Origin of the sequence: Streptomyces rimosus, from assembly GCF_008704655.1 — a bacterium.
Lineage (GTDB): Bacteria > Actinomycetota > Actinomycetes > Streptomycetales > Streptomycetaceae > Streptomyces > Streptomyces rimosus.
The window spans coordinates 632,758-690,428 of the sequence record NZ_CP023688.1 but is presented as its reverse complement, the minus strand read 5'-3'; the positions used below and the strand labels follow the sequence as shown (position 1 = coordinate 690,428).

The window sequence follows — 57,671 nt, the reverse complement described above, 5'->3', positions numbered from 1 at the left end:
GGTCGTGTGCGCTGACGGCGAGCAGGGCTGGGAGCCGGGCGCCCCATACGACCGACTCCTGTCCACCGCAGGCGTACGGCAGGTCCCGCCGGCGTGGCTGCGACAGGTCAGGCCCGGCGGGCTGATCATCACGCCGCTGGCCACCCCGATGCGCTGTGACGTTCTTGCGTGGCTGCGCCCCGACGGCCAGGGCGGCGGCGAAGGCGGACTGATCGACACGGTGCACTTCATGAAGACGCATTCGCAGCGCGCGAGGAGACCGTGGCGGGAGCTGGGCTGGCCGCGCTGGCCGGACTGGTCGCTGACCGTCACACCCGAGGGCAGCCAACGCCTGCACACCCGGGACAGGTGACCGCGCTCGGGCCTGACCGGCGTTGTCAGAGGGCATTCGCAATCAGCGGCATGAAACCGAGCCCCCTGCTGCCTCCACCGCGCCGCGCGCGTGAAGCACGAGTTCGCTGACGTTTTTACCCCCTCGCAAGGCCAAGCTGCCCAACTGATTGAGACCGCCGAACTGCTCCAGTCCGCTTCCGGCCGCGATCACCCGGACCTCGTACCACCGTGGTGGACGCTCATCAAAGAGATCAGCTCTGACTACTCCATTTTTTGCTGTTGCACCCATGCCTGAACATCAGTCACTTTGAACTGAATATTTGCGTTCCGTCCGCGTCCGAACTTGTATGGAACCAAACCTGAGCGTGCGGCATCTCGGTACAGCCAGGTTATCGACATGTTCAAGTATTCGACGGTCTGTTTCGCGTCCATGAAGTGCGTCATTTGTCCTCCCTTCGGTGCCGTGCTCACTGGTCAGGCGGGCGAGCCGCGGCAAGTAACCAGTGCGGGAGGGAACGCCGGTTTGGCTAACCGGCGATCTGCTGCTATGTAGGGATCGTGCGGGCCGTGGAGCGCCCTGTGCGTCGTGCAGGTGTGGACCTGCTCAAGCCGCCAACCCGACGTTGAGGATCTTCGCCGCTCTGCCGATCGACCCCGGCATCAAGAATCTATAAGTCTTGAAGGTCACTTCGATGGAGCTGTGCCCCATCCATTCCGCCACGTCTGTGATGGGTATGTTATTCGAAAGGCAATTCGAAGTGAAGTAGTGGCGCATTGAATACAGGCGTAGGTCGTCGGGCAACCTTGCGGATTTCCTCGCCTTCCTCCACCGGAGGCTTGTGATGCTATTGGTTCAATAGTTGTCGCGTGTTGTGCGTAGGAGGAAGCCGTCTTCGTCGATCCCGAAATCTTCAGCATAGCGAAGTATGGACTGCCGTGTTTTGTCCGGCAGTGGCACTTCGCGAAAATCGCCTTTGCTGCGGTGCTTCAACGGTGCTCGTACCCCAGACTTGCAGCTGATCTGCTCGGTCACGCGATACACGTCATCAGCCACGATGTTGTTGATGTTCACCGCACATGCTTCCGCGGTCCTGAGGCCGCAACCGGACATGATGTCTACGAGGAGCTTGACCTCTGCGTCGCCGTGCTCACGCACCCGGGACAGCTCCTCGAAAGAGGGGATGGTCACCCTGTCGGGGGTGTACCTGGGAGGCGTGACTCCCTTCATCACGCCCGGAGCCGTGGCTCCTTGCTGTTCGGCCGCCCTGAGTACGGCTCTGAGTGTCTGGAAGGACCGCGACTGCACGCTGGCGCTGGCCCGTTCTCGTTCGAGCCCGAGAAGGAACGATTCTGCGACGCGAGGCGTAAACGTGTTCATGCGTCGGCTCCCCAGTCGGGGAATCAGCCAGTTGTGAAGAGACGGTTTGACGACTCGGTGCGAGCCCTCCGAGAGGTGGCGCTGCCGTTCCCACCATTCTGTGGCGAATGCGGCGAACCGCATCTCGCCGAGTTCCCGTCGCTGCTCGACGACATCCGCAGGCGTGCTGCGCTTCTCCGCGTATAGGCATTGAGTCGCGCAATTGCCTCGTCTTGGGTGCTGTACCCGCCCTCTTCGCGCTGCTTCCCGGATGCGTCCCGATACCTGATCACGTACGAGTGGGGGCACCGGGTGGGGGCTGAGCAGTGGCAGTTCTTACGGAACGTGCCCATGCCGCGGGCGAGCTTCTTGCTGGCAATGCTGACTACCTCCGGACCGATGCTGGCATTTTGCTGGCCTGCTGACCAGAAACTGTTCTCTGACCTGCTGCTTTGCCACTGTAACGGGCAATGCGGGGGATCGTCCGACCCGGGCGGACGTGATGTCGATAGCGCCCTTGTGACCTGCATCTTTGTGGGTCACAGGGGGTGGGGTGAGCCGAGGCGGGTGTGCGGGTTCCGTCAGATCTGACCGTTTCCGGTCGTGCTGATGCCGACTCGACGCTGACGAGCTGAGCGGCAGCTGCGGGCCGAGCGCCGTTCTGCGGCGGCCGTCCGGCGGCAGCCGGGGTCCGGCGGAGCCGCCGTCGGAAACCGGTGCCGTTCGACGCCCGTACGACGGTGATACGAGCGCCCGGCACTCCAATCGAGGCCAATAGCGGGCACCGTCCCGGGATACCTGTCGCCCGCCCCGCGGACAGGCACATGCTGTGGGCAGCACAGGTGCGGCGGGCGCCTTCGGGGCGCCGCGGGGGGATGGATGCTGGATCACGAGGTGGCGGTACACGCGGGACACCGCGCACGGCGGGCGCGCACCGTGCCGGCGGACGGCTGGGCCGACGGCACCCTGCTGGCCGAACTGCGCAAGCTCGAACCCGGCGCGCCCGGCCCCGTACAACTGGCCCTGATGCGGGCCGGAACCGCCCGGATGCACGCCCGCGGCGAAATCATGATCATGACCGGTGGCGCGGACACCTTCGTCCTGCTGCTGCTCGACGGCTTCGCCAAGGTCGCCACGACCGAACGCTCCGGCGTGACCGCGCTGATGGACATCAGAGCCGCCGGAGACGTGGTCGGCGAGTCCGCCGCGTTCGACGGCCGGCCCCGGTCGGCGACCGTCACCGCCGCCCAGCAGATGCTGGTCCGGCGGATCGCGCAGGACGAGTGGCTGCGGTGGGTCGGCCACAGCCCGGTGGCGGGGCTGGCGGTCAGCCGCAGCCTGGCCCACCGCAGCCGTACCGCGGTGCGCCGGCACACCCGGTTCGCGCACGGCCCGGTCATCGCCCGCCTGGCCAGCGCCGTCCTGGACCTGGCGGAGCAGTACGGAACCGCCGTACCGGACGGGCTGCTGGTCCGGCCGGGGCTCACCCAGGCGGAGTGGGGCGAGCTGATCGGCGCCCAGGAACGGCGGGTCCACCACATGCTGCACGAGCTCGCCCGCCTCGGCGTCCTGACGTTCGGACGGCGGCGGATCGTCGTGCGGTCCCTTCCCGCGCTGCGCGAGATCGCCGCGATCGGCCGGGACACACCGTGAGCGGGCCGGGCCGCGCCGCGCGACCGGACCGCGGTGAAGGAGAGGAGAGGGCCATGGCCCCCGACACCCGCCCGGACGCCTCGCGTCCGGGAGCCCGGCAGGCTTCCGGCGCGGGGCCCGGCGCCCGGCGGCCCGGTCCCGCTGCCACCGGCTTCGTCCTGCCCGACGACGTGGCCGCGGCAGCGGGCCTGTACGCCGAGCCGTCGGACCCGGGCACCAAGTCGCCCGAGGACGAAGGCCCCGAAAGCTCCGTCAGGTTCTACCGCCCGCTCGTCTACCGCCTGCCCGGCGAGCCCGGCCCCACCGGGGCCGTGGACCTGCTGCTCTGCTTCCCGTACGACCTGGCACCGCTCACCGGCGGCCGCGCCTACGGCGACGCGCGGGTGGGCATCGACTTCGGGGACAGCGGGGCGCAGGCGCTGGCGGTGCAGCCCGCGCCCGGCAGTGTGCAGCCCGACGGCACCCGCGTGGCGGTCTTCGGGCGCGGCCATCACCGGCTGCGCTGGGAGTTCCGCCCGCCGTCGGCGGGGCTGCGGCCGGACGGCCACTGGTGCCAGGTGCTGCTGCGGCTGCCGCCCGGCCGCTCCGGCGTGTACTGCCACCTCAGCTGTCACGTCGTCGTACGGCGTACGCTCCTGGGCCGGGTCGTGGGCAGCAAGGCCGGTACGCGAGGGAACTTCGGACTCCGTGTGAACGTCGAGGACGCCTGGGCGGCCCGACTGCCGCTGCCCGGACTCCCGTACCCGATGGCGGCCCCCGACGGCCCGGCGCCGCGCGTCCGGGGCCCGGAAGGCGGCCACGAGGAGGGCGCCGCCGGGGACGCTCCGTGGCTGCGGCGCCTCTTCTTCGCCCTGGACGTGGAGCGGTACAGCCGCCGGCACAACACCCACATGGCGCGGGTCCAGCGCGACCTGTGGCGTACCGCGCGGGCCGCCTGCGCCCACGCCTCGGTCGACTGGCACGCGTGCGGGCGCCAGGTCAGCGGCGACGGGTACCTGCTCGTCCTGCCCACCGGCATCAGCGAGCCGGCGGCCGTCGCGGGGCTGCTCCAGGGCGTCACACTGGCGGTGCACGCCGTCAACACCGATCCGGAGCGCCCGGCGGGCATCGGCCCGACCCGGATGCGCGCCAGTCTGCACCAGGGGCTGACGTGCGAGGGGGCGAGCGGTTTCCTCGGAACGGCGGTCGTGGAGCTGTTCCGCGTCCTGGACGCGGGGCCGCTGCGCGCGGCGCTGCGCGAGAGCGCGCACGCCGACCTGGCGGTGGCCTGGTCCGACAGCCTGTACCGCGACCTGGTGCCGCACGCCTACCCCGGACTGGACGAGCGCGCCTTCCGCCAGGTCCAGGTCGATCTGCCCGAGAAGGGCTTCACGGCCGGCGCGTGGATCGAACTGCGGGCCCGCCCGCTGGGCGGCGAACGCCCCGCCCCCGCCGGGACGGAGGCCCCCGATGCCGGAAACGGTGCCCCGAACCCGCACTGAGACGGGATACGCCACCTCCCGGAGCGCTGTACTGGTGCCCATCGGGGGCGGGGCCGCCCGCCGGCCGGCGGGCCGCCCCGGGGCCCCCGACGCACCGAATCTCACAGAGCGGGGGCACTGCATGCCGGCCATTCCCGTCACGGTTCTCGGGCCGCAGGAGTCCGGAAAGACCGTGTATCTCGCCAGCCTCTTCCGGCGGCTGTCGATCCAGCGGGACGACGTGGGTTTCTTCGTCAGACTGCCGTCCGAGGAAGCCACCAAACTGAATCAGATCTTCGGCCAGATCATCAGCCCGGACGGCTGGCCGAACCCCAATCTCCTCGCACACACCTCGGAATGGCGGTTCACCTGTTCCGTACGGACCGAGGACGGGCGGGTGTTCAGTCCGTTCACCATCAGTTACCTGGACTACGCGGGTGAGCACCTGACCCGTGCGACGGCCGCCGAGACCGAGCACGGAGCCTCGTTCTGGCAGCGGGTGCAGGAGTCGGAATTCCTCCTGGTGCTGCTGGACGGCGTAAAGGTACTGCGCTGCTTCGAGGGCGATTTCCTCCTGGTCCATGAACTCATCTCGGTGTTCAACGCGATCGAGTCGGGCAACAACGTGGTGCACTTCGTGGTCACCAAGTGGGATCTGCTGGAGGCGGCCGGGCATTCGGTCCGCAGCGTGCTCGACTGCCTGCTGAAGGACCGCGACTTCAGCGATTTCTATCTGAACCGGCTGCGGCAGCAGGAGGCCGGGGCACTGCGGTTCATCCCGGTCAGTTCGCTGGGCAGGGGGTTCGCCGTGCCGGCCGCCGACGGCCGCACGATGGTCAAGCAGGGCACCTCGCCGCAGCCGCTGAACGTGGAAGTGCCGTTGATGGCCGTGCTGGTGGACCTGTTCAACCGTGCGGTGCGGTCGGTGGCCACGCAGCTGGCGTCGGACGACGAGACGCTGCGGTTCAGGTCCCGGAGGCTGCGGTGGCTCCAGGCGGTGCAGCGCAAAATCCCCATGGTGCGCGCGTTGCTGGCCGCCCGCGCCGCCGAGTCGCCGGTCATGGCCGCGGTCCAGGAATACCTGGGGGACACCGTGGTGGCCTATGTGGACGAACGGCTCTCGGCATACGGGCAGCAGGTCGAGAACGACGTGGCCGAGGCGCGCGGCCGGGTGCTGCGGGCGCGTTCGGAACGGGAAGCGATGATCAAGATGGTCGATATGTTCGAAACGACGCTGGCGGAATTCGACGCGGCCCACCCGGGATCGCACGTCCTGGAAGGGGCCTCGTGATGACCGGTGGCGGAACACCCCGTTCGCAGGAGGTCTGGCCGTTCGCGATCACGCGCTCGGTCAACACCGGTTTCCGTATCGTCGTCGCGCCGGGATTCCTCGTCCCGTACGACCAGCACCACCTGCTCGCGGACGTGGCGGGCGGCGATGTGTCGGACGAGCACGTCTATCTGCGGGAATACCGGGACCACGGAACGCAGTCTCTCTGGCTGCTCTACCGCGTCGTGTATCTGCTGGGCGCGGACGTCGGCCAGGACGGTGAATTCGCCCTGCACGGTTCCCGGCGGACTCCGCTCGTCGAGGGCGTGGTGTGCAGGGACCGCCCGTCCGGCGCCACCGGTGAACTCTTCGAGACGGTCCGGCGGAACTGCGCCGAACCGCTGCGGCTCTTCTTCACCTCGGACTCCGGAACGTACCCCGTGCACCCCAGTGAGCCGGTCGAGGCGGTGCTCGACGACGGTTCGCCGTTGCGTGTCGAGGAGGAGCCCGCCTACCGCTCGGAGAGGAATGTGCAGGCGGCCCTTCAGGGCCGCCGCCATCCGCCCGCCACCTCGTGGCATGTCGGACGCGACGGCGTACGCGTCGGCACTGCGGGAGAACGGGTTGCGGCGCGCCGGCCGGGTGACGGCCGTACGGGTGTTGCGGCTGCTGGGGCCGGCACTGATCGCGGCCGGGGAGCAGGCGCTCGACTCCGCCGACGCGTTGGCGGCCCGGCTCGCGTCATCCGTGAACGGCCGGTCGTCGTCGGGGCCTGCGTGCTCGCCGCCGCATCGGTCTGTGCGCTGATCGTGCTGCTTCTCAGGTACCGCGCCGGGCACTTCGGCGCCCCGTGTACATGAGCGGCTGCGGCTGATGCGTACGCGTCACCAAGGGGCGCACTGGCCCCGTTGCAGCCGTTGCGCACACCGGCGCACATCACCGGCGGGAGGCCTTCCGTGATACCGGCGACCGAGATCATCGCGCTTCTGCTGGCCACCGGCCCTCCCTTGCCCCAGGGTCCGGCCGCCGGGGCGCCGCTGGTGGCGGCGGCCGCCGCGCTCGCGGTGGGCGAGCCGAAGCGGGCGCTGCGGCTGCTCGACGGCGCCGGCGGGCAGCGGGAGGACGGGGCGGCGGCCGCCGCCCTGCGCCTCGCGGCGCACACGCTCGACCTCAACCGGTATCCGGGGCAGGGCGGGGCCGTCATGTCATGGGAGGAGACGCGGAGCGCCGCCGGGCCGGCGCCGGAACCGAGCACCCCCGAGTCGGCGCTGGTCGTGCTGGCGGCGGCTCGTCTCGTGCCCGTGCTGCAGTCGGCGCGTGACATCGCCGCCAACTCCAGTATCGCGGGTGACCCGCAAGCCGCCGGGCAGGCTGTGGAGTTGCTGCGGCAGCTGAGCGGAGACATTGAGGCGTCGGGATCGCCGGCACTGTCGGTGTACCACCGGGTGGCGACGGCCGACGTGGCCCGCCGGGCAGGCCGTACGGAAGAGGCGGCGAGGCTGCTGGAATCCTGCCGACCGCTGGTCCGCGGAGATGCTCTGGCCGGCGCCCATCTCCTGCTGGCCGAGGGGGACCTGGCCCTGGAGCCCGAGTCCCACCCGGAGCTGCTCGGGCTGCGCCTGGCGGAAGCGCCCGGCCTGCCCGCGCTGTCCCAGGCAGGCGATCCCTTGGCCGCCGAGGTGCACTACGCACGGGCCGAGGCGCTGTACGTACGTGTGGGCGCCGGGCTGGGCTGCGCGGAGGCCGCACTGCGGCGCGCGCACGTGGCGCGCCGCCGAGGGGATGCGGTGGCCCGCGACCGGTTCGCCGAGGAGGCACGGCGCCGGGCCGCCCTCGCCGGCGGCGGCGCCCTGACCTGGCTCGTCGAGTTCCAGCACGCGCTCGACCGTCTCGGGGACGGCGAGCAGGTCCCGGACAGCGCACTGGACGCCGTGACCGGCTGGACGGTGCGGGACGGGAGCACCAGTTTCACTCGCGGGCTGCTCAGGCTGGTGGTCGCCCGGTGCAGGGCCTGGCGGGAGGAGGGCGCGACGCTGCCCGCGCTCCGGGCGCTGCGCCTGGCGCGCCGGATCGCCGCCGGGACGGACGCGCCCGCGGAGAGCGGCATCGTGGACGCCGCCCACGTCGACATCGTCGGAGGGGCGAACTACGGCCGGGCCCCGGCGGTACTGCTCGCCGCCGACACCGCCCACGCGGTCTCGGAGCTGCGCCGGGCCCCGGCCGGCGTACTCGACTGGACGCGCGCCGCCCTGCTCGCGATGCGGTTCGACCAGGCCGCCGAAACGCTCGCCGATCCCGAACTGAAGGCGATCGCCGCCGCGCGGCTCACCGAGATCGAGGCCGTCGGCGCGACCCTCGCGGACCGTGGCCAGGACGCTGTGGGACAGGTGGCCGAGGCGGTACGCGAGAGCGCACGCCGGGCCCGGACACTGCTCCTGCGCTATCGCGGCCGGCGCGCCGAGTCGGCCGGTTTCCGCGACGAGGCCCGGGTCCTGCTGCTCCGCGCACTGGCCCTGGCCGAGGAACAGCAGGACGCCATGCTCCGCGCGGTCCTGCTGAGCGAACTCGGGCGGCGGCCCGAGGCCCGTACCCTGGCCGGGAGGCTCTACGACGCGGGCGGGCTCCACCCGGACCACGCGGTGAGCCTCTTTCTGGCGGTGCGGGATCCGCGGGCGGCCCAGCGGGCGCAGTCCGCCCTGGACGCCTCCGGTCCGCCTGGGGAGACCGAGCGGCCGTGGGAGGACCCTGCGCGCCGTGCCGAACTGTACGAGGCGCTGGGGGACCACGCGGCCGCGGCGCGGACGGCCGAGCGCGCGGTGGACCTGTTCGAGCACCGGACGGCGCAGCTCGTACGGGACGCTCTGCGTTCCTCCGCCACCGACCACCCGCTCGTCGCCGGGATGTACCACACGGCGGTCCTGGCCCACCTCGGTCTGGCCGCGCGGACGACCGGCTACCGGGCCCGCGCCGAACTGGCCGCCGCCTTCGAACTGGCCGACCGGTGCCGTGGCATCGCCGCGGGCGTCGTACACTCCCTCGACACCCTGCCCACCGGGGCGCCGACGGCAGCGGCCCGGCGCTGGCTGCGCGCGGGTTCGGCCTGGTCGGCCACTTACGAGGGACTGGTCGACGAGGTGTCGGCCGACCCGGAACGTACCCCGACCTCGGTCACCCTGCGGCGCCGGGTGCTCGCCGCCGAAGACACCCTGGACGGCGCGGAGTCCGAGGTGGCACGGCTGGCCCCGCAGTTGCTCGCGCACCGGCGGCTCGCCCAGCCGGACGCCGGCGTGGCGGAGATCCAGCGGGCGCTGCCGGCGGACAGCGCGCTGCTGCTGTACGAGACACTCGACGACGAACTGATCGTCTGGACCGTCGGGCGCAGGACCATCCGCTGTCACCGCGCCCCCGTTCGCGCCCGCGACCTGGCCTGCGACGTCCGGCACTTCCACACCGCCTGTGCCGCCGGCCGCGACGACGAACGCGGCGCCGCCGAACTGAGCGAGCTGCTGCTCGCCCCCGCGACACGCCGGCTCGACGCGTGCGGGCGGCTGTTCGTCGCCCCGCACGGCGCCCTGTCACTCCTGCCGTTCCACGCCCTGCCCGTGCGCGGCGGGCTCCTGGGCGAGCGGTTCACCGTCTCGTACCTGCCGTCCGCCGGGCTGCTCACCCGCGCGGGCGCCGGTGGGCGGCCCCGGCTCGACGGCCCGGCACTGGTCGTCGGCGACCCGGCCTACGCCCCGCACCGGGGCCTGCCGCGCCTGCCGGGAACGGCGACGGAGGCCGCGACCGTGGCGCGGCTGCTGGGCACGGAGCCGCTGCTGCGGTCGGCGGCGACGGCGCAGGCCGTGGCCGAGGCCGCTCCCGGGCGTCCCGTCCTGCACCTGGCGACCCACGGAGTGCTGTACGAACGGGGCCCGAACCGGAGCTTCGTGGCCCTCGCGGGGCATGACCGGCTGGCGGTCGGTGACCTCCTGGGGCTTGACCTCAACGCCGATCTCGTGGTCCTGTCCGCGTGCCACACCGGGCGCGGCACCGCGACGGCCGGTGGTGACCTGGTCGGGCTGGCCCGGGCGGCGGTCGCGTCGGGCGCCCGGCACGTCGTGGTGTCGCTGTGGCCGGTGGACGACGAGACGGGCTGTCTCCTGATGGCCGCCCTGTACGAGGGACTGGTGTCCGGCCTCGGGGTGTCCGACGCCCTGGCCGCCGCCCAGCGGCGGATTCGTCGCCTGGACGCGGCGGGACGGCAGCGGGCGTACGCGCGGCTGCGGGACCGGGCGGGCACCGAGGCCGCGGCGCCCGGCCCGCGGGACGGCCGGGTGCCCGCTGCCGTCGCCCGCGCGGCGCGGCCCGAAGGCCCGTATCACTGGGCCCCGTTCATCCACATCGGCGGCGCGGACGGACTCCGTGCCGCCGACGGCCGCGAGCCCGGCCGTACCGGCCTGCACGACACGTCCCCGGGGGACCGACATGACTGAACGAGCCCTGCTCATCGGCTGCCGCACCGGAGCGCTGCGCGGCGTCCACGCGGACGTCCGTCTCATGGACAGCCTCCTGACCCCGCTCGGATTCGAGACGACCGTCCTCGTCGAGGAGGCGGCGACGCGCCAGGGCATCATCGACGCCTACCGGGCGCTGACCGCCGTCACCACCGCGGGTGACACAGCGGTGGTGTACTACACGGGGCACGGTGCCCGACTGCGCAAACCCGGGTGGACGCGGGACACGGACCTGCCGGACCGGCTGCAGTACCTCTGCCCGACGGACATCCACCACCCCGGGGGCACCTTCCGCGGGCTGCTGGCCGAGGAACTCAGCCTCCTCCAGTGGGAGCTGGGCGAGCGGACGCGCAATGTCACGACCATCCTCGACTGCTGTCACGCGGCCCGGATGTCGAGAGACCCGGCGCTGCTCCCGAAGGCCGACACCCGGCCCGCCGCCTTCGGCTGGGACGCCGTGGCGGCCGCGTGGCGCGCGGCCACCCGTGCGGCTCCCACGACCCGCGCCGCACACGCCGAGTCACACCCCTCGGTGGTACGGCTCATGGCCTGCGCGCCCGAGGAGACGGCGTTCGAGCTGGTGGCGGAGGGGCTAGACGGGTGGCACGGCGCACTGACGGGCACGCTCGCCCGCCTGCTGCGCCGGCCCGGCAGCGAGGCACTGACCTGGGACCGGCTGATCGGTCTGCTGCGCCCCGCCGTCACCGAACTCGCGCCGGGGCAGCGGCCGGAGGTGGCGGGGCCGACGCGCCGGTTCCTGTTCGAGCTGCGGGAGGAGGAGACCGCCGGAGCGCTGCCGGTCCGGCTGGAGGGCGGGGCCATGTTCCTGGACGGGGCGGAACTCTTCGGCATCGGCGAAGGGGACCGCTATGCGATCGTGGCCCCGGGCAGCGACCGCGCGGCGCCGCCGGCCACCGCCACCGTGGATCTGATCGCCGGCGGGCGGGCCCGGCTGCGGCCGGATGCCACGGTCCCCGCCAGGCTGCTCGCCGGGCTGGAGGCGCATCCCGTCCGGGTGGCGCTCGGCCGCCGGCCGGTCGCCGTGGTGCCGCCGGACCACCCCGAACACCGGCGGGTGGCGCGGGAGCTCGGCCGCTCCCCCTTCCTGCGTGTCAGCCGCGGCGGTGAGCCCGTCATGGCCACGGTGGCGCTGGACGACGGCCTGCACCTGTTGGACCCGTACGGCGAACCGCTGCTCGCCCGGCCGTACGCCTTCGCCGACGGAGCCGCGGGCCGGTTGACCGCCGGCCTCCACCAGCTCGCCCGCGCCACCCACCTGCGTACCCTCGGCTCCGGGACGGGCACCGCGCGGCTCGACGGCGACGTGGCGTTCGACTGCGTACGACTGCTCGCGGACGGCGGCGAGGAACCGCTGGCCCCCAGCGGCGCACACCTCTTCAACGGTGACGAAGTGGTCGTCCGCCTGCACAACCGGAGCAGCGCCCAGCGCTATGTCTCTGTCTTCGACATCGGACTGCGCGGCGCCGTCACCCTGCTCTCCACCGCGGAGCCCTCGGGCATCGGCATCGAACCGGACGGACGCCACGAACTGTTCCGGCTGCCGGCCTCGCACCTGCTCGCCGGCGTCGAACTGTACTGGCCGGACGACCTCCCGGCCGGTCCGCCCCGCCCCGAGACGTTCGTCGGCATCGTCACCGACCGGCCCCAGAACCTGTCCCTGCTCGCCCAGCCCGGCGTGCTCAGGCCGCGCACCGAACCGTGCGGTTCGGAGCTGCAGAGCCTGGTGGAGGGGATCGCCGGCGGCGTACGCGACGGCCGTCCGCCGACCTGGCGGGAACAGGTGCGCTACGCGGTACGGCGCTTCGACTTCCACCTGCACCCCGGGGCCCGGCCGGCCGAGGAACCGCCGTTCGCCGTCGACGAGCGCCCCGACCTGTCCTTCCGGCTGGTGGCGCCGCGGAGCGCCGCCCCACCCCCGGCCCACATCACCGCCGGATTGCGTGACCTGACGCTGCACAGCGGCCCCACGCTCGGCACGGCCTCCGTACGGATCGACTCCCTCGTCGTCACCCGGCCCGGCACGGGGCACGTACCGTACCGGGCGGCCACCCACCGCGTGGCCGGCGCCCGTGACGGGGAACGGCTGCCGGTGGACCGCTTCCCGCTGTACGAGGGCCCGGTCGGCGGCTCCCTCGACCTGGCCGTCTGGCTCTCCCCGGACGACGGCGACGAGCCACCACTCGACCAACTCCTGGCCACGGAGACCGGAGCAGGCGAGACCGCCCGTGCCGTCGCACTGCTCGCCGCGGCGGACGTCAACACGCCGGCGGGCGACACGGTGGGAGCAGTAGCCACCCTCACGAACGCCTGCGCCCGGCTGCTGTCCAGCACGACCGGCCAGAGCATCGGCGTCTTCCGCACCACCCACCTGCCACACGAGCGTTACGGGGCGGCCACCCCGGGCGGGCGCCACCCGGAGACGGGGCTGCTGCGCGCACCGGATCTGTCCTTCGCCTATGAGATTGGGGAGCGGCTGGAGGGGGCCGCGGGAGTGGGTGACCGGCTCTTGGAGCCTTAGCAGTGAGCAACGACCAACAACGTGCCCAACCGCTCCCCGCTCGGTGCCGCCAGGACGCGCGCGTCCACACGGGCGAAGCCGGCCCGCTTGAGGTGGTCGGCCCAGGACTCGGGCGGGTACTGCCAGCGCGGTACGGTCAGTTCGCGCTCGCGGCCCTCCAGCCACTTACCCCGCATGGCCTGCGGCCCGTACGCGCCAGGGGACGGCTCGGCCTGGGAAAACGCGAGCACGCCGCCGGGAGCCAGGCGGGCGGCGATGAGCGGGAGGAGCTGTTCGGGGTCGGTGAACCACACCGCGCCCCACACCGAGTAGATCGCATCGAACGTCTCCTCAGTGTGGGTGAGGTAGGTGCACACCTCGGAGTGGACGAAGTCCAGGTTCGCCATGCCGTGCCACCAGGCGCGGGCACGGGCGACCTGGACGGCGGAGAGGTCGACGCCGGTCACCCGGACGCCGCGTTCGGCCAGATGCGCGGCCTCCTTGCCCTCGGCCGATCCGAGGTCCAGGGCGCGGCGCGGCGAGCCGAGGAGTTCGGCGCCGGGGCCGTGGCCGGGGTACTGCGTCCATTCGAACCGGCCGGTGTCGGGACGGGGCTGGGGCCCTTCGCCCCGGTGCGGCTTGTACGTGTCCCAGTATTCGGCCGGGGTCTGTGGCGCGCGGGGCATACGGCTCCTCGGGAGGACGGCGGGACCTGGCACCGTACCGGCCCGTCCTGCCGCTCGCGGCGGTTCGCCGCGAAGTCACCCGAGCGGCCGTGGGCCCTGGGAACGCACAGGCGTTCCCAGGGCCCACGGCGGTGTGCGGGCGGTCAGTGGCACTCCTCCCCAGGTCGGCACGGGCCGCACGCCGCGTAATCGCGCTCCCACAGCTTCCAGTCCACCTCGAAGCCCGCGTCGGCGATCACCTTGGCAGTGCGCTCCACGCTGCCGTCGTACTTGAACGCGATCTCCGGGATGTGCTCCAGGAACTTCCCGCCGAAGTGCCGGTGGCAGAAATCGCGGTAGTGCTTCGTGTCCAGGATGAAGTTGTGGACCGCCAGGTCGACGAGGCGACCGGCACACAGCTCCAGGTGCCGGCCCCACTTTTCCATCGCGGTGATCAGGTACGAGACCGCAGCCCCGAACAGCCGGTTGGCCATCACCTCGTCCACCGGGTGATCCCGCATCAGAAGCTGGATCTGCCGGTCCCATACCTCGCGCGTCACGTAGTCCCGCGGATCGCGTACCTGCGCCGTGGTCTCGATCGCTGTCGCCATCGTGTCCTCCTGCGTGCTGAGATTGTCCGGCCCGCTGCGGGCCGTAGGACCACGACACCACCGACCAGGCCCGGCCGGTGGTCAACTTGCCTGCTGTGCAGGTGATTTGCAGATGCTGCACACGGCATCGACGCGGGCACGGTGAGTCACTACCGTGGACGGGGCCCCGGCTCCTGGCGCGCGGGAGGTGCGGTGTCCGGCGACACTCTGTGGTGCTCCGACAAGGTCCGCTCCCTCGTCGCCGCCCGGCATGCCGGCGGGCTCGTCAAGGTCGGGCGCACCGCGCGCGGATGGCGCCAGGAAGATCTGGGCGGGCGCCTGGGATGCTCGACATCCACGATCTCCCGGCTCGAAGCCCGCCACTGTCCCTCCGACCTGCGTCTGCTGCGACGCGCCGCCGAAGAGGTGGGCGTCCCGACGGATGTTCTGACGGCGTCGCTCGCCCTCAGCGGGACCGTGACCACTAGGGTGTCGCTCGATGGTCCACAAGTCGAGGAGGACCCGATGCGCCGCCGCACCCTGCTCGCCGCCGCCGGACTCGCGGCCCCCGCGCAGTTCCTGATCGGTGTCGACGTCGCGCTGGCGGGCGTCCCCGATCCCAGCGGCTCGGCTGCGCCCCTCGACCAGCGCCTGGCCCGTGCCCGCGGCCTGTTCGACGCCGGCCGGCACGCCCGCCTCTTGGAGGCGTTGCCCGGCCTGCTGGGCGACGCGCACGTGGCAGCCCGCTCCCGCCAGGAACTGGCCCTGGCCCGCGTGTCGACCACCTACAGCCTGCTCGCCCAGGTCCTCACGAAGATCGGCCGCTACGAGCAGTCCCGGCAGGCCGCCGACCGCGCCATCGTCTACGCCGACCTGTCCGGCTCTCCGCTCGCCGCCGCGGCCGCCGCCCGCGAGATGAGCATCGTCCTGCGCCACCAGGACCAGCCCGCCGCCTCCCAACGCCTCATCCTCAAAGCCGCGGCCCAGGTCGAAGCCGCCGGACTCACCAACAGCGCGCAGACCTCCGCGTACGCCCAGATGCTGTGCACCCAGGCGTACAGCGCGGCCCGCGCGGGCGACCGGGCCCAGGCCCTTGCCACGATCGGCGAAGCCCAGCGCGCCGCCCGCCTCCTGCCCGAGCAGGCCCCGGCTGGGCGCCTGTTCCCGCTGACCCCGGCGGCCGTCGCCCTGTACGCCGTCGGCGTCCACTGGGCTCTCGGCGACGCCGGGGCCGCCTTGGAAGCCGGCACGGACCTGCACGAGGATCAGTTCCCCACGCCCGAGCGCCGGGCCCGGATGCACACCGACCTCGCGCGCGCCTGGTGGCAGATGGCCAAGCCCGAATCGGCCGCCGACGCACTGCTGCACGCCGTACGGGCCTCGCGCGGCGAAGTCCGCGACCGGCCCGCCATCCGCCGGATCGTCACCGACCTGGCCCAGCGCCACCCCCGCACGGCCGGAGTCCGCGAGCTGACGGCCGCCGTCACCACTTCGCGATAAGGCCCTGGGTTGCCGTACCGGGATGCTGGCATGTTGCTGATTCGCTGGGCAGAGTTAGTGTCTTGACCTTCTGTTTTGCCACTTCAGCGACGACACGGGGGATCGTCCGGCCCGGGCGGCTGTGATGTCAGTAGCGCGCCTTTGGCCTGCGCTGATCGGTCTTTGAGCGCCTTCCGTGTGATGCCGCGTCATGCAGCTGATTCTCCCCAGCCGCTCTCCGGTGGGCCCGCACGCGCGGGGACCCCACCCTCTGGGCGTTAACTCCCCGCCTGGCAGGCGCTCCGCCCGCCATCGCTGACCACTGCGGTCGGCGGGCGATCCCGTACCCCGGGAGGCCGAATTTCGATCGCGGAGTGTCACGCTCGAAAAAGCCTCTGTAGCCCGACACGCCAAAGCACCAGGAAAGCCTCCATGCGCCGCCCTCCGGGGTTTTCGTGCTTCACGTGCAGGGGGGATTGGCTTGCGGGCCAAGCAGCGGCGAGATGGCCGCCCAGGCGTCTCCTTGCCCTGGGTTCGTGCCGGACTTTCAGTATCCTGAACGGCATCTCGTTGCCTTCCCGGCCTCGGGATCCGCGGGCCCCGAGGGTCCTCTTCGGCCTGCCCGCAACCGTTTTCCGTCCAGCGATCCGACCGCTCTCGCGCCATGGTGCGCGGGAGCGTGGTTCGCCGTGCCCGAAAAGAGAGCATTGTGACGACTTCCGGCACTCACGCCGCCTCCGACATCTCCGGCGCCGAGCAGAACGGCCATGCCGGTTCTGCCGCGTACGACGCGACCGCGATCACCGTCCTGGACGGGCTCGACGCCGTACGCAAGCGGCCCGGCATGTACATCGGCTCCACGGGCGAGCGGGGGCTGCACCACCTGGTGCAGGAGATCGTGGACAACTCCGTCGACGAGGCGCTGGCCGGGGTGGCCGACCGGATCGATGTGACGGTGCTGGCCGACGGCGGTGTACGGGTGGTCGACAACGGGCGCGGCATCCCGGTGGGCATGCACCCGGTGGAGAAGAAGCCGGCCCTGGAAGTCGTACTCACGGTGCTGCACGCGGGCGGCAAGTTCGGGGGCGGTGGGTACGCGGTCTCCGGTGGTCTGCACGGGGTCGGCCTGTCGGTGGTCAACGCGCTCTCGACCAGGCTGTCGGCGGAGATCTGGACTGACGGCCACCGGTGGACCCAGGAGTACAAGGGCGGGGCGCCGACCGCGCCGCTGGCCCGCCACGAGGCCACCTCGAAGACGGGCACGTCCCTGACGTTCTGGGCGGACGGCGGCACCTTCGAGACCACCGAGTACTCCTTCGAGACGCTGGCCAGGCGGTTCCAGGAGATGGCCTTCCTCAACCGGGGGCTGACCCTGACCCTCACCGACGAGCGCGCGTCGGCCCGCGCGACGGCCGCGGCCGACGAAGCGGGCCCGGACACCGCGGGGGAGCGGGCCGCGAAGGCGGTTTCCTACCGCTACGACGGCGGCATCACCGACTTCGTCGCCTACCTCAACGCCCGCAAGGGTGAGCCGGTCCACCCCTCCGTCGTCTCCATCGCCGCCGAGGACACCGGGCGGCTGCTGTCGGTCGAGGTCGCGCTGCAGTGGAACAGCCAGTTCGCGGACAGTGTCTACTCCTACGCCAACACCATCCACACCCACGAGGGCGGCACCCACGAGGAGGGCTTCCGTACGGCGCTGACCACGGTCGTCAACCGGTACGCGCGGGAGAAGAAGCTGCTGCGGGAGAAGGACGGCAACCTCACGGGTGAGGACATCCGCGAGGGTCTGACGGCGATCATCTCGGTCAAGCTGGGCGAGCCGCAGTTCGAGGGGCAGACCAAGACCAAGCTGGGCAACGGCGAGGTCAGGACGTTCGTACAGAAGGTCGTGCACGAGCATCTGACGGACTGGTTCGACAGCAACCCCAATGAGGCGGCCGACATCGTCCGCAAGGCGACGCAGGCGGCCACCGCCCGGCTGGCGGCCCGTAAGGCCCGCGATCTGACTCGCCGCAAGGGCTTGCTGGAGTCGGCGGCGCTGCCGGGCAAGCTGTCGGACTGCCAGTCCAACGATCCGGCGAAGAGCGAGATCTTCATCGTCGAGGGCGACTCGGCCGGTGGCTCGGCCAAGTCCGGCCGCAACCCGCAGTACCAGGCGATCCTTCCCATCCGCGGCAAGATCCTCAACGTCGAGAAGGCCCGTATCGACAAGATCCTGCACAATCAGGAGGTTCAGGCGATGATCTCCGCGTTCGGCACGGGCGTGCACGAGGACTTCGACATCGACAAGCTCCGCTACCACAAGATCATTCTGATGGCGGACGCCGACGTCGACGGCCAGCACATCAACACCCTGCTGCTCACCTTCCTCTTCCGCTTCATGCGGCCGCTGATCGAGCACGGGCACGTCTACCTGTCCCGCCCGCCGCTCTACAAGATCCAGTGGGGCCGGGACCACGTGGAGTACGCGTACTCCGACCGCGAACGTGACGTACTGCTGGCACGGGGCCGGCAGGGCGGCCGCCGGGTCAGGGACGACTCCATCCAGCGGTTCAAGGGCCTGGGCGAGATGAACGCCGAGGAGCTGCGCATCACGACCATGGACCAGGAGCACCGTGTCCTGGGGCAGGTCACCGTCGACGACGCGGCTGTCGCCGATGCTCTCTTCTCCGTCCTGATGGGCGAGGACGTCGAGGCCCGGCGCTCCTTCATCCAGCGCAACGCCAAGGACGTCCGCTTCCTCGACATCTGACCGCGCCGGAACGCCCCCTGTCCGCGCCTCCTCTCGCCCAGGCCGTGCCCGCGGCCTGGGCGCCCCGCCCTTGCCCGTCCGCAGCTGAAGAGAGCACTGCGTGAGCACGTTCCCCGCCCCGTCCCTCGGCAGCCGTGTCCAGGACGGCTCCGACTACACCGCGCGGCACTTGACGGTCCTCGAAGGACTGGAAGCCGTACGCAAGCGGCCCGGCATGTACATCGGTTCCAGCGACAGCCGCGGTCTGATGCACTGCCTGTGGGAGATCATCGACAACTCCGTCGACGAGGCGCTGGCCGGCGTCTGCGACCGTATCGAGGTCATCCTCCACAACGACGGTTCGGTGCAAGTGACCGACAACGGCCGCGGCATCCCCGTGGACACCGAACCCCGCACCGGCCTGTCCGGCGTCGAGATCGCCTACACCAGACTCCACGCCGGCGGAAAGTTCGGCGGCGGCTCGTATGCGGCCTCCGGCGGTCTGCACGGTGTCGGCGGGTATTGGCGGGGGCGCCCCGAATTGGCCGCCGAAATGGCGGCGTTGGCCGGTCCGCGTAGCCAAGGGCCGACTCCCGCGGCCTGACCCGTATCCTCATGGCCTGCCCTCGGAGTCCGCGTTCACTACGGTTTCTCGTGGTCCTCGGGCGCGTTTCCCAGTGGCCCTCCGGCCACCCACGGCCCGTACATGGAAATTACCCTGGTCTTCCCTTCCCGCAGTTCCCCTCGCTGTGACCGCATGACATAACTGGTCCGTATCCGCGAGGTGTTGACCCGTACACCGGGCCGCCCGTTCACGAGCGCTCCGGCGCCCGAGAGAAAAGTAGTCAGACATGAGATGGTTGTCCGTTTGCGCCATAGCGGTCGTGGGAGCCGGAGTGACCGCGGGACCGGCCGTGGCGGCCACGCCGTCCGCTGCCCGGCACCAAGCCGCAACGGCCGGACCGACGGTGCACTGCACGTCGAAGAATCCCGAACTGGCCCGGAAGCTGGCGGACGACATAGCCAAGGCGCTGGCCGGCCGCAAGAGCATGGCATCGCTCTCCTTCTACGACCGGCCCACCGCCACCCGGTGCACTTTCGACCCTGACAAGCAGTACGACTCGGCCAGCGTGGTGAAGACCATCATTCTCGGCGCGCTGCTGTACCAAAAGGGCGGAACCCTCACCGAGGCGGAAGACGCCCTCGCCCGCAAGATGATCACTGTTTCGGACAATGACGCCGCAACCGCCCTGTGGAGGCGGCTGTCCGATCTGAAGGACCCGAAAAAGCCGGACCCGGTCAAGATCCAGGCATTCCTCGACAAGGCCGGGATGCGGGAAACCGTCCCCGACAAGGAGGGGAGCTGGGGCCTGACCCAGGTCACCGCCGACGACCAGGCCAAGCTGCTACGTCTGCTGTCCGGCGACGACAACTCGGTCCTCGGGGCCGAGGCCCGCTCCTACGCACTCGGCCTCATGCGGCAGGTGCAGAGCGACCAGCGCTGGGGAGCCACCGCCGGCGCTCCGGCCGACGCCGTGATCCAGGTGAAGAACGGCTGGCTGCAGCGCAGCAAGAACCCCGATGTCCCGGAATTCGACAAGGGGGACTGGAAGGTGAACAGCATGGCCGTTCTCGCGGGGAAGGGGTACGACTCGGGGCTGGTCGTCCTCACGGAGAACAACCGGGTTCCGGAAGGGCGCCCGACGGAGGACGGGATGAATTACGGCGTCGAGACGATAGAGGCCATATCGCGCGCCATATATCGAGACGTTTATCCCGGGATGGAAGCCTACAATCCGAGCGGCCCGGCTCCCGCGGCCGCCAAGCCGTCCGCGCAGCCGCCGGTGGCAGGCTGAAACGTCGGGAAGGTTAGGCGTTACAGGGACGCAACGAGCCGGAGCGCATGGGGCGTTCCGGCTCGCCCGCTGTGGGGGAGCGGGGGAGCACCCGGGCGCGGGCGGTCGATTGCGGAGATGGTGAGCGGCAGGCCCTTCTGACCGGGGCCAGGGACCAGGGGCGAGGGCGACGGCCATGGCCGGTACCAGGCCGAAGGGAAAGCCGTACGCCACGGCGACGCCGGTACGGGCCGCCTGCCCGGTCGTGCGGATGCCGAGCCAGGGAACGGACGGGGACCCGGCTCACGCGACGGGAATCTGCGCGGGAAATCAAGGCTTCGGTGGCCACGGAAAACCCGCTGGTGGACTCGTAGCGCTTGTGCCGTGATGGCGGCCCCCGGCCGGAGGGTGGGATGGAGCCGGGGGCCGCCGGTATGGGGACGGTCAGCGGTCGCGGACCGGGTGGCGGCACCCATGCGCGGCGTTGCCGGAGCCTGTCGGCGCGGCGCAGGTGTGGGGCCACGGGTGCTGCCCGCAGGCGGCAGGACGGCAGCGGGCGGGCGCGGGCAGTCCATGGTGTGGGGCCATGTGGTGACGGCAGCCGGGAGGCGCGGGCTTCTGGTGGCCGGGTCGCGCGGTGACGACCGAGATCCGTAGCGCTGGTCCGGTGCCGATTTCACGGGCGAACAGCTGCGGCACCAGCCCGGCTGCCGCCGCCAGCACGCCTATGGCCAGCATCAGACAAACAGTTCGGAGCATGGCGTCCCCCTACCGCGTGCTGGGCACGCCGCCCTGCACACTCGCCGGTCGCATCAATTCCCAAGCGGTCGAAGCGGCCACGGCCACCGGGCAATCCCGTCCTCGTAGGACACAGGAAAAGGCCCTGGGCCGTCGGCCTGTCTTTTGGGCCCGATCGGGCCCGTTCAGGTTGGCTGCGGGGGTTTGCGTCAGCCGTTGAGTCACCGTAACGCGAATTCTTAAGACCGGATCTCAAGATTCCGGCTCCGGACGAAATCTCGTGGTCGGGCGAACGCTGTCTCGTGGTGCTACTGCGCTGACGCTGTTGACCGGGGCGGCCTCGACAGCTCGACGGCGCGGTGGGCGAGCCGGAAACCCCGCCCTGAGTGAAGGCCGCCACCGGCTATGTGAGGGCCGGCCCTCACGTCCGCGCGGCCCTCGGGGATGTCGAGAGAAGTGACCGGGGCCTGGCTCGTGCCGGCCCGCTCAATCCGGCTCCGCTGCGCCGTTCGCCTTCCGCGTCGTGGCTGCGCGCCGCGGCTCCGTCGATGTCAGCAATGCGGCGAGCTGGTGGGTGTCCGCGAGGTAGCGGTCGTAGGGGAAGTCGGCCTTCAGGAGGGCGGTGCGGAGTTCTTCCTCCAGGGGCTTGCCCTCGGCCAGGAAAGTGGCCTGGCCCGTCGGCGTGAGGGCGACCAAGCGTCGGCGCCGGTGAGCGGGGTCGACGCTGATCGTCACGTACCCCTCCGCCTCCAGGGGGCGCAGGGCGCGGCTGATGGCGGGGTCGGACACGGCCAGGGCCTCGGCGAGCTGGTGCTGGGTGGCCGGCTGGATCTCCTCAAGGGTGCCCAGCAGGCGCAGTTGGCTCGGGGAGAGGCGCTGGTCCGGGCCGGAGCGGCGCCGGGCCGCCTCGCCCATCAGCATGACCACGCGGTGCAGGAGCTCTGCCAGTCCTTCGTCCATGCGCCCACCCTACCGGACACTTGCGCAGTTAATATTAACCATGCAACACTCAAGCTCATGGACACCCTCCCTTATGCCGTTCAGACCACGTTTCCGCTCCTGTTCATGCTGGTGCCCGCCCTCGGAGCGCTGCTGAGCTGCCGCCGCCGTGCCCCGGGCCGGCCGGCGGCGGAGATCTGGCAGCGCTGGTGGGCCGTCGGCGCCCTCGGCATCGGAAGCCTGTGGATCACGCTCGCGTTCCTCGCGGTCCCGGACGCCATGGCCGACACCATCGGCTTCGCCCACTCGCCGTTCCAGTTCGAGATCGCCTTCGCCAACCTCGGTCTCGCCGTGCTCGGCTTCCGTGGCGCGTCCGCGTCGCCCCGCGAGCGCCTCACGAGCGGGCTGGCGGCCGCCGTGTTCCTGTGGGGCGCCGCGATCGGTCACGTCTACCAGTGGTTCGCCAACGGCGACCACGCCGCCGGAAACACGGGCGGCATCCTGGCCAACGACGTCCTCATCCCCGCCGTCATGATCGCCCTGGCCGCCCGGGACGTCCGCCGCGCCGGCCCCGGCCGCAGCCACGCCGCCCGCCCGGCCGTCTGACCGCGCTTCTTCGTAACCCGCCGTCCAGTTCGGCCGGACGAGTTGCCGACAGGGCGACTTGCCGACAGAGCGAGAACGACAGTCTCGCCTCCGCACGAGGCTTGTGCTGAACTGCGCAACACAATCCGCAGCGACGAAGAGGGGACCCCGATGCCTCTTGAGGGCGTGTACGAGCCGAGTCCGGCGCAGTGGGTGCGCGACCAGGTCGAGTTGTACGAGAGTTCGGGCGGCACGCAGGGGACGACGCTTTGGGACACGGGCCTGCCCGTCGTCATTCTCACGACGCGCGGCGCGAAGAGCGGCAGGCTGCGCAAGGTCCCGCTGATGCGCGTGGAGCACGAGGGACGGTACGCGGCCGTGGCCTCGAAGGGCGGCTTCCCGCGCCATCCGGTCTGGTACTTCAACCTCAAGTCCGACCCGCACGTGGAACTCCAGGACGGCGCCGTACGCCAGGACATGACGGCCCGTGAGGTCACCGGCGAGGAGAAGGTCGAGTGGTGGGAGCGCGCGGTCGCGGCGTTTCCGCCGTACGCCGAATACCAGGAGAAGGCCGACCGCGTGATCCCCGTCTTCGTGCTGGAACCGGGCGCGTGATGGGGCCGGGCGGTCTCACGGGACGGGGCATCTTCGCCGGGCCGGGTGGCGAGTGAGGCGGCGGCCCACCTGTCGGTGAGTGGTTGATTGCCGATCGGTGGGCCGTATGTCCAGTGATTCGTTTGATACGGGGGCGCGGAGGCTCGACTCCTGCCAGGACCGGTGGTTATAGCCGGCAGGGTCGGCGACAGATGGGGGCCGGCCCTCTCCGTACGGAAGGGCGGCGGCTGCAAGCCACCTCCGCCCTCGCTCGCTCTGCCCTCGCCCGCGACCACGGCGTCGGGTGCCCTCCGCCGGGCAAGGCCGTCGGCTGCCTCCGAGCAAGGCTGTCCGCCGCGTCAAAACGTAGAGGCTCCCCTCCGCGGTACGTGCGCGCCGCCCCGCCAGTTCGGCCCCGCACGCCGCCACGTCCCCTTACCGGCACGGAAGTTGCGGCACAACGCTCGCCTCCACCCCCAAGGGGGCGCACCCAACCCACGCGCGCCCCCCAATGACAACTATCCAGTGTTTACGCCTCCCGAACGCAAAGGCGCCCCCTTTTGCGCCGTACCGGCGTCGCACTGGCACCTGTTTCGCTTATGGCTGCACACGGCCCTCTTGTTCACCAACGGCCGTTCGCATCACCCCTGTTCACCTTTCGGAGGAAATGTGCCCGTACCGGACCGTGTCCCTGACCGTGTCCCCGGTTCCGCCGTAACAGAGAGCGTTCACGAGCCGCCCGCGGACGGCGCGCTCACCAGCCTGAGCACGCAGGCCGCGCGCCAGCTGGCGACCACCACCAAGACCCAACCCCAGATGCAGGCCATCACCTCACGATGGCTGCTGAAAGCGCTGCCGTGGGTGGACGTCAAGGGCGGTACCTACCGGGTCAACCGGCGCCTGCAACTGCGCGTTGGGCGGGGGCGCGTGGAGTTCGAGCACAACGGCGCGGACGACATCAGGGTGATTCCGCGGACGCTCACCGAGCTGCCCGCCCTGCGCGGGTACGCCGACACCGAGGTCCTGAAGGAGCTCGCCGGGCGCTTCCGGGTCCGGGAGGTGCGGGCCGGGCAGGTTCTCTTCGAGGCGGGGCAGCCCGCCACCGAGGCGTATCTCGTGGTGCACGGCCGCTTCGCCCGCTACGCGGCCGGCAAGTACGGCGAGGAGGAGGTCGTCGGTGTCGTCACGGACGGCGACCAGCTGGGGGACGAGGCGATCGGGCGGCCCGACCCGCGGTGGCTGACGTCGGTCCGGGCCGAGACGGCGGGTGTCCTGCTGACGCTGCCCTGGGACGTGATCCGGGAGTTCACCGATCGGGTGCCGTCCCTGGCCGCGCACTTCACCGCGTACGCGGAGCGGCAGCGGCGTCCGATGAACCGCCGCGGCGAGGCGGACGTACCGGTGCAGGCGGGACACGTCGGCGAGCCGACACTGCCCGGCGGCTACGTCGACTACGACCTCACCCCGCGCGAATACGAACTCTCCCTGACGCAGAGCGTGCTGCGTGTGCATTCCCGGGTCGCCGATCTTTACAACGAGCCCATGGACCAGACGCAGCAGCAACTCCGGCTCACCGTGGAGGAGATCCGCGAGCGCCAGGAGTGGGAGATGGTGAACAACCGGGAGTTCGGGCTGCTGCACAACGTCGATTACGGGCAGCGGATCAGTACGTACACCGGCCCGCCCACCCCCGACGACATGGACGAGCTGCTGTCCATGCGCCGCAAGACGCGGCTGTTCCTGGCCCACCCGAAGGCGATCGCCGCGTTCTTCCGGCAGTGCAACAAGCGCGGCCTGGTTCCGGGGACGGCGGACGTCAACGGGCACCAGGTTCCCGCCTGGCGCGGGGTGCCGATCTTTCCGTGCGGCAAGATCCCCATCAGCGAGACGCACACGAGCAGCATCATCGCGCTGCGTACGGGAGAGGCCGACCAGGGCGTCGTGGGCCTGTACCAGACCGGCCTCCCCGAGGAGCACCAGCCCGGCCTGAACGTCCGGTTCATGGGCATCGACCAGGCCGCCGTCATCAACTACCTCGTCACCGCCTACTACTCGCTGGCCATCCTCGTGCCGGACGCGGCCGGTGTCCTGGAGAACGTCCAGCTCGGGCGTACCGCCGACTGACCAGTGGAGTACGGACATGACCACACCCGCCACCGAAACCGCCACCGCGTTCAAGCTGCCCGGCCCACCCAGCCTCGCCCGCGCCCGGCCGACCCGGCGCGGCGGCGCCGTCCCCGGGCTGAGGTACCGTTCCGTCGCGCCGGCCGACCCGGAGAAGGCCGCGGAAATCGACCGCAGGCTGGAGGAGTGGGCTCGCCGGCTGGACCTGTTCCCCTCGAAGTGGTCGGGCGACTTCACCGACTTCCAGGTCGGCCGGGCCGTCGTCCTGCAACATCCCGCGGCGGCCGACCTGGAACGCCTCACCGTCGCGGGCAAACTGCTGCTGGCCGAGAACATCGTCGACAGTTGCTACTGCGAGGAGGACGAGGGCAAAGGCGGCGCGCGCCGTGGTCTGGGCGGCCGCCTGATCATCGCGCAGTCGGCTCTCGATCCGTTCCACGGCACTCCTGAGACGGAGGAGGAGTGGCGCCAGGGTGTGCAGGCCGACGGGCCCCTGCGCTCGTACTACTGGGCCCTGAAGGATTACGCGGCCCTCGCCACCCCCAGCCAGACCGTCCGGTTCGTCCACGACATGGCCCGGCTGCACCTCGGCTACCTCGCCGAGGCGTCCTGGGCCGAGACGCGGCACATGCCGCGCGTGGGGGAGTACCTGGTGATGCGGCAGTTCAACAACTTCCGCCCCTGCCTGTCGATCGTCGACGCCGTGGACGGCTACGAGCTGCCCGAGGCCGTGTACGCCCGCCCGGAGATCCAGCGGATCACCGCCCTGGCCTGCAACGCCACGACCATCGTCAACGACCTGTACTCCTTCACCAAGGAGCTGGCGAGCGACCCGGACCACCTGAACCTGCCCCAGGTGGTCGCCGCCAACGACCAGTGCGGTCTGAAGGCCGCGTATCTGAAGAGCGTCGATATCCACAACCAGATCATGGAGGCGTACGAGACGGAGGCGGCCGAGCTGGCCGGGACCTCCCCGCTCGTCGAGCGGTACACCCGGAGCCTGTCCGACTGGGTGGCCGGCAACCACGAGTGGCACGCCACCAACTCCGACCGCTATCACCTGCCCAACTACTGGTAGGCCGATCCGGATCCTGCACCACGGCAAGGAGTCACGTTGACCACTGCGCACGTCCCCACCGCACGCCCCATGCCGACCCAGTCCACGTACCAGGCGCGCGTCGCCGAGTACTGGAACACCGAGGAGAACCCGGTCAATCTGGAACTCGGCAAGATCGACGACCTGTATCACCACCACTACGGCATCGGGGACGCCGACCGGTCCGTGCTGGACGAACCGGACCCCGTCCGGCGCCGCGAACGCATCACCGGTGAACTGCACCGCCTCGAACACGCCCAGGCCGAACTGCTCGCCTCCCACCTCGGCGCGCTGTCGCCCACCGACCGTGTCTTCGACGCCGGGTGCGGACGCGGCGGCGGCAGCGTGGTCGCGCATCTGCGCCACGGCTGCTACACCGATGGGGCCACCATCTCCGCCAAGCAGGCCGACTTCGCCAATGAGCAGGCCCGCAAGCGCGGCATCGACGACAAGGTGCGCTACCACCACCGCAACATGCTCGACACCGGCTTCGCCACCGGCGCGTACGCGGCGTCCTGGAACAACGAGTCGACCATGTACGTCGAGCTGGACCTGCTGTTCGCCGAGCACGCGCGGCTGCTGCGGCGCGGCGGGCGCTATGTGGTGATCACCGGCTGCTACAACGACGCCTACGGGCGCGCCTCCCGCGAGGTGTCCCTGATCAACGCCCACTACATCTGCGACATCCATCCGCGGTCGGCGTACTTCCGCGCGATGGCCCGCCACCGGCTGGTCCCGGTGCACGTCCAGGACCTCACCGCGGCCACCATCCCGTACTGGGAATTGCGCAGCCAGGCCGACCACCTGGTCACCGGCATTGAGGAAACCTTTCTGACCGCCTACCGCAACGGCAGCTTTCAGTATCTGCTGATCGCCGCCGACCGGATCTGAGGAACGTCACGGCGCCCCGCCGGGCCGGCCATGTGCCGCCCGGCGGGGTCTGCGTGCCGTGGGGCCGTGGGAGTTGTCCGCCGTGCGGGTTATATGGGCTCGGGTCCGTTGATGCGGTTGTGTGTGGCTTGCTGTGGAAAGGGGGAAATATCCGTTGACGAACCGGGGCGTTGTGCCGAGCGTGCCGCGAGTGGTTCCGCGGGGAAAGGCAGACCGATGCAGAGTACGCCGCAGCCGTCCGACGGCCCCTCGTCGACTGCTCCTTCCGCAACGCCGCCCCGTGGGACCCTGCCGTCGATCGATCTGCCCCTGCCGCCGCCGGGCACCATGGGGCCGCCCGCGGAGTACCCCCGGCTGCGCCGGGAGTGTCCCGTGGCGTGGCTCCAGGACGCGGACGCGCCCAGTTGGTTCGTGAGCCGGTACGACGACGTCCGTGCGGTGATCGGGGATCCACGGCTGGTCAGGCCGAGTGTCAACGGCTGGTCCTTCATGCCGGAGCAGGACCGGCCGGACGGCATGGAACTGATCACGATGATGGAGATGGAGGGCCCGCGGCACACGGCGCTGCGCAGGGCCCTGTCCGGGGCGTTCAGCGCACGGTCCGTACGGCGCCGTCTGCCGCGTATCCGCCGGAGCGCCGAGCGGCTGCTGGACGAGTTCGCCGACGGCGGCGCACCCGGCGATCTGATCGCCGGTTACACCGAGCCCTTTCCGCTGCTGGTGGTGTGCGAATCGGTGGGCATCCCGTACGAGGACCGCGACTACTACCTGCCCATGGCGGACGCGGCTCTGGGGGCGCTGCTCACCGTGGAGGAGGCGCGGCGGGTCACGCCGCTGCTACGGGACTACGTCCGGTCACTGATCGTCCAACGGCGGCGGGCGCCCGCGGACGACATCCTCGGCGACCTGGTCCGCAGGTGTGACCGGGGCGAGCTGGACGAGGAGAGCGTGCTCAGCTTCGGGCTGTCGATGCTCGTCGCCGGTTACCGCACGACGACCATGTTCCTGTCCGACGCCGTCCTGGCGCTGCTGGCCGATCCGGACCAGTACGTCCGGCTGCGCGACGACCGCGGCCTGCTGCCCGGCGCGGTGGAGGAGTTCCTGCGCTACGTCCCGGCGATGAACGGGGTGGTGGTGCTGCAGGCCACCGAGGACTTCGAACTGGGCGGGCAGACGATCCGGGCGGGGGACGCGGTCCTGCCGGCACTGGCCTCCGCCAACCGCGACGAGACCGTGTTCGATGAGCCCGAACGGCTCGATGTGTGCCGGCGGCCGAACCCGCACATCGCGTTCGGCCGGGGCCCGCACAACTGCATCGGCGCCCACCTGGCGCGGGCGGAGCTGACCGTGGGCCTGGAAACGCTCCTGGACCGTTTCCCGCACCTGCGCCTGGCCGAGGGACACAGCCCCACCTGGGACGACGCCTCCCCGTCCAAGTCGCCTCTCACCCTTCCGGTCAGCTGGTGAGCCGTGTACGCCCGTACCGCACCGCACATCCCGGCGGGCGTTCACAGGAAACCCGTGGGCAGCCAATGGCCCATGGCGTGCAGATGTTTGAGGGCCGCGGTGAAGGAATAGCAGTCGAACAGGGCCGAGTGTTCCCTGCCTGCCGCGGGCTTGGGGAGGTTCAGTACTTCCCACAGACGGCCCACGTTGGCGTCCGCTGTTTCCGGGACGATGAAGTTCAGCCAGGGCCGGATGTTGAGGAACGTGGCGGAGAGAAAGCCGTTCTTCACCTCGTCGCCACGGGCCCGCGCCCACCCCACGTTCTCTCCCAGGACGACCATGTCGTTGCCGTAGGAGAGGACGGGCAGCCCCCGGCAGAACCCCAGGAAGTCGCCGAGCGCTTCCGCCGGAGCGCGGCCTCTCTGGTCCACGTCCTCCTGCGTGATCCCGGTCAGGTCGGTGAAATAGGGCGACAGCCGGGGGTTGGCCAGTGGGCGGACCAGTGCTTCGTACTCCTCGACGACGGAGCAGTCGTCGTTCAGGCGTAAGGCTCCGATCTGCACGATCTCCCGGAGCTGTCCCGGTGCCGACCAGTCCTGTTCGAGGGAGCCCGGCCATGACGTGAACTCAAGGTCGAACACGATGAATTCCGACACGCCGGTTTCTCCGTTCCGGAGCGGGCGGATTCCGCTGCCCGGCCGTTCCCATGGCGGGAGCGGGCCGCTTTCAGGGCGGCTACTCACCGGCGGGCCCGGATGCCGGGAGCTGGGCCCAGACCGTCTTGCCCAGGGCGTCCGGAGGGGTCCAGCCCCAGGACTGGCTGATCCGGTCGACGATCCACAGGCCCCGGCCGCTGTCCGCGCAGGGAGCCGGGGGCGCGAGGGCGGGAGGCGTACGGCTGGAGTCGGAGACGGCGCACAGGACGCCGGAGTCCTCGTGCGCCAGTGCCAGCCAGGCCACGCACGGCACGTCCGCCGCGGGCCCTTCGGCGGCCGTACGCGCGGGAGCGGCGTGGCGCAGGGCGTTGCTGACGAGCTCGGAGACCACCAGGGTGGCATCCGAGACGACCGATGCGTGGATGCCCCACTCTCCGAGGGTGGTGGCGGTGAAGCGGCGGGCTTCCGCGAGAGTGCGATAGGCCCCGCTGAGCGCACACACGGCGAAGTGCCGGTCCTGACCCGGCTCCGCGTGGAGGACGTCGTGCACGGTCGGTGCCGGATGGGTCGTCATCACGATCTCCGCCATGGGGCATGTCGGGGGCTGGGCCGCGCTGTTGGGAGAGGGTTACTATCGCGGTCGGCCGTCTTCCGCTGCAAGTACATCTGCAATTGCATCGGTAAGAACGGCCGCGCGGCGCCTGTTTCGCGCCATACGCGCAGGGGGCCGTACCGGTCGCAGGCACACCTCCGGCAAGGGGAGAACCAAGTGGAGTCATGGCCCAACGGCATATGCGCCCGTGCTATCGACGGTGCGGTGTGGCGCAAGAGCCGCCGCAGCAACCCCAACGGCAACTGCGTTGAGCTGGCCGTTCTCACCGACGGAGGGGTGGCGGTGCGCAACTCCCGGGATACCGGGGGGCCGGCGCTGATCTATACCCGTGACGAAATCGCGGCCTTCGTCCAAGGGGCCAAGGACGGAGACTTCGACGACCTGGCCGGGCTCGGCTGACGCATATGTCGGCCGGATAGTTACCACGGCTGTACGAACCGTGCACGCGATGGAACACTGGGCGTTCGCCCTACCGACACGGGAGCCAGCATGATCGCGCAGCCAGGGCGCATCCCGCCGCCGCGCCCGCACATCGAGCACCCCCGGGGCGGTCCGACGGTACTGCGGATCATTCTGGGCACGCAGCTGCGCCGGCTGCGGGAGGCGGCGGGCATCACCCGCGAGGCCGCCGGGGACGCCATCCGCGGCTCGCACGCCAAGATCAGCCGCCTGGAACTGGGGCGCGTCGGCTGCAAGGAGCGCGACGTCGCCGACCTGCTGACGCTGTATCATGTCACGGACGAGACCGAGCGCGCCGAATTCCTGACGCTGGCCCGCGGGACCAGCACGCCCGGATGGTGGCACCAGTACAGCGACGTCCTGCCGGGCTGGTTCGAGACGCTCATCGGCCTGGAGGAGGCCGCCGCCGTCATCCGTACTTACGAAGTGCAGTTCATTCCGGGGCTGTTGCAGACGGCGGATTACGCCCGCGCGGTGTGCCGGCTCGGGAACCTCTCCGAGCGGGAGGTCGCACGCCGGGTGGAACTGCGGCTGCGACGGCAGGCGCTGCTCACCGCGCCCGGTGCGCCGCGGCTGTGGGCGGTGATCGACGAGGCGTCCCTGCGGCGCCCGCTCGGCGGCCCCGGCGTGATGGCGGAGCAGGTGCGGCACCTGTTGGAGCTGACGCACCTGCCCCACGTCACTGTACAGATCGCCCCGTTCCACCTCGGCGGACACGCGGCGGCGGGCGGCCCGATCACGATCCTGCGCTTCCAGGAGCCGGACCTGCCCGACATCGTCTATCTGGAGCAGCTGACCAGCGCGCTCTACCTGGACAAGCGCGACGACGTGGACCACTACCTCGCCGTGATGGACCGGCTCAGCGCCCAGGCCGAGTCGCCCCGGGCGAGCCAGGCCATCCTGGAGCAGCTGATCAAGGACGCGGACCAGAACTGAGCGCCGGTCCTCGCGCGGCGGCGGTCCCTAACCCTTGCGGGCCACCCCGCCGTACTCGATCCACTCCTGGGTGAGCTGCCGGGGGCCGATGTCCGCGTCCGGCTTCCAGGTCGAGACTTCCACCAGGCCCGGTTCGAGGATCTCCAAGCCGTCCAGGAAGGACGCGAGTTCGGCGGCCGTGCGCACCCGGCCCCACTGGCCCTGGGTGTTGACGCGCATGAACTCGGTGACGAAGTCGCGGGTCGCCCGGTCCTCGCTGACGAGCTGGCACACGACCAGGAAGCTGCCGGGGACCAGGCGTTCCGCGACCCGCCTGATCAGGCCGGCGGGATCGTCCTCGTCGGGGATGCAGTGCAGGACGGACACGAACAGCGCGGCCACCGGCTGATCGAAGTCGATCAGCCGCGCCACCTCGGGGTGCCCCAGGATGCCGTCGGTGTCGCGCATGTCGGCCTGGATGACCGCGGTGTTGAGGTTCTCCTCCAGCAGCGCCCGCCCGTGCGCCAGCACGATGGGGTCGTTGTCGATGTAGACCACCCGGGCGTCCGGGTCGACCCGCTGGGCGACCTCGTGGACGTTGTCCTGGGTGGGCAGGCCGGAGCCGTGGTCGATGAACTGCCGTACGCCCTGTTCCTCCGCCAGCCAGCGGACCACCCGCCGCAGGAACCGGCGGTTGTTGACCGCCAGGGTCCGGGTGCTCGGCACGACCTTGTCCAGTTCCTCGCACGCCGCGCGGTCCACCGCGTAGTTGTCCTTGCCGCCGAGGTAGTAGTCGTACATCCGCGCCACGCTCGGGATGCTGACGTCAACGGCGTTGGACAGTGGCCGCGCGTCCTGACTCATGTGCTGCTCCCGTCGTTCGGGCACCCCGCCGAGGCGCCGGGTCAGGCCGCTCTCCTGGCAGGTGGGCGTGCCCGTAGGGCGTCCAACATACCCAGCCGCGGGCGGGTGTCGCAGGGGTGTGGGCGCACTCCGTCACAAGAGCCCGGCGCGAAGGCAAGGGCCGAACGGCCCCAATTCACCGCCGAGGGGTGCCGGATGTGCATACCGCAGCCGTACCCGGGGAAGCAACCAACTTATACCACGGACCACCGTGTAAACAGGTTCCAATTTGTGGTATTTGCCATTACTTTATTCGGCGCAGAAGATCTTTTTACCTGTATATGCTTGCCTCTGTCTGCGCTTCGGACTGTACTGTTGTAAATGGCGTATGCGAAATCTTTTGCTCGCCAAAAGGGTGCGTGGGGGTGCTTCTGGTGACACGGGGGAAGCTTTTGGGTTCCGTCATTCCGGTGCCGATGCTCGCATGGACCGTGCGACTCGCCATCTCCTCGATCGTCCCCTCTCCGATTGTCCCGTCAGGACGGCCCCGGCCGAAATTTCCTGCGGGTCCGACCAAAGAATGCAGAAATGTTTCTGTGTGCTGGAGGGGCGAATGGATAACAAAGTCATCACCGTCCTCGTCGTCGACGACCAGACCCTGCTCAGGGAGACGCTGTGCGACGTGCTCGCCGCCCAGCCGGACATCAAGGTGGTCGGCGGCCTGGCCAACGGGGAGGCGGCGGTGCGCATGGCCGGCGAGCTGCGCCCCGATGTCATTCTGCTGGACGGGTCGGAGCCGTACGGAGTCGTCTCCGGCGTCGAGGCCATGCACCGGGTGTCACCGCGTTCCCAGTGCATCATTTTGACCTCGTTCCATCATCCGGCGCTCGTGCAGCAGGCGCTGCAACTGCGCGTGAGCGGATTTCTGACCAAGAATTTACGGCGCGCCGAGGTGCTCGCCGCCATCCGCAGCGTGACCAGTCACCCGGGGCAGATATTCATGTCCGTACCAAAAGAAAGCATGGCGGCGCTGCCGCATACCTCCACGGCGCGTCTCTCCGCCCGCGAGCTCCAGATAATGGAGAACGTGGCGCGCGGGCTGAGCAACAGCCAGATCGCCGCCCGGCTCACCATCACCGAAGCGACCGTGAAACGCCATTTGAGCAATGTTTTCGAAAAGCTGGGCGCGGTTTCCCGGATCGATGCCGTGAACAAGGCGAAATCCATGCTGATCCTCGGAATCTCCCGGAACACCGGCCCGTACGCACGGCAGGACAGCCCGTATCCACGGCCTGAGGTCCGCCTCCAGGTACAGGCCGGCACCTGAAACCACCGGACCGCGCCCCGGGCGGAAATCCGCCGCGGGGCGCGGTCCGGTGCCGGTTCACACGCGCTTGAGCACGTGCAGGATGTACTCGTCGCGGTTGAGCGGGTTGGGCCCCTCGGGCCGCGGCCGCACGGGCGGCTGTCCGACGGCGGGCCGGTAGCCCCGGTGCTCGGCCAGGAACACGCCCTCGCCCTGGGTCAGTCCGGGAACCCGCTGGTTGAAGTCGTGCACGAGGCTGGTCGGCATCGTGCCCTCCAGGCGGAAGACGTCCCCCTCGGCCGTGGGCACACCGGGCGTCGCGCCCAGTTCCGCGAGTTTCGCAAGTACCGGGCTGAGCCGGGCGGCGGGCACCTCCAGTTCGAAGGAGCTGACCGGCTCGTGCACCTCCGTACCGGCCTGCCGGAGCGCGTCCATCAGGACCAGCGGCGTGGCCTTGCGGAAGTCGTCGGCCGCGCTGACCGGACTGGCGAAGCCGGTACGGGTCAGGGTGACGGCGCAGTCGGTGACCTGCCAGCCGTACAGACCGTGCCGCAGGGTGGTGTGCACCGTCTCCTCGATGGCCTTGTGGAAGGCCAGGGGGAGCGAGCCCAGTTCCACCGCCAAACGGAACGTGATGCCCGCGCCGGGCTCGGCCGGTCCGACGCGCAGACCCACGGTCGCCCAGAAGTAGTTGTGCGTCCGCGTGTCCAGCTCGATCAGCGCCTCGCCCGTCCCCACGGGCTTTTCGATGCAGACCGTACGGGTCGGGTCGAAGCGCACCCGTACGCCGAAGGACTCCGCGAGCGTGCTGCCGAGGATCTCCTTCTGCACCTCCCCGTAGAGGCGGACCACCGCGCCGGCCGCGTTCTCCTCGTCCTGCCGCAGGTCGATCGAGGGGTCCTGCTCGTCCAGCATGCGCAGCGCGGCGTGCAGCCGTCCCGCTTCCTCCGGGCGCTCCGGCCTGATCACGGTCTCCAGGCTGGGCGGCGCGAAGAAGTTGCGCGGCGGGGGACCGTCGAGGTGCCCGGCCCGGTCACCGACCCGTACGTCCTTCAGGCCCCACGCCTGCGCGATGTCCCCGGCGGTCGCCCGGGTCTCGCTGGTGGCCGACCCGTGCTCGAAGACCCGCAGCGCGGTGATGCGTCCGGCGTGCTCGGTGACCCGGCCGGTGTGGTCGACGCGGTGCAGCGTCACCGAATCGCGGGTGCCCAGCGTGCCGGAGACCAGCCGCAGGTACGCGACGGCCTCGCCGCGCGCGCCACGGTCCACCTTGAACACGGTGGCCCGCAGCGGCGCGTCCTGCGACGCGTGCACGGACGGCAGCAACTCCCGGATGCCGTGCACCAGATGGTCCAGGCCCTCGCCGGTCAGCGCGGACCCGAAGTACACCGGGTGCACCAGACCGCGCGCGGTCTGCGCGGCCAGTTCCTCCGCGTACTCCTTCTCGGTCAGTACGTGTTCCTCGTCCAGGTAGGCGGTGAGGAACGCGTCGTCGTGGTCGGCCAGCAGCTCACCGACCCGGACGGCGAAGTCCGGGTCGGTGTCCGGGCCGAGCGCGATCGCGCGGGCCCGCGGCGTGCCGGCGTCCGCCACGGCGGACAGTGCCACCGCGGCGGGGGTGAGCCGGTCGCGGATCTCCCGCAGCACACCGTCGGGACGCGCGCCGCCCCGGTCGATCTTGTTGACGAAGACCAGCGTGGGAATGCCCAGCCTGCGCAGGGTCCGCATCAGGATGCGGGTCTGCGGCTGGACGCCCTCGACGGCCGAGACCACCAGGACCGCGCCGTCGAGCACCCCGAGCGCCCGCTCGACCTCGGAGATGAAGTCGGAGTGGCCCGGGGTGTCGATGAGGTTGACCTTGAGATCGTCCAGGACGAACGTGGCCACGGCGGACCGGATGGTGATGCCGCGCTGCCGCTCCAGCTCCATCGAGTCGGTCGTCGTGGTGCCGGCGTCCACGCTGCCGACCTCGTCGATCACACCGGTGCGGTGCAGCAGGCGCTCGGTGAGGCTGGTCTTGCCGGCGTCAACGTGGGCCAGGATGCCCAGATTCAGCTTGTTCATGGAGGGGGTTCGGATTCCTTAGCGTCGTGATGCGGACCTTTCCTGCCGGATTCGTGGTCGCCTGCCGCATCGTTCCGCCCTCTCTGACGTCGCTGTGATCCGCCCGGCGGGAACACACCCGCGGGCATGATCACGGTAGCAAGGGCGGCCACGCAGGGTCAGGGCTTGACGGCGACTATCAGCCAGTCACCGAGGAGGTTGTCGATGCGCTCCGCCTGCCGCACCCGGAAGCCGGCCTCCTCGATCTCCGCGCGGTACTCCTCGACGCTGCTGGACGAGCTGTCGCCGCGGATGAGGCCGTGGTTGAGCCGTTGCAGTACGTCGTGCACCGTCGTGGTGGCCGGATCCGTCATCAGGTCGTAGACCACCAGCGCGCCGCCGGAGGGCAGCGCCTCGTGGATGCGCGCGAGGAGCTTGCGCCGCTGCGGTACCGGCCAGTCGGGCAGTACGTGCCCGGTGACCACGGCGTCCGCGGACGGCAGCGGGTCGGTCAGGAAGTCGCCGCCGTGGAAGCGGACGCGGCCTTCGAGGCCGCGCTCACGGATCAGCTCGCCGGCCAGCGGGGCCAGCGCGGGCAGGTCGAACACGGCGCCGTGCAGGTGCGGGTGGGCCAGGGCCACCCGCGTGGCGAGGTTGCCCCGTGCGCCGCCGATGTCGATGAAGGACCCGTACCCGCTCCAGTCGACGCGGCGCGCCAGCTCCTCGGCCGTGAAGGAGCTGAAGGTGTCGAAGTGCGCCATGACCTGACGGGCCCGCTCCGGGTCCTCGTAGTGCTTGGGGTACGCCTCGGGCCCGTGCGCTTCGGCGCCGGAACCCGCCTCGCCCTCCTGGAGCGCCGTCGTCAGCCCGGCCCATACGTGGTAGTGCTTGCGGGCGTGCTGGAGGACGGTGCCGCCCAGGTATTCGGAGGCGCCGGACACCAGGAACGCCTGGGCGGCGGGGGAGTTGCGGTAGCGGTCGCCGTCCGCTTCCAGCAACTCCAGCGCGACGAGCGCGTCGAGGAACTCCTTGGCCAGCGGATGGACGATCCGCAGCCGGTCCTTCACCTCCTCGGCGGTCGCGGGCCCGTCGGCGAGCAGGTCGAACAGGCCCAGCTCCACGGCGCTGTGCAGGGCCTTCGCCTGGTGGTACGCGGTGGTCAGCTGCAGCAGCGAGCGGGCCTGGGCCACGGGGGCGAGCGGTGTGGTGGTCATGGGACTCCTTGGCCTGGGAAGGGGCGGGCGCGGAAGGGCAGGGAACCGGGTGGGGGTGCCTCACATGGCGGGCGGCCCGAACCAGGTGCGCAGGGCGTCGGTGAGCCCGTCCGTACCCGTCTCCGGAGCCGCGGTCCAGCAGATGTAGCCGTCGGGGCGTACGAGCAGCGCGGTCAGCCCGTCGACCGCGGAGCCCGGGTCCGCGACGCCCTCGGCCGCGACCAGGTCCACCCGGTCCTTCCAGGCCGCGGCCTCGTCGGCGAGCGGCTGGTCGCAGCCGAGCGTCAGCAGGACGCCGCGCGCCGCGTGGAAGTACGTGCTCAGCTGCCGGGTGCCGTCCTCGGTGACGAGCGGCAGGTCCGGTACGCGGCGCCCCAGCAGCGGGTGCTCGCCCGCCATGGGGTACCGCACGTCCAGCGCCGAGATGAGGCCCGCCAGATAGCGGTTGGTCTCCGGGACGTGCAGCAGCTCGATCATCAGCTCCCGCAGCCCCTCGTAACGCGGGTCCGGGTCGATCAGCACGGCTTGCGCGCGGGTGTTGCGCAGTACGCCGGCGGCGATCGGGCGGCGCTCGGCCTCGTAGGTGTCCAGCAGCTCCGGCGGAGCCGTGCCCGCGATGGTCGCGCCCAGCTTCCAGCCCAGGTTCACCGCGTCCTGGAAGCCCAGGTTGAGGCCCTGGCCGCCCGCGGGCAGGTGGATGTGGCAGGCGTCGCCGGCCAGCAGGACCCGGCCGTCGCGGTACCGCTCGGCCTGGCGTGAGGTGTCGGTGAGCCGGGAGAGCCAGCGCACGTCGTGCATCCCGAAGTCGCTGCCGGCCACCTCGGTCAGCGCGGCCCGCACGTCCTCCTCGGTGACCGGCGCCCGGCGGTCGGCGTAGGGCCGGTCGAAGAAGGCGACCGTGGCCCGGTAGACGTCCGGCTCCAGCGGGAAGGCGGCGAACCAGGCGCGCAGGTCGTGCCGCATGACGCCGTACGGCCGCATCGGTCCCATGCCCTCCCCGTGCGGCAGCTCCTCACGGAACCGGGCATCCGCGATCACCGCGAACATGTGCGGGTCCTGCCCGGGGAAGTCGATGCCGAGCAGCTTGCGTACGGTGCTGCCGCCGCCGTCGCAGCCCACCAGGTACGCGCACTCGACCTCGTACGGCCCCTCGGGCCCGGTGACGGAGACGGTCACGCCGTCGGCGTCCTGCTCCAGCGCCGTCACCGCGTGCCCGCGCCGCAGCTCGGCCCCCAGCTCCAGGGCCCGCCCGGTCAGCAGCTCCTCGGTACGCACCTGGGGGACGAACAGCGCGTACGGGTGCCGGGTGTCGAACGACGAGAAGTCCAGGGGTACTCCGAGGCTGGCGAAGTTCCCGCCGCGCAGCTTCGGCGCCTCGGCCTGGAACCCCTCGCCCAGCCCGCGCATGTCCAGCAGCTCGACGGTGCGCGCGTGCACACCGAGGGCCTTGGAGAAGTCGACCGGCTCCGCCAGGCGTTCCAGCACCAGGGTCCTGGCACCGGCCAGGCGCAGTTCGCAGGCGAGCATCAGGCCGGTCGGCCCGGCGCCGGCGATCACCACGTCGTACCGCATACACGCTCCTCGGATCATCAGTGGGTTGCCGCCGAGCATGCTGACCGCGGGCATTAAAGGCGCCGTCCAGCCGGAATCCGGAGCGGGTGGCTCGAAGTGTGCTCGAAGCGGGCTTCGTAGCGTGGCCGCGACCCTACGGACCCCGAGGACGCTTCATGCCGTTCACCCAGAAGGAAATCACCTACCTGCGCGCGCAGGGCTACGGCCGTCTGGCGACGGTCGGCGCCCATGGAGAACCCCACAACGTGCCCGTCTCGTTCGAGATCGACGAGGAGCGCGGCACCATCGAGATCACCGGCCGGGACATGGGCCGCAGCCGCAAGTTCCGGAACGTGGCGAAGAACGACCGGGTCGCCTTCGTCGTGGACGACGTGCCGTGCCGCGACCCCGAGGTGGTCCGCGCCGTCGTCATCCACGGCACGGCCCAGGCGCTGCCCACCGGCGGCAGGGAGCGCCGGCCGCACTGCGCCGACGAGATGATCCGCATCCACCCCCGGCGCATCGTCACCTGGGGCATCGAAGGGGACCTGTCCACCGGGGTCCACGCACGCGACATCACGGCCGAGGACGGAGGACGGCGATGAGGGAACTGCCCGAATTTCCGTGGGATGTGCTGCTGCCGTACAAGAAGCGCGCCGCGGCCCACCCCGACGGGCTGGTCAACCTGGCGCTGGGCGAACCGGTCGACGCCACGCCCGACGTGCTGCGCGACGCCCTCGCGGCGGCGACCGACGCGCCCGGCTACCCGCCCACGGAGGGGACGCCCGCGCTCCGCGAAGCGGCCGCCGCATGGCTGCGCCGCCGCCTGGGCGTGACGGTGGACCCCTCGGCCGTACTGCCCGCGGTCGGCACCAAGGAGCTGATCGCCTGGCTCCCGGCGATGCTGGGCACCGGCCCCGGCGACACGGTGGCCTTTCCCCGGCTGGCGTTTCCCACCTTCGACGTCAGCGCGCGCCTCGCGGGCGCGCGGGGGCGCCCGGTGGATTCACCGCTGGAGCTCGGCAGTGAACCGGTCAAGGTGGTCTGGCTCAACTCGCCGTCCAACCCGGAGGGCCGGGTGCTGTCCGTACCCGAGCTGCGCGAGATCGTGGCCTGGGCGCGGGACCGGGGCGCCGTCCTCGTCAACGACGAGTGCTACATCGAATACGGGTGGGACCGGCGGCCGGTGTCGCTGCTGGACTCGGCGGTGTGCGGCGGCAGTCACGATGGTCTGCTGGCGGTGCACTCGCTGTCCAAGCGGTCCAACCTCGCGGGCTACCGCGCGGGCGTCTGCTCCGGCGACCCGGCCCTGATCGGGCGCCTCCTCCAGGTACGCAAGCACGCCGGGCACGCGGTCCCGGCCCCCGTACAGGCGGCCATGGTGGCCGCCCTGGAGGACGACGCCCACGTGGAGCGGCAGCGAGACCGGTACGCCTACAGGCGGCGCGTTCTGCGCACGGCCCTGGAGGGGGCCGGGTTCCGCGTCGAGCATTCCGAAGGCGGCCTGTTCCTGTGGGCCACCCGGGGTGAGCCCTGCTGGCCCGCCGTACAGAAGCTGGCCGATCTCGGCATCCTCGTCGCACCCGGTGCCTTCTACGGCGAGGCCGGTGAGCAGTACGTACGGATTGCGTTCACGGCGACCGACGAACGCATCGCCGCGGCCGCCGCCCGGCTGACATGACGGCGGACACGAAGGCCACCGGGGCGCCCGCCGCACGGGCGCCCCGGCCGGTGGCGCTGCTGCTGCCCGGCCAGGGCTCCCAGTACCGGCGGATGGCGGCGGGGCTGTACGCGGCCGAGCCGGTCTTCGCCGAGGCGGTCGACGAGGTGCTGGGCGCGATGGGGGCCGAGGGCGCCCGTATGCACGCCGACTGGCTGGCCGAGCGGCCGGAGCTGCCGGTGGACCACGTACTGCGGGCGCAGCCGCTGCTGTTCGCCGTCGACTACGCGCTCGGCCGCCTGGTGACGAGCTGGGGCATCCGTCCGGTGGCGCTGCTCGGCCACAGCATCGGCGAGATGGCGGCCGCCACGCTCGCCGGGGTGTTCACGGTGCGCGACGCCGCGCGGGTGGTGCTCGACCGGGTGACGCGGCTGACGGCCGCGCCCCCGGGCGGCATGCTGGCGGTGGCGGAGTCCGCCGCGTCGCTGGAACCTTTCCTCGGCGACGGCGTGGTGGTCGGCGCCGTCAACGCGCCGCGGCAGACCGTACTCGGAGGGCCGGAGGACGCGCTGCGCGCCGTGGGGGAGACCCTGCGGGCCCGCGGCATCACCGCCCAGCGGGTCCCCGCGCTCAGCCCGTTCCACAGCCCGGCGATCGCCCCGCACGCCAGGGGCGCCGAGGCGGTGCTCGCCACGGTGGAACGCCGGCCGCCGCGCACCGTGGTCCACTCCTGCTACACGGCCGCACCACTGACGGCCCAGCAGGTCGCCGACCCCGCGTACTGGGCCGCGCACCCCGTGGACCAGGTGCGCTTCTGGCCCGCTCTGGACGGGCTGCTGGCGCCCGGCGGACTGGTGGTGGTCGAAGCGGGACCCGGCCGTACGCTGTCGAGCCTCGCCCTGCGCCACCCCTCCGTACGCCGTGGGGACTGCATGGTCGTACCGCTGTCACCTAAGCGGGCGGATGGGCCGGAGGATGACCGGGTGGCTTTGGGGGAGGCGGTGGACGCCTTGCGGGGTGAGGGGTACCGGATTCCCTGAGGAGGGTGAGGCGGCGATCAGAAACCATCGTCCTCCGCCTCGGCCTGAGCGATCCGGGCCCGCACCTCCGGATCGCGGGCGATGTCCGGTGGGAGCCTGGTCTCCGCGTCGATGCGGCTCGCGAGGACCTGGCTCCGTGCCACCGCCGCGTCCGTGAGATCAGCACCGCGGAGGTCGGCTCCGTCCAGGTGCGCCTCGCTGAGCTCCAGGCCGGCCAGTTTCGCCCGGTACAGGACCGCGCCGCGCAGATCGGTGCCCCACAGGTCCACGCCGCGAAGATCCGCGAACCTCAGGTCCGCCTTGCGCACGTTGGCGTCGGACAAGTCCGCGTCGCGCAGGTTCGCCCGCGCCGGAGTGGCTTCCCGGAGGTCCGCCTCGCGCAGATCCGCGTCGGCCAGATCGGCGCGTGCGAGCCTCGCGCCTCGCAGGTCCGCGCCGCTCAGACGCGCGTCCCTCAGGTCGCAGTCACGGAGGATCGCTCCGCGCAACTGGGCCCGCTTGTGGTCGGCGGCGACGGGAGACGAACGGTCCCACCCCAGTTCGACGCCGGGCAGGTGGGTGGAGCGGAGGTCGGGAACGAAGGAGCCGTCATGGGCGGAGTTCCGGCCGCTGATCACGTCGAGCGCGGCCAGGACATCGGGTGGCACCCGTTTGCCGCCTTTCGGCGGGGTGCCGGCGTGGGTGCGGATATAGGCGGCCAGGACGTCGGCGATGGTGGGGTGGTCGCGGGGGAGGTCCTCCATGTTGCGCTGCAGGGCGTAGATGCCGCCCAGGCGCACGTCCACCGAATCCTCGCCCAGCTGGCCCACGGCCGCGGTGTACCGCTCGGTGATCTGACCTTCCCTGGTGGTGCTCAGCTCGCCCTGGGCGATCCGCAACTGGTTGCCCACCTGGCGGTTGGAGAACCAGAGGCTCAGCACGGCGACGACCGAGGCGAGCAGTACCGAAGTCAGCTCGATCAGACGGGCCCAGCCCAGCTCCGGACGCGGAGGGACGCTGCCGGCCGGTGGCGGGCCGTTCCCGGCCCGGGAAGCGCGCCGGACCACGCGGTGCAACTGCTGACTCCGCCGGTTTCGCATACTGCCATTCGACCGCCATCGCAGGTGGGCCGTGGCGGATTCCGTGGAAGCCGTGCGGACGGGCGCCCCAGGATGCTCCGGGGGCGCCCGTTCACCCGTCCGTCCCTACTCCTCCACCACCGCCACCGCCCGCGTCCACCCCGCCCCCGCTCCCGCGATCTTGAACGGAAAGCAGGAGACCAAGAAGCCGTCCGGTCCGGGCAGCGCGCCGAGGTTGTCCAGCCGCTCGATCTGGCAGTACTCGCGCTCCCGTCCCACGAAGTGGGCGGGCCACAGCACACCGCGGTCGCCGGTGCGCTGGTACTCCTTGATCATGTGCCCGAACGGGGCGTCGAGGCTGAAGGCGTCGGTGCCGATGACCCGGACGCCGAAGTCGAGCAGCAGGTGGGTCGCCGCGGCGTCCAGGCCGGCGAACTCGGTGAAGTACTCCGGCTTTCCGGCCCGCCGGTCCGCGCCGGTGTGCAGCAGCACGATGTCGTACGGACGCGGGTCGCGGCCCGCTTCGTCGAGGGCCCGCCGTATCCGGTCGGCTCCGATGGCGCCCACCGGCTCGTCGGTAAGGTCGAGCTTGAGGCCCGGCCGCAGAAACCAGTCCAGTGGCATCTGGTCGATGTGGCGCGGCGTGCCGTAGCGCGCGCGGGACCCGTAGTGCGACGGGGCGTCGACGTGGGTGCCGGTGTGGGTGGTCAGCCGCAGGGTGTCGAGGGACAGCAGTTCGCCGTCCGGGAGGTCGGCGGGGTCGAAGTCGATGCCGTGGTGGCGCCGCATCCCCTCGGCCATGTGCCGGCCGCCCTCGGCCGGGGTGAGGATTTCGTGTTCGACCGGATCGACCTCCCACCGGCCGGCGTCCACGGTTGTCGACAGATCGATGATGCGCATGTCGGTCCCTTCCGGGCGCCTACCGCAGGCAGGCCCCGCCGTCCACGGTGAGCACCTGTCCGTGCAGGCCGCCGGCCTCGGGGCGGCACAGCAGCGCCACCACGTCGGCCACCTCTTCGGCAGTCGCCAGCCGCCCCGTCGGGGTCCGCCGCAGCAGGCCCTCCAGTACCTGGGCCGGTACGGGACCGCCGTCGGCGATCTTGCCCGCGGCCACCGCGTTCACCGCGACGCCCTTCCCGGCGAGTTCCACCGCCAGGTACCGCACCAGCGTCTCCAAGGCCGCCTTGGCCATGCCCAGACCCGCGTAGCCGGGGACGACCGTCCGGGCGCCGATGCTGGAGACGGCGACGATACGGCCCGTGTCCGGGGTCATCAGGGTGCCCAGGCGCGCCGCCCCGTACAGCAGCGGTCCGACCGCCACGGCGCCGTCGCCCAGGTACTTGCCGATGTGCGGGGACGCGGTCGGCGCCGGATGGAAGGAACCGGCTGCGTGCACCAGGACGTCCAGCCGGCCGTGGGTGCGCCGGATGTCCTCCAGCAGCCGCACCACACCGGCGGGGCGGCCGATGTCCGCGCGCATCAGCCGTACCTTGCCGCCCTCCTCGGACAGCTGCCGTTCGGCCGCCAGCGCGCCGTCCTCGTCGTGCGCGTAGTTGAGCAGCACCTCGCTGCCCGCCGCGCTCAGTTTGCGGGCGGCGGCCAGCCCGATGCCGCGGGTGCCGCCGATGACCAGTGCCACCGAACCGCCTGCCGCCGGTGCGCCGTTGATCGCTGTCATACGCGTGTCCTCCTTGGTCATTCGGTCGTCACGCCCCGGCGTGTGCCGTCCGGCGCGGGCCGGCCGGCAGAGTCACCGGCGCCGGGCGCGGTGTCCTCCGGGAGCAGGTGCAGTGCCTGGAGCCGGGCGGTCAGGGTGGTGGTGCCGGACCGCTGCCCCTTCGCGGCCAGATAGCCGTCCGGCCTGATCAGCGCCCAGCCGCCGGGAGGGACGCCGAGGGTCTGCCGCAGAGCGTCGTCGGGGTCGGCGAGGGCGGGGCCGTCTTCGTCCTCGTGAGGGATGACGGTGCGTATCTGTACGGCCCGGCCGTACCGCAGTGCCAGCTCCGCGGCGCCGCCATCATCAGCGAACAGCAGAAGCAGCCACCGGGGATCGGTGAGCGCCTGCCGCAGCGCCCGGAGGCCGGGGTGGCGCGCCACGTCCTGTTCCGTGCACGCGACCAGGTGCCCGGGGTGTACCCCTGCCGCCCCGTCGCCCGTGCCGTACGTCAGCGGACTGTCCGCGTAGTGCAGGGCGAGGCCGGACATTCCCGCCATGATCCGGTGCTCGACGCGTCGTTTGAGCGGGCGCACCGCCTTGAGGAAGGACAGGCCCACGGGCATGGCCACCGGCGCCACGGCGTTGCGCAGCGCCACCAGGGCCGTGGCCGTGCGCGTCGAGGACAGCAGCCTGCCGCCCACCGGGATGCGCTCGGCGGCGTAGGTGTCCAGCAGCTCTTCCCGCGCGTGTCCGCGCACCACGTCCGCCAGCTTCCACGCCAGGTTGTAGGCGTCCTGCATGCCGGTGTTCATGCCCTGGCCGGAGGCCGGGCTGTGGACGTGCGCGGCGTCCCCGGCCACGAAGCAGCGGCCGGAGCGCATGGCGGTGATCATGCGCTGCTGTACGCGGAAGACGGAGACCCAGGTCGGCTCCGAGACCGCCACCGGACGCCCGAGACCGCGCGCCAGGGACCCGGCGAGGCGGCGCCGTACCGTCTCCGGATCGGCTCCCTGACCTGCGTACCCGGTGTCCACCGCACGCCACTTGCCGGGGTCGGGGAACGGCACCAGCAGCACCGTCCCGGAACCGGTGTGCACCAGGTGGTTGCTGTCGCGGGACAGGTCGGCGTCCAGGACCACGTCCGCGTTGAGCCAGGTCTGCGTCGCGTCGCCGACCAGCCGCAGCCCCAGCCGCTCGCGTACGGTGCTGCGCGAGCCGTCCGCGCCCACCAGCCAGGGCACGGTGACCTGTTCGGAGCGGCCGTCACGGCGCAGTTCGGCGTTGACCCGGTCCCCGCAGGGCGCGCAGTCCGCCAGTTCCACGCCCCACTCGATCCCGACGCCCAGCCCGGCCAGGCGCTCGCGCAGGATCTCCTCCGTACGGACCTGGTCGAGCATCAGGCTGAACGGGTACGCCGTGGGCAGCCTGCCGTAGTTGGTGTCGAAGCGGATCAGCTGCCGGCCGCGCAGGTGCACGGTGAAGTGGACGACCGGCCGGCCCCGCGCCACCAGGGCGTCCGCCAGGCCCATCTGGTGGCACGCCTCCAGGGTGCGCGGATGCACGGCCAGCGCCCGGCTGGTGGTCGCCGGGCCGTCCGCCCGGTCGATGACCCGGACGCGGACGCGCCGGCGGGTCAGCTCGTGCGCCAGGGTCAGGCCGACGGGCCCGGCGCCGGCGATCAGCACCTGCGGGCCGTCCGCCTCAGGCGGCATGCGGGGCCTCCGCGAAGCGCTTGGCGAGGGCCAGGGTGGCCGCGCTGTTGCCGCCGACCGCCGCGCGCACCCGGGCCCGCGCGTCGGCCGCCGTGGCGTCCGCGCCGAGGATCTCCGGGATGGCGGATTCGTTGATCCGGATGGTGTGCTGGGAGGTGACGAGCAGCCCGTCCCCGGTGTCCCGTATCGACCACTCACCGGTGTGCAGGGTCATCAGCGGCGGGGTGCCGATCTGCTTGTAGACGATGCGCAGTTCGTCGGGGAAGCAGACCCGCACCGACTCCGTCGTGTGCTCCGAGCCGTCGTTGGCCCGGGTGACCATGGTCATCACCTGCACGCCGTCGGACGGCTCGGTGAGGTCGAGCCGGGAGACGTGCGGCAGCCGGTCGGGCCACTTCCCGGCCTCCGCGAGGAACGCGTACACCGCCTCGGCCGGGGCGTGCACCGTCTCGGAGTCCTCGAACGAGAACAGCAGCTCCGCGTCGGACCCCGCGGCCTCGGCCAGCGCCTTGATGTTCGCCAGCTCGGTACGGCTGTTGCGGTCGGTCGCGGTGGTGATCCACTCCACGTCCTCCGGGCGGTCGTCCACCGCGGCGAACGTGTGGTGCAGCGTCAGCTCGCACCGCCCGCCCGGAAGGTCCCGGAGGACCCATTCACCGCTCATCGCGGCCACCGGAGGCGAACACACCTCCTGCCGGAACCGGACGCTCTGCCCTTCGGGGTCCAGGGCGCGGTGCGACGTCCAGTGCTTGACCTCGCCGTTGGCGGTGGCCCAGATCCGCAGCCGCTCGCTGCGGGCGTCGAGCTCCGCGCGCTCGACGTGGACGGTCGGGGTGAAGTGCCGGGGCCACTCGGCGGCGTCCCTGATCAGGGCGTACACCCGGTCGGCCGGGGCGTCGATCTCCGTGCGGTGCACGGCGCGGTGGGATGTGGGTGCGGGCATGCGTCGTCGGTTCCTCTCGGGTGTGCGGAGCAGCGGGGGCGGGGCTGTGGCGGGCGGGTCAGTAAATGCCCAGCCCGCCGCAGACGTTGAGGGCCTGCGCGGTGATGGACCCGGCCTCGTCGCCCGCCAGGTGGCCGACCAGGGCGGCCACCTCCTCGGGTGTGGAGTAGCGCCCCAGCGGGATCTTGTCGTTGAAGCGGGACAGCACGTCCTCCTCGGTGGTGTCCCAGGTGGCCGCGTACGCCTGCCGTACGCGGACGGCCATCGGCGTCTCCACGTACCCCGGGCACACGGCGTTGACGGTGACCCCCGTGGGGGCCAGCTCCTTGGCCAGCGCCTTGGTGAAACCGATCAGGCCCGCCTTCGAGGCCGAGTAGGGGGCGCCCAGCGGAACGCCCTGCTTGCCGCCGGTGGAGGCGATGCTGATGATCCGCCCGTCGACGCCCGCCCGCTCCAGCCCGCCGGTGGTCAGGGCCTCACGGGTGACCAGGAAGGCGCTGTTGAGGTTGGTGTCGATCACGTCGTACCAGAGCTCGTCGGGGATGCGCGCGGTCACTCCGCCGCCGCTGCGCCCCGCGTTGTTCACCAGGACGCTCAGCGGCCCGAACCGGTCGACCGCGGCGCGCACCACCCGCTCCACCGACTCCCGGGACCGCACGTCCCCCTCGCACCCGGCCACCTGAAGCCCCTGGTCGCGCAGTTCCTTGACCACGGCGTCGACGTTCTCGCGGCTGCGGGCGCACAGGAACACCCGCAGCCCGCGGGCGGCGAGCGTCTTCACCACGGCGAGCCCGATGCCGCTGGTGCCGCCCGTCACCAGGGCGGTCCTGGGCGTGGCACTGGTAGTCATGGCCTTGTCCTCCGGTGTTGTGGTCTGCGGTGGGCGCGCTCGCGCGGCGCCCGTCCGGCCGGGCGGACCCAGGCGCTGCCTCGCCCGTCCCGTACGCCCCAGCCTGCAAGGGCCCGTTCGAGGCTGGACCGACCGCGGTTGGGGCGGTCTCCGTGCGGCGCGGCGGGGCGATCACGGACCGACCACGGCTCGAAGAACGGTCGAAGACCGGCTGCCACGCTCACGCCGAGCGGCCGCCCCCAGCCCGGCCGCCGGAGAGGAGAGTCGTATGACCGCCCCGGAACAGCCCTCGGGCGTCCCCGTGGACACCGCGCTCTACCAGGAGATCCAGCACTTCTACGGACGCCAGATGCGCTGCCTGGACGAGGCGCGGGTCGAGGAGTGGGCCGGCACCTTCACCGAGGACGGCGTCTTCGTCGCCAACGCCCACCCCGAGCCGTCCGTCGGGCGGGCCGCCATCGCGGCCGGGGCCCGCAAGGCCGCCGCCCTGCTGGCCGAGCAGGGCGTCCAGCGCCGCCACTGGCTCGGCATGCTGGACGCCGACGCCTGTGACGACGGCACCGTCCGCGCCCGCACCTACGCCCTGATCATCAGCACGCCGCGCGGCGGCCAGGCCGCGGTGCACCTGAGCACGAGCTGCGACGACGTGCTCGTACGGGAGGACGGCCAACTGCGCGTACGGCACCGCGAGGTGCGCCGGGACGACCTGCGGCCCGAGTAGTGCAGCCCCGACCCGCGAGCGAGAGAGGAGCCCTGCCCATGGCCGAGCGCCACCCCGAGGGCCCGCAGGACAGCACCGCCGAGGGGCCGCCGCTCGACGTGCTGGCGCAGTTGACGGGCGGCCCGCGCATCGACGACGTGCTGTCGCGGGCGGCCCGCCGCGCCCCCAGACGGCTCGCGCTGAGCGGCCCCTCAGGGGACCTGACCTACGCGGCCCTGGAGGAGCGGGCGACGCGGTGCGCCGCCGCGCTGCGCGAACTGGACGGTGAACCCGGCGCGGTGGTGGGCATCGCCGCCGTACTGGACACCTCGTTCGCCGTGGCGTACTTCGGCGCCTCCCGGGCCCGGCACGTCAGCGCGATGTTCAACCCGCTGCTGCGCGAGGAGCGCCTGACGCACGTGCTGCGCTCGGCGGGCGCGCGGACCGTGATCGTCCCGCCGGAGATGTACGCGCGTATCCAGGCCGTACGAGGGGACCTGCCGGCGTTGCGGACCGTGGTGCTCACCCACCGCGAGGCCGGCTTTCAGGAGGCCACGGCCGACGTGCCCACGCTCGACGAGCTGATCGACGCGGCCCCCGCCACGGCGCCGTTCGCCGGCCGCGACCCCGAGGCCGTGGCCAACCTCCAGTTCACCAGCGGCACCACCGGCGCCCCGAAGACCGTCATGCTCACCCACCGCAACCTGACGGTGAACGCGGCCCAGACCGCGTACACCCACCGGCTCACCCCCGAGTCGGTGCTGCTCAACACCCTGCCGTCGTTCCACCTGATGCACCTGAACATCGCGGTGACCGTCGGCGCCACCCACCTGCTGCGGCCCGGCGACGACACCGTGGCCGCACTGCGCGAGGGCGCCCGCCACGGCGCGACGCACCTCTACAGCCTGCCGGTACGGCTGGCCCGGCTGGCGGCGGACGACCGGCTGCCGGAACTGTCCGTGCCCAGCCTGCGGGCCGTGCTCTCCGGCGGATCGGCCCTGCCCGCGCGGACCGCCGATGTCCTGGGCGGGCACTTCGGCGTCCCGGTCGTCCAGGGGTACGGACTGGCCGAGACCGCGCCGTCCACGCACTTCGACGACCTGGACCACCCGGTGGCCGGCTCGTCGGGCAGGCCCGTACCGGGCACCGCCTGCCGGATCGTGGACCTGCGGACCCGCGCCGTCCTCCCGGTGGGCGGCCGCGGCGAGATCCAGGTCAAGGGGCCCCAGCTGATGAAGGGGTACCTCGGCCGGCCGCGGGAGGAGTCCGTGGACCCGGACGGCTGGTTCTCGACCGGCGACATCGGCGAGACCGACGCGGAGGGGCGGCTGTTCGTCGTCGACCGGGTCAAGGACGTCTTCAAGTGCGACAACTGGCTGGTCTCGCCCCTGGAGATCGAGAACGTGCTGGCCCGCTGCCCCGGGGTGACGGACTGCGCGGTCTTCGACCACCCGGACGAGTTGAGCGGCGCCGTCGCGCACGCGCTGGTGGTCCTGGCGGACGAGGCCGCCGACCGCGACGCCGTCATCCGCTTCGTCAACGACCAGCTGCCCTACTACCAGCACATCAAGTACCTCGACGTCGTACGGCACATCCCGCGCTCGCCCACCGGCAAGATCCAGCGCCGCGACCTGCGGGAGCAGACCCTCGGCGGCACCCGGAAGCACGCCACGGGCGCCACCCATCACACGAAGGGCACCTCCACCATGTTCACCTTCATCAACCGGTTCACGGTCCAGGGCGACGCCGCCGAGTTCGAGAAGCGGGTCGGTGAGATCACCGCCCATATGTCGCGGCAGCCCGGCTTCCGCTCGCACCGCCTGCTGCGCTCCGCCAAGGACCCGCAGGTCTATGTCGAGATCGCCGAGTGGGACGACGCCGAGTCGCACGGCCGCGCGCTGCGCACCGAGACGTTCCAGCAGGCCGTGAGCGAGGTCAAGAAGCTCGCGAGCGCCGACCCGGCCCCGTTCGTCCCGGTCACCGCGGCCGGCTGACGGCGGCTGCGCCGCGCCGACCCCACCCACAGAAACAGAAAGGCAGTCCACCGTGACCAGCACCTCTCCCACGGCGCTTCCCCCCGCCGTCATGCGGCTGCGCGAACTCGCCCTGAGCGCCGCCTGTGCCGCCGCCGTCCGCGCCGCGGCGAGCCTGGGCGTCGCGGACGCCCTCGGGGACGAACCCGCGGACGCCGGCACCCTCGCGAAGGCGGTGCGGGCCGACGCGGACGCGCTGGAGCGCCTGCTGCGCGCCCTCGCCGCGTACGACGTCTTCAGCGAACTCCCCGACGGCCGCTTCGAGCACACCGACGCCTCCCGGCTGCTGCGCGAGGACGCCCCGCGCGGCCTGCGCTACTCGGCGCTGTGGGCGACCGAGCCGTGGACCTGGGCGCTGTGGCCGCACCTGGCGGACGCCGTGCGCACCGGCCGGGAGGAGTTCACCGCGCTGTACGGCACCGAGTTCTTCGACTGGCTGCACACCGCCGAGGCCCGCGAGTCGGCCGAGGTGTTCGACAAGGCCATGACCCAGTCCAGCGTGCTGTCGGCGAAGGCCATCGCCGAGGTGCTCGACCTGGACGGCGTCGGCGCCATGGTGGACATCGCCGGGGGCCAGGGCATGGTGCTCGCCACCCTGCTGGAGAAGTACCCGGCGCTGCGCGGCACCCTCTTCGACCTGCCGAAGGTCGTCGCCGACGCCGACCCGCGGCTGCGCGAGGGCGGCGCGCTCGCCGGGCGCGCGCAGCTGGTGGGCGGTGACTGCCGGCAGTCGGTGCCGGAGGGTGCCGACCTGTATCTGCTGAAGAACATCCTGGAGTGGGACGACGAGAGCACGGTGCGCACCCTGCGCAACGTCGCCAAGTCGGCCCCCGCCGGGGCGCGCGTCGTGGTGGTGGAGAACCTGGTCGACGGCAGTCCCGAGACCCGGTTCACCACCGCCATGGACCTGATGCTGCTGCTCAACGTCGGCGGCAAGAAGCACACCAAGGCGGGGCTGAGCGCGCTGGTGGAGCAGGCGGGGCTCCAGCTGGAGGAGGTACGCGCGGTCAACTCCTACCTGCACATGTTCGTGAGCACGGTGCCCGCGTAGTCGCCACACGTACGACGGGACCCCCGGCCGAAACGCTAGGCCGGGGGTCCCGTCGTACGAGGATCAGACGGTGGCGGGCTCGCCCTCCTCGAACAGGTCGGAGCGGACCCGCAGTGTCTGGTCGCCGTAGGCGATGCGCCGCAGGACGGAGCGGTAGGCCGGGGTACGCGAGACCAGCATCGCCGCCTTCGGGCGGACGGCCGCCGAAACGCGTCCGGTCGACAGCATCATCCGGCTCTGCATCACCTGGACGCGGGTCGCCCGCTCGGTCTCCGGACGGCGCCGCGCCGCGACCGCGTCGAGGAACCGCTCGCTCAGGTCCCGTCGCCGCAGGCCCTCGCACAGCACCGGGTGCGCGGCGACCGCGTCCTGGATGGCGAGGTTGATGCCCTGGGCCCCGATCGGGCTGTGGGTGTGCGCGCTGTCGCCGATGAGCAGCAGCCCGTCGCGCGCCCACCGCCGTGCGGAGCCGGCGAACACATCCAGCAGAGACACGTCCTTGAAGCTGTTCAGCTGCTGGTCCACCGTGTCCGCGTACTCGGGCACGGCTGCCCGGATACGCTCCTTGACGTGCGCGAACCCCCGCTCGGCCAGCGCCTGGTAGCCCTTGTGCGGCAGCGTCCAGCCGAGCTGTACGCAGTCGGGGAAGGACGTGTAGGCCAGCACCGGGTTGCCGCCGGCCCGGAAGATCCGCACCGTACGGGTGGCGGGCGCGGTGAGCTTGCACCACAGCACGTCCTGGTCGAACAGCTCGATGCGGTCGTACGGAATGCCGGCCAGCTTGCGGACCGTCGAATACCGCCCGTCCGCACCGACGACGCAGTCCGCGCGCACCACGAGCCCGTCCGCCCCGCCGCCGCACACCACACCGCGCACCACGCCGCCCTCCTCCACCAGCCCGTTGACCTTGGTGCCGGTCAGGCAGGTGAAGCGCGGGTGGGCCCGGCAGCGCTCCAGCAGATCGGTCAGCAGATGCTGCTGCGGCAGGCTGAGCAGACAGTTGTACGGGCCGGGCAGCCGCCGGTAATCCCCGTTGATCAGGGTCCTGCCGCGCTCCTCCAGCCGGAAACCGTCGTGCTCGTGGCAGCCGCGCCGCCGGGCACCCTCCAGGACGCCGAGCGCGTCGAGCAGGGCCTGCCCGCCCGGCTGGAGGATCTCGCCCCGGTAGGCGCGGTCCAGTGAGCGGCTGCGCTCGACCAGCGTCACCCGCGCCCCCGAGCGCAGCATCAGCAGCGCCAGGGTCAGCCCGGCCGGGCCGCCGCCGACGACGCACACATCGGTGTGCGCGCCGTCGGCCGGCGGCCGCGGGTGGCCGGTCACAGCTCCAGGCTGACGCCGTACTCCGCCAGCCAGGTGTTCATCCACAGGACCAGCTCCAGACTGCCGCGGTCGTACGGTTGGCTGACGGCGCCGACCGGCCGCCGCAGCAGGTCGCGCGCCCGACCCAGGTCGAGCAGTTCGCGGACCGGCGCCTGGCTGTCGGCCAGCAGCGCGGCCAGTTCGTCGCGCAACAGCCGCTCGTAGACCGGGTCCTGTGTGGCGGGGTAGGGCGTCTTGACCCGGGTGACCACCGACTCCGGCAGCAGGTCGCGCACCGCGGCCCGCAGCAGGCTCTTCTCCCTGCCGTCGAAGGACTTCATGGCCCACGGCACGTTGAAGACGTAGTCGACCAGCCGGTGGTCGCAGAACGGCACCCGCACCTCCAGGCCGGTCGCCATGCTCATCCGGTCCTTGCGGTCCAGCAGGGTCTGCACGAAGCGGGTGAGGTTGAGGTAGGTCACCCGGCGCAGCTCCGCCTCCCGCGCGTCCTCGCCGGGCAGGACGGGGACTTCCTTACGGGCCTCGGCGTACCGGTCGCGCTGGTAGCCCGGCAGGTCGAGCTTGTCCAGCAGCTTGCGGTCGAACAGGCCCCGGCCGCCGAAGTACCGGGCCGAGCCGGCGGTCAGCCAGGGGAACGTACCGGCGTCGATGGCCGCCGTCCGGTGGAACCACCGGTAACCGCCGAAGAGTTCGTCCGCCGCCTCGCCCGACAGGGCCACCGTGCAGTGCTGCCGCACCTGCCGGAAGAACAGGTACAGCGAGGGCCACATGTCGCCCCAGAACGCCGGGGGCAGGTCGGTGGCCCCCAGGACGGCGGCACGCACCTCGGGTGCCGCGAGATCGGCGCTGTCCAGCACGACTTCCGTATGGTCCGCCGCCACGTGCCGCACCATCTCCTGGACGTACGGCGCGTCCGTGTTGCCCCGTACGGCGTCCGGCTGGAACCGGGTGCCCGCGCCGGAGAAGTCCACCGAGAACGTACGGACCGGCCCGTCGCCCGCCCGCGCCGCCAGCGCCGTCACCGCCGACGAGTCCAGCCCGCCGGAGAGCAGGGTGCACAGCGGCACATCGGAGACCAGCTGCCGGCGCACCGTGTCCGTCAGCAGGCCGCGCACCGTGGCGATGGTGGTCTCCAGATCGTCGGTGTGCTCCCGCGCCTGGAGCGTCCAGTACCGCCTGCGGGCCACACCGGAGCGCCCGACGGTGACCATCTCGCCCGGCAGCACCTCGCGCATACCGGAGAAGACGGTCCGGCCGGGGGTCTTGACCATGTCCAGCACCTCGCACAGGCCCTCGGCCGTCACCCGCCGCCGCAGCGAGGGGTGCGCGAGCACGGCCTTCGGCTCGGAGCCGAACAGCACACCGGTGGCGGTGGGGTGGTAGTAGAGCGGCTTGACCCCCATCCGGTCGCGGACCAGCAGCAGTTCCTGCCGGGCCTCGTCCCACACGGCGAACGCGTACATGCCGTTGAGCCGGTCCACCAGCTCCCGGCCCCACCGGGTGTAGCCGTGCAGCACCACCTCCGTGTCGCAGTGGGTACGGAAGCGGTGCCCCTGGGACTCCAGCTCGACCCGCAGTTCACGGAAGTTGTAGATCTCCCCGCTGAACGTGATGACGTGGCTCGTGCCGTCCGGCAGCGTGCTGTGCATCGGCTGCCGCCCGTGCGCCGGGTCGATGACGGCCAGCCTGCGGTGGCCGAGCGCCGCGTGGCCACCGGTCCACAGGCCCGCGTCGTCCGGGCCCCGGCAGGCCATGGTGTCCGTCATGGCCCAGGCCGTCGCCCGCTCCTGCGCCAGATTGCGTTCGAAATCGATCCAGCCGGCGATTCCGCACATCGGCCGGTCCTCACTTGTCCCGCGCGGCGCCACCCGCGGACGGGGACGCGCCGGTGAGCGACGCGTTGGTCATCTCGATCAGGGCGCGCGGCGTGGTCGCCTTCTCCACCGCGTCGTCCCCGAGCTGGACCCCGTAGTCGCGCTCGATGCGTCCCACGGTGTTCAGCAGCGCCAGCGAGTCGTAGCCGAGGGCGTCGAAGGCGACGTCCTCGACGTCCCCTCCCAGGTCGATGGATTCCTCCTCGCCCGCGCACTCGCGCAGCAGGGTGAGCAGGTCGGAGAGGGTGAGCAGGGTCATGACAGTCCTACCTTTCGGGGAGTCGCAGAGGATTCATGAGACCGGCCGGGCCGGAAGCGAGCAGCTGACGGCGGCTCAGTCCCGGCCGCTGACCACCATCGCGGAGTTGAACCCGCCGTGACCGCGGGCCAGCACCAGCGCGTGCCGCAGGCGCGCCGGCCGGGGAGCGCCGGTCACCAGGTCCAGCGAGTCCGGGATCTCGCCGCCGTCCACGTGCACCGTCGGCGGTACGACCTGGTCGCGCAGCGACAGCAGCGCCGCCGCCAGGTCCAGAGAGGCGCCGCCGGCCAGCAGCCGTCCCGTCATCGTCTTGGGAGCCGTCACCGGCACCCCGCGCGGGCCGAACTCGGCGGCCAGCACCTGTGTTTCCACCGCGTCGAGCGCCGGTACGCCCATCGCGTCGGCGAAGACCACGTCCACGTCCGCCGGTCCGATCCCGGCGTCGTCCAGCGCCAGCCGGAGCGCTCTGCGCAGACCCGGTTCCCGGCCGGAGCCCGGACGGGGGTCGAAGGTGGCCGCGTACCCGGCGATCCGCCCGTAGACCTGCGGGGCACCCCGCTCCGCGGCGGCCCGAGGGTCCTCCAGGACCAGCAGCGCCCCGCCCTCACCCGGCACGTATCCGGAGGCGTCGGGGGAGAAGGGCAGGTACGCGCGGCGCGGATCGGTCCGGGTGGTCAGCGCGCCGGAACGGGTCATGCACAGCCAGCCCCACGGGCACAGCGAACCGTCCACACCGCCGGTGAGCATCAGCGGCGTCCCGTCCCGTACGTGGCGGCGCGCCTTGGCCACCGCGTCCAGCCCGCCGGCCTGCTCGGCCACCAGCGCGCCGCCGGGGCCCCGCATATCGTGCCGGATCGAGATCTGACCGGAGTTGACCGGATAGAACCAGGCGAAGGACTGATACGCGCTGACGTGCGCGCCACCCTTGCTCCACAGGGCCTCCAGCTCCCGCTGGCCGAAGTCGAAGCCGCCCGCCGACGCGGCGGTGACCACCCCGGCGGCGAAGTCGGGCATCGTGCGCGGGTCGGCGCCCGCGTCGTCCAGCGCCTCCTCGGCCGCGACCAGCGCGAGCCGGGTCATCAGGTCGGTCTGCGGCAGCAGCCGGTTCGGCAGCCGCGCGGGGTCGAAGTCCGCGATCTCCCCGGCCAGCGAGGAGGTGTAGCCGGACGGGTCGAACCGGGTGATCCGGCCGATGCCGCTGTCGCCGCGCAGCGTCGCGGCCCAGTACCGCTCGGTGCCCAGGCCGTTGGGCGCGACCACACCGAGGCCGGTGACCACCGGCCGGACGCTGCCGCCGGGGCGGCCGGTGCCGGTTTCGGGAGCGGGGGCGAGCTGGCCGGTCACCGCTGCCTCCCCGGCTCGGTGAGCACGATCGCGCTCTGGAAGCCGCCGAATCCGCTGGCCACGGACACCACGGTGGACACCTCGGCCTCCCTGGCGACCAGCGGCACATAGTCCAGGTCGCAGTCGGGGTCCGGCTCCCGCAGGTTCGCGGTGGGTGGGATCACCCCGTGCTCGATGGTCAGCGCGCTCGCCGCGACCTCCAGCGCGCAGATGGCACCGAGCGAGTGGCCGATCATCGATTTGATGGAGCTGATCGGGACCGAGTAGGCGTGCGGACCCAGGCTCCGCTTGAACGCCGCCGTCTCATGGAGATCGTTCTGCTTGGTCGCCGAACCGTGGGCGTTGACGTAGTCCACCTCCGACGGATCGACGCGCGCGATGTCGAGCGCGCGGCTCACCGCCTCGGCCAGCTCCCGCCCGTCCGAGCGCAGCCCGGTCATGCTGTACGCGTTGCACCGCCCGGCGTACCCGGCGATCTCCGCGTACGCGCGGGCCCCCCGCCGCCTGGCGTGCGCGTACTCCTCCAGGACGAAGAACGCCGCCCCCTCGCCCAGCACGAAGCCGTTGCGGGTGCGGTCGAACGGACGGGACGCCGTCTCCGGCTCGTCGTTGCGCGGCGTGGTGGCCTTGATCGCGTCGAAGCACGCCACCGTGATGGGGGAGATGGCGGCGTCCGACGCCCCGGCCACCATCACCTCGGCCGCGCCGTCGCGTACCAGGTCCGCCGCGTGGGTGAGCACGTCGATGCCGGAGGTGCAGCCGGCCGAGACCACCCCGGCCGGGCCCTCCGCCTCGGCCAGCCAGGCGATCTCGGCCGCCATCGACGAGGGCACGAAGTAGTCGTAGAGGTACGGCACCCCATGGGCGTCGTCCACCTGCCACAGCCGGCCCTCGTCGCTGACCACCGCGTACTCGCGGTCCAGGCTCATCGTCATGCCGCAGGCGGTGCCGGCCATGACGCCGGTGCGCAGCGGGTCCGCCTCGCCCGTCACACCGCTGTCCGCCAGCGCCTCCCGCGCGGCCACGTAAGCGAACTGCATGGTGCGGTCCCAGGCGCGGACCTGCCGCTGGCTCAGCCCCTCCGCCGCCGGGTCGAAGTCGCACTCCGCCGCCACCTGGGAGCGGAAGGGCGAGGCGTCGAAGGACGAGATCGGGCGGGTGGCGGTACGGCCCGCGGTGAGCATCTCCCAGAACGGTTTGGTGCCCACGTCTCCCGGAGCCACCACGCCGATCCCTGTGATTACGACGCGTCGCGCGTCATGGATCTTGGACACTGAGTCTCCTCTGCCGTCGTCGCGCCACCGGGGGCGGCACGAGCGCGTCGAGGCACAGAGTGACCTTCGGACCTCAAGGCGGTTTGGAGGCGGATTCGACGCCCGGGCCACTCCGGAGAGACGGCCGGGCGGGGCGGCGGCCGCTCAGGCGGACTGCCGCCCGGACCCGGCCCCGGTCCCGAACTCCGTCGCCGGACGGGCGTCCAGCTTCTCCCGCAGGCGGCTCAGCACCGCGATCGCCACGCGCATGTCCTCGACCGGAATGTCCTCGGCCAGATACTCCAGCCACCGCCGTTCCAGGGGACGCAGGTCGTCCAGCGCCTGCCGGCCGCGTGCGGTGAGCTCGACCAGGGGGCTGCGCTGGTCCTGCGGGTTGGGCCGGGTCGTGACGACGCCCTCGGCCTTCAGCCGCTCGACGGTCTGCTGGACCGCCTGCCGCCGCAGCCCCCGCTCGCGGGCCAGGCGGGCGACCGTCGAGGGGCCGCTCAGCAGC

49 protein-coding genes and 1 pseudogene (2 of these 50 only partly in view) are annotated in these 57,671 nt (G+C 71.6%); 26 read left to right on the top strand and 24 right to left on the bottom strand.

The features are described from left to right. Positions 1-352: the final stretch of a methyltransferase domain-containing protein gene (locus CP984_RS02605; RefSeq protein WP_030312370.1), read on the top strand. The gene continues 527 nt to the left of window position 1, outside the view; 352 of the gene's 879 nt are visible here — the last part of the coding sequence; the start codon falls outside the window, past its left edge; the stop codon is at positions 350-352. Between the two features lie 585 nt (positions 353-937). Here the strand turns inward: CP984_RS02605 and CP984_RS42910 are convergent. Further along, positions 938-1,135 (bottom strand): site-specific integrase, encoded by a 198-nt coding sequence (locus CP984_RS42910; RefSeq protein WP_003986941.1) that lies wholly within the window; start codon positions 1,133-1,135, stop codon positions 938-940. 51 nt (positions 1,136-1,186) lie between these two features. Continuing rightward, positions 1,187-1,711: a site-specific integrase gene (locus CP984_RS02595; protein WP_129820859.1), complete on the bottom strand. Its 525-nt coding sequence runs from the start codon at positions 1,709-1,711 to the stop codon at positions 1,187-1,189. Positions 1,712-2,569: 858 nt separating this feature from the next. On the opposite strand from CP984_RS02595, the gene CP984_RS02590 reads away from it, so the two are divergent. From CP984_RS02590 to CP984_RS02565, 6 genes are all read left to right on the top strand, one after another. Further along, positions 2,570-3,343, top strand: a complete 774-nt coding sequence (locus CP984_RS02590) for a Crp/Fnr family transcriptional regulator (protein WP_003986939.1) — start codon at positions 2,570-2,572, stop codon at positions 3,341-3,343. Positions 3,344-3,396: 53 nt separating this feature from the next. Next, complete coding sequence (locus CP984_RS02585; protein ID WP_050498872.1) at positions 3,397-4,824, top strand: hypothetical protein; 1,428 nt, start codon at positions 3,397-3,399, stop codon at positions 4,822-4,824. 121 nt (positions 4,825-4,945) lie between these two features. Then, entirely contained in the window at positions 4,946-6,094 is a 1,149-nt protein-coding gene (locus CP984_RS02580; protein WP_030181438.1) for a hypothetical protein, read from the top strand. Further along, positions 6,094-6,933 carry a hypothetical protein gene (locus CP984_RS02575; RefSeq protein WP_003986937.1) on the top strand — a complete coding sequence of 280 codons (840 nt, stop codon included), beginning with the start codon at positions 6,094-6,096 and terminating at the stop codon, positions 6,931-6,933. Before CP984_RS02580 ends, CP984_RS02575 begins: the two co-directional genes overlap by 1 nt. 96 nt (positions 6,934-7,029) lie before the next feature. After that, positions 7,030-10,548: a CHAT domain-containing protein gene (locus tag CP984_RS02570; RefSeq protein WP_030181440.1), complete on the top strand. Its 3,519-nt coding sequence runs from the start codon at positions 7,030-7,032 to the stop codon at positions 10,546-10,548. Next, positions 10,541-13,108, top strand: a complete 2,568-nt coding sequence (locus tag CP984_RS02565) for a caspase family protein (protein ID WP_030181442.1) — start codon at positions 10,541-10,543, stop codon at positions 13,106-13,108. Before CP984_RS02570 ends, CP984_RS02565 begins: the two co-directional genes overlap by 8 nt. Here the strand turns inward: CP984_RS02565 and CP984_RS02560 are convergent. Beyond that, the gene (locus tag CP984_RS02560; protein WP_003981060.1) at positions 13,105-13,773 is read right to left on the bottom strand and encodes a class I SAM-dependent methyltransferase; all 669 of its coding nucleotides are present in this window, start codon (positions 13,771-13,773) and stop codon (positions 13,105-13,107) included. The two genes, CP984_RS02565 and CP984_RS02560, sit on opposite strands and share 4 nt — an antisense overlap. Before the next feature lie 143 nt (positions 13,774-13,916). Further along, positions 13,917-14,363, bottom strand: a complete 447-nt coding sequence (locus tag CP984_RS02555; protein WP_003981059.1) for a glycine-rich domain-containing protein — start codon at positions 14,361-14,363, stop codon at positions 13,917-13,919. Between the two features lie 192 nt (positions 14,364-14,555). Between CP984_RS02555 and CP984_RS02550 the strand changes: the two genes are divergently transcribed. From CP984_RS02550 to CP984_RS02535, 4 genes and pseudogenes are all read left to right on the top strand, one after another. Continuing rightward, positions 14,556-15,842: a helix-turn-helix transcriptional regulator gene (locus CP984_RS02550; protein ID WP_003981058.1), complete on the top strand. Its 1,287-nt coding sequence runs from the start codon at positions 14,556-14,558 to the stop codon at positions 15,840-15,842. 688 nt (positions 15,843-16,530) lie between these two features. Next, positions 16,531-18,576, top strand: coding sequence for a DNA topoisomerase (ATP-hydrolyzing) subunit B (gene gyrB / locus CP984_RS02545; protein WP_003981057.1), 2,046 nt, complete (start codon positions 16,531-16,533; stop codon positions 18,574-18,576). Between the two features lie 100 nt (positions 18,577-18,676). Beyond that, positions 18,677-19,072: pseudogene (locus CP984_RS02540) on the top strand (ATP-binding protein); the annotation flags it as partial. A gap of 379 nt (positions 19,073-19,451) precedes the next feature. Then, complete coding sequence (locus CP984_RS02535; RefSeq protein ID WP_003981055.1) at positions 19,452-20,411, top strand: serine hydrolase; 960 nt, start codon at positions 19,452-19,454, stop codon at positions 20,409-20,411. Between the two features lie 423 nt (positions 20,412-20,834). On the opposite strand, the gene CP984_RS02530 is transcribed toward CP984_RS02535, so the two are convergent. Both CP984_RS02530 and CP984_RS02525 read right to left on the bottom strand, forming a co-directional pair. Beyond that, positions 20,835-21,149: a hypothetical protein gene (locus CP984_RS02530; RefSeq protein WP_129820858.1), complete on the bottom strand. Its 315-nt coding sequence runs from the start codon at positions 21,147-21,149 to the stop codon at positions 20,835-20,837. 465 nt (positions 21,150-21,614) lie between these two features. Further along, on the bottom strand, positions 21,615-22,088 hold the full coding sequence (locus CP984_RS02525; RefSeq protein WP_003981054.1) for a MarR family winged helix-turn-helix transcriptional regulator: 474 nt from the start codon (positions 22,086-22,088) through the stop codon (positions 21,615-21,617). A gap of 57 nt (positions 22,089-22,145) precedes the next feature. On the opposite strand from CP984_RS02525, the gene CP984_RS02520 reads away from it, so the two are divergent. From CP984_RS02520 to CP984_RS02495, 6 genes are all read left to right on the top strand, one after another. Then, the gene (locus CP984_RS02520; RefSeq protein ID WP_003981053.1) at positions 22,146-22,673 is read left to right on the top strand and encodes a DUF6790 family protein; all 528 of its coding nucleotides are present in this window, start codon (positions 22,146-22,148) and stop codon (positions 22,671-22,673) included. A 150-nt stretch (positions 22,674-22,823) separates the two neighbouring features. Then, positions 22,824-23,267, top strand: a complete 444-nt coding sequence (locus CP984_RS02515) for a nitroreductase family deazaflavin-dependent oxidoreductase (RefSeq protein WP_030181447.1) — start codon at positions 22,824-22,826, stop codon at positions 23,265-23,267. Between the two features lie 648 nt (positions 23,268-23,915). Continuing rightward, a complete protein-coding gene (locus CP984_RS02510; protein WP_003981048.1) occupies positions 23,916-25,370 on the top strand; it encodes a family 2B encapsulin nanocompartment shell protein in 1,455 nt (484 codons plus the stop codon). Positions 25,371-25,386: 16 nt separating this feature from the next. After that, a complete protein-coding gene (locus CP984_RS02505) occupies positions 25,387-26,448 on the top strand; it encodes a family 2 encapsulin nanocompartment cargo protein terpene cyclase (RefSeq protein ID WP_003981047.1) in 1,062 nt (353 codons plus the stop codon). A gap of 36 nt (positions 26,449-26,484) precedes the next feature. Beyond that, positions 26,485-27,357, top strand: a complete 873-nt coding sequence (locus CP984_RS02500; RefSeq protein ID WP_003981046.1) for a geranyl diphosphate 2-C-methyltransferase — start codon at positions 26,485-26,487, stop codon at positions 27,355-27,357. A gap of 372 nt (positions 27,358-27,729) precedes the next feature. Beyond that, a complete protein-coding gene (locus CP984_RS02495; RefSeq protein WP_003981045.1) occupies positions 27,730-28,824 on the top strand; it encodes a cytochrome P450 in 1,095 nt (364 codons plus the stop codon). Positions 28,825-28,865: 41 nt separating this feature from the next. On the opposite strand, the gene CP984_RS02490 is transcribed toward CP984_RS02495, so the two are convergent. Both CP984_RS02490 and CP984_RS02485 read right to left on the bottom strand, forming a co-directional pair. After that, the gene (locus CP984_RS02490) at positions 28,866-29,459 is read right to left on the bottom strand and encodes a 3'-5' exonuclease (protein WP_003981044.1); all 594 of its coding nucleotides are present in this window, start codon (positions 29,457-29,459) and stop codon (positions 28,866-28,868) included. A 79-nt stretch (positions 29,460-29,538) separates the two neighbouring features. Continuing rightward, entirely contained in the window at positions 29,539-30,033 is a 495-nt protein-coding gene (locus CP984_RS02485) for an ATP-binding protein (RefSeq protein ID WP_032920580.1), read from the bottom strand. Between the two features lie 195 nt (positions 30,034-30,228). Between CP984_RS02485 and CP984_RS02480 the strand changes: the two genes are divergently transcribed. Both CP984_RS02480 and CP984_RS02475 read left to right on the top strand, forming a co-directional pair. Beyond that, entirely contained in the window at positions 30,229-30,471 is a 243-nt protein-coding gene (locus tag CP984_RS02480) for a DUF397 domain-containing protein (RefSeq protein WP_030181452.1), read from the top strand. A gap of 90 nt (positions 30,472-30,561) precedes the next feature. Next, positions 30,562-31,467: a helix-turn-helix domain-containing protein gene (locus CP984_RS02475; RefSeq protein WP_003981041.1), complete on the top strand. Its 906-nt coding sequence runs from the start codon at positions 30,562-30,564 to the stop codon at positions 31,465-31,467. 27 nt (positions 31,468-31,494) lie between these two features. Here CP984_RS02475 and CP984_RS02470 read toward each other — a convergent pair whose 3' ends face one another. After that, on the bottom strand, positions 31,495-32,310 hold the full coding sequence (locus tag CP984_RS02470; protein ID WP_003981040.1) for an SAM-dependent methyltransferase: 816 nt from the start codon (positions 32,308-32,310) through the stop codon (positions 31,495-31,497). Between the two features lie 592 nt (positions 32,311-32,902). Between CP984_RS02470 and CP984_RS02465 the strand changes: the two genes are divergently transcribed. Beyond that, positions 32,903-33,616: a LuxR C-terminal-related transcriptional regulator gene (locus CP984_RS02465; RefSeq protein WP_003981039.1), complete on the top strand. Its 714-nt coding sequence runs from the start codon at positions 32,903-32,905 to the stop codon at positions 33,614-33,616. A 57-nt stretch (positions 33,617-33,673) separates the two neighbouring features. On the opposite strand, the gene otr(A) is transcribed toward CP984_RS02465, so the two are convergent. From otr(A) to CP984_RS02450, 3 genes are all read right to left on the bottom strand, one after another. Continuing rightward, on the bottom strand, positions 33,674-35,659 hold the full coding sequence (gene otr(A) / locus CP984_RS02460; RefSeq protein ID WP_003981038.1) for a tetracycline resistance ribosomal protection protein Otr(A): 1,986 nt from the start codon (positions 35,657-35,659) through the stop codon (positions 33,674-33,676). A 158-nt stretch (positions 35,660-35,817) separates the two neighbouring features. Next, positions 35,818-36,852 carry a methyltransferase gene (locus CP984_RS02455; protein ID WP_003981037.1) on the bottom strand — a complete coding sequence of 345 codons (1,035 nt, stop codon included), beginning with the start codon at positions 36,850-36,852 and terminating at the stop codon, positions 35,818-35,820. A gap of 60 nt (positions 36,853-36,912) precedes the next feature. After that, complete coding sequence (locus tag CP984_RS02450) at positions 36,913-38,424, bottom strand: FAD-dependent monooxygenase (RefSeq protein ID WP_003981036.1); 1,512 nt, start codon at positions 38,422-38,424, stop codon at positions 36,913-36,915. A 155-nt stretch (positions 38,425-38,579) separates the two neighbouring features. Between CP984_RS02450 and CP984_RS02445 the strand changes: the two genes are divergently transcribed. The 3 genes from CP984_RS02445 to CP984_RS02435 are packed head-to-tail and all read left to right on the top strand — an operon-like array spanning position 38,580 to position 41,103. Next, positions 38,580-39,008, top strand: a complete 429-nt coding sequence (locus CP984_RS02445) for a PPOX class F420-dependent oxidoreductase (protein WP_003981035.1) — start codon at positions 38,580-38,582, stop codon at positions 39,006-39,008. Beyond that, complete coding sequence (gene oxyQ, locus CP984_RS02440; RefSeq protein ID WP_003981034.1) at positions 39,005-40,084, top strand: 4-dedimethylamino-4-oxo-anhydrotetracycline transaminase OxyQ; 1,080 nt, start codon at positions 39,005-39,007, stop codon at positions 40,082-40,084. The genes CP984_RS02445 and oxyQ overlap by 4 nt, the downstream gene beginning before the upstream one ends. Then, positions 40,081-41,103, top strand: coding sequence for an acyltransferase domain-containing protein (locus CP984_RS02435; protein ID WP_003981033.1), 1,023 nt, complete (start codon positions 40,081-40,083; stop codon positions 41,101-41,103). The genes oxyQ and CP984_RS02435 overlap by 4 nt, the downstream gene beginning before the upstream one ends. Positions 41,104-41,120: 17 nt before the next feature. On the opposite strand, the gene CP984_RS02430 is transcribed toward CP984_RS02435, so the two are convergent. From CP984_RS02430 to CP984_RS02405, 6 genes are all read right to left on the bottom strand, one after another. After that, the gene (locus tag CP984_RS02430) at positions 41,121-42,182 is read right to left on the bottom strand and encodes a pentapeptide repeat-containing protein (protein WP_078575536.1); all 1,062 of its coding nucleotides are present in this window, start codon (positions 42,180-42,182) and stop codon (positions 41,121-41,123) included. A 105-nt stretch (positions 42,183-42,287) separates the two neighbouring features. Further along, positions 42,288-43,061 (bottom strand): cyclase family protein, encoded by a 774-nt coding sequence (locus tag CP984_RS02425; protein WP_003981031.1) that lies wholly within the window; start codon positions 43,059-43,061, stop codon positions 42,288-42,290. A gap of 19 nt (positions 43,062-43,080) precedes the next feature. Next, positions 43,081-43,839 (bottom strand): SDR family oxidoreductase, encoded by a 759-nt coding sequence (locus CP984_RS02420; RefSeq protein ID WP_003981030.1) that lies wholly within the window; start codon positions 43,837-43,839, stop codon positions 43,081-43,083. A 17-nt stretch (positions 43,840-43,856) separates the two neighbouring features. Further along, positions 43,857-45,530 (bottom strand): FAD-dependent monooxygenase, encoded by a 1,674-nt coding sequence (locus CP984_RS02415; RefSeq protein WP_003981029.1) that lies wholly within the window; start codon positions 45,528-45,530, stop codon positions 43,857-43,859. Then, the gene (gene oxyK / locus CP984_RS02410; protein ID WP_003981028.1) at positions 45,520-46,473 is read right to left on the bottom strand and encodes a tetracycline nonaketamide D-ring cyclase/dehydratase OxyK; all 954 of its coding nucleotides are present in this window, start codon (positions 46,471-46,473) and stop codon (positions 45,520-45,522) included. Before oxyK ends, CP984_RS02415 begins: the two co-directional genes overlap by 11 nt. A gap of 58 nt (positions 46,474-46,531) precedes the next feature. Further along, positions 46,532-47,323: an SDR family NAD(P)-dependent oxidoreductase gene (locus tag CP984_RS02405; RefSeq protein WP_030181467.1), complete on the bottom strand. Its 792-nt coding sequence runs from the start codon at positions 47,321-47,323 to the stop codon at positions 46,532-46,534. A 268-nt stretch (positions 47,324-47,591) separates the two neighbouring features. Between CP984_RS02405 and CP984_RS02400 the strand changes: the two genes are divergently transcribed. Genes CP984_RS02400 through CP984_RS02390 form a run of 3 tightly spaced genes read left to right on the top strand, consistent with a single transcriptional unit; the run spans position 47,592 to position 51,107 of the window. Beyond that, complete coding sequence (locus CP984_RS02400) at positions 47,592-48,044, top strand: nuclear transport factor 2 family protein (RefSeq protein WP_003981026.1); 453 nt, start codon at positions 47,592-47,594, stop codon at positions 48,042-48,044. Positions 48,045-48,082: 38 nt separating this feature from the next. After that, positions 48,083-50,017 (top strand): AMP-binding protein, encoded by a 1,935-nt coding sequence (locus tag CP984_RS02395; protein ID WP_003981025.1) that lies wholly within the window; start codon positions 48,083-48,085, stop codon positions 50,015-50,017. 52 nt (positions 50,018-50,069) lie between these two features. After that, a complete protein-coding gene (locus tag CP984_RS02390) occupies positions 50,070-51,107 on the top strand; it encodes a methyltransferase (RefSeq protein WP_003981024.1) in 1,038 nt (345 codons plus the stop codon). A gap of 63 nt (positions 51,108-51,170) precedes the next feature. Here the strand turns inward: CP984_RS02390 and CP984_RS02385 are convergent, their stop codons facing one another. From CP984_RS02385 to CP984_RS02360, 6 genes are all read right to left on the bottom strand, one after another. Then, a complete protein-coding gene (locus CP984_RS02385) occupies positions 51,171-52,427 on the bottom strand; it encodes an FAD-dependent monooxygenase (protein ID WP_003981023.1) in 1,257 nt (418 codons plus the stop codon). After that, the gene (asnB, locus tag CP984_RS02380; protein WP_003981022.1) at positions 52,424-54,262 is read right to left on the bottom strand and encodes an asparagine synthase (glutamine-hydrolyzing); all 1,839 of its coding nucleotides are present in this window, start codon (positions 54,260-54,262) and stop codon (positions 52,424-52,426) included. Before asnB ends, CP984_RS02385 begins: the two co-directional genes overlap by 4 nt. A gap of 10 nt (positions 54,263-54,272) precedes the next feature. Then, complete coding sequence (locus CP984_RS02375) at positions 54,273-54,560, bottom strand: acyl carrier protein (protein ID WP_003981021.1); 288 nt, start codon at positions 54,558-54,560, stop codon at positions 54,273-54,275. Between the two features lie 75 nt (positions 54,561-54,635). Beyond that, positions 54,636-55,904: a tetracycline polyketide synthase chain-length factor subunit OxyB gene (gene oxyB, locus CP984_RS02370; protein WP_003981020.1), complete on the bottom strand. Its 1,269-nt coding sequence runs from the start codon at positions 55,902-55,904 to the stop codon at positions 54,636-54,638. Then, the gene (gene oxyA / locus CP984_RS02365; protein WP_032920569.1) at positions 55,901-57,169 is read right to left on the bottom strand and encodes a tetracycline polyketide synthase beta-ketoacyl synthase subunit OxyA; all 1,269 of its coding nucleotides are present in this window, start codon (positions 57,167-57,169) and stop codon (positions 55,901-55,903) included. Before oxyA ends, oxyB begins: the two co-directional genes overlap by 4 nt. 153 nt (positions 57,170-57,322) lie before the next feature. Continuing rightward, a protein-coding gene (locus CP984_RS02360; protein WP_063726413.1) for a MarR family winged helix-turn-helix transcriptional regulator crosses the window boundary here: on the bottom strand, positions 57,323-57,671 show its 3' portion. 143 nt of this gene lie beyond the right edge of the window; 349 of the gene's 492 nt are visible here — the last part of the coding sequence; its start codon lies off the right edge, out of view; it ends in the stop codon at positions 57,323-57,325.

Excerpts from the sequence above, each read along its gene's own strand:
- CP984_RS02595 (WP_129820859.1), bottom strand. The coding sequence starts at position 1,711 with ATGAACACGTTTACGCCTCGCGTCGCAGAATCGTTCCTTCTCGGGCTC.
- CP984_RS02590 (WP_003986939.1), top strand. The coding sequence starts at position 2,570 with ATGCTGGATCACGAGGTGGCGGTACACGCGGGACACCGCGCACGGCGG.
- CP984_RS02585 (WP_050498872.1), top strand. The coding sequence starts at position 3,397 with ATGGCCCCCGACACCCGCCCGGACGCCTCGCGTCCGGGAGCCCGGCAG.
- CP984_RS02580 (WP_030181438.1), top strand. The coding sequence starts at position 4,946 with ATGCCGGCCATTCCCGTCACGGTTCTCGGGCCGCAGGAGTCCGGAAAG.
- CP984_RS02575 (WP_003986937.1), top strand. The coding sequence starts at position 6,094 with ATGACCGGTGGCGGAACACCCCGTTCGCAGGAGGTCTGGCCGTTCGCG.
- CP984_RS02565 (WP_030181442.1), top strand. The coding sequence starts at position 10,541 with ATGACTGAACGAGCCCTGCTCATCGGCTGCCGCACCGGAGCGCTGCGC.
- CP984_RS02560 (WP_003981060.1), bottom strand. The coding sequence starts at position 13,773 with ATGCCCCGCGCGCCACAGACCCCGGCCGAATACTGGGACACGTACAAG.
- CP984_RS02555 (WP_003981059.1), bottom strand. The coding sequence starts at position 14,363 with ATGGCGACAGCGATCGAGACCACGGCGCAGGTACGCGATCCGCGGGAC.
- CP984_RS02530 (WP_129820858.1), bottom strand. The coding sequence starts at position 21,149 with ATGCTCCGAACTGTTTGTCTGATGCTGGCCATAGGCGTGCTGGCGGCG.
- CP984_RS02525 (WP_003981054.1), bottom strand. The coding sequence starts at position 22,088 with ATGGACGAAGGACTGGCAGAGCTCCTGCACCGCGTGGTCATGCTGATG.
- CP984_RS02520 (WP_003981053.1), top strand. The coding sequence starts at position 22,146 with ATGGACACCCTCCCTTATGCCGTTCAGACCACGTTTCCGCTCCTGTTC.
- CP984_RS02515 (WP_030181447.1), top strand. The coding sequence starts at position 22,824 with ATGCCTCTTGAGGGCGTGTACGAGCCGAGTCCGGCGCAGTGGGTGCGC.
- CP984_RS02505 (WP_003981047.1), top strand. The coding sequence starts at position 25,387 with ATGACCACACCCGCCACCGAAACCGCCACCGCGTTCAAGCTGCCCGGC.
- CP984_RS02485 (WP_032920580.1), bottom strand. The coding sequence starts at position 30,033 with ATGACGACCCATCCGGCACCGACCGTGCACGACGTCCTCCACGCGGAG.
- CP984_RS02475 (WP_003981041.1), top strand. The coding sequence starts at position 30,562 with ATGATCGCGCAGCCAGGGCGCATCCCGCCGCCGCGCCCGCACATCGAG.
- CP984_RS02470 (WP_003981040.1), bottom strand. The coding sequence starts at position 32,310 with ATGAGTCAGGACGCGCGGCCACTGTCCAACGCCGTTGACGTCAGCATC.
- CP984_RS02465 (WP_003981039.1), top strand. The coding sequence starts at position 32,903 with ATGGATAACAAAGTCATCACCGTCCTCGTCGTCGACGACCAGACCCTG.
- CP984_RS02455 (WP_003981037.1), bottom strand. The coding sequence starts at position 36,852 with ATGACCACCACACCGCTCGCCCCCGTGGCCCAGGCCCGCTCGCTGCTG.
- CP984_RS02450 (WP_003981036.1), bottom strand. The coding sequence starts at position 38,424 with ATGCGGTACGACGTGGTGATCGCCGGCGCCGGGCCGACCGGCCTGATG.
- CP984_RS02445 (WP_003981035.1), top strand. The coding sequence starts at position 38,580 with ATGCCGTTCACCCAGAAGGAAATCACCTACCTGCGCGCGCAGGGCTAC.
- oxyQ (WP_003981034.1), top strand. The coding sequence starts at position 39,005 with ATGAGGGAACTGCCCGAATTTCCGTGGGATGTGCTGCTGCCGTACAAG.
- CP984_RS02435 (WP_003981033.1), top strand. The coding sequence starts at position 40,081 with ATGACGGCGGACACGAAGGCCACCGGGGCGCCCGCCGCACGGGCGCCC.
- CP984_RS02430 (WP_078575536.1), bottom strand. The coding sequence starts at position 42,182 with ATGCGAAACCGGCGGAGTCAGCAGTTGCACCGCGTGGTCCGGCGCGCT.
- CP984_RS02425 (WP_003981031.1), bottom strand. The coding sequence starts at position 43,061 with ATGCGCATCATCGATCTGTCGACAACCGTGGACGCCGGCCGGTGGGAG.
- CP984_RS02420 (WP_003981030.1), bottom strand. The coding sequence starts at position 43,839 with ATGACAGCGATCAACGGCGCACCGGCGGCAGGCGGTTCGGTGGCACTG.
- CP984_RS02415 (WP_003981029.1), bottom strand. The coding sequence starts at position 45,530 with ATGCCGCCTGAGGCGGACGGCCCGCAGGTGCTGATCGCCGGCGCCGGG.
- oxyK (WP_003981028.1), bottom strand. The coding sequence starts at position 46,473 with ATGCCCGCACCCACATCCCACCGCGCCGTGCACCGCACGGAGATCGAC.
- CP984_RS02405 (WP_030181467.1), bottom strand. The coding sequence starts at position 47,323 with ATGACTACCAGTGCCACGCCCAGGACCGCCCTGGTGACGGGCGGCACC.
- CP984_RS02400 (WP_003981026.1), top strand. The coding sequence starts at position 47,592 with ATGACCGCCCCGGAACAGCCCTCGGGCGTCCCCGTGGACACCGCGCTC.
- CP984_RS02395 (WP_003981025.1), top strand. The coding sequence starts at position 48,083 with ATGGCCGAGCGCCACCCCGAGGGCCCGCAGGACAGCACCGCCGAGGGG.
- asnB (WP_003981022.1), bottom strand. The coding sequence starts at position 54,262 with ATGTGCGGAATCGCCGGCTGGATCGATTTCGAACGCAATCTGGCGCAG.
- CP984_RS02375 (WP_003981021.1), bottom strand. The coding sequence starts at position 54,560 with ATGACCCTGCTCACCCTCTCCGACCTGCTCACCCTGCTGCGCGAGTGC.